49 protein-coding genes and 2 pseudogenes (2 of these 51 running past the window's edge) are annotated in these 57671 nt (G+C 60.9%); 21 read left to right on the forward strand and 30 right to left on the reverse strand.

What is annotated here, in order from left to right:
* From NKH63_RS24120 to NKH63_RS24155, 8 genes are all read right to left on the reverse strand, one after another.
* On the reverse strand, nt 1-131 hold the start of the coding sequence (locus tag NKH63_RS24120) for an alpha-D-glucose phosphate-specific phosphoglucomutase (protein WP_023718446.1). The gene continues 1498 nt to the left of window position 1, outside the view; 131 of the gene's 1629 nt are visible here — the first part of the coding sequence; its start codon is at nt 129-131; its stop codon lies off the left edge, out of view.
* A gap of 3 nt (nt 132-134) precedes the next feature.
* Nucleotides 135-1580: a glycogen synthase GlgA gene (gene glgA, locus NKH63_RS24125; RefSeq protein WP_352483652.1), complete on the reverse strand. Its 1446-nt coding sequence runs from the start codon at nt 1578-1580 to the stop codon at nt 135-137.
* 3 nt (nt 1581-1583) lie between these two features.
* Nucleotides 1584-2849 (reverse strand): glucose-1-phosphate adenylyltransferase, encoded by a 1266-nt coding sequence (glgC, locus tag NKH63_RS24130; RefSeq protein WP_023718448.1) that lies wholly within the window; start codon nt 2847-2849, stop codon nt 1584-1586.
* Nucleotides 2850-2884: 35 nt separating this feature from the next.
* Complete coding sequence (gene glgB, locus NKH63_RS24135; RefSeq protein ID WP_352483653.1) at nt 2885-5098, reverse strand: 1,4-alpha-glucan branching protein GlgB; 2214 nt, start codon at nt 5096-5098, stop codon at nt 2885-2887.
* Between the two features lie 145 nt (nt 5099-5243).
* Nucleotides 5244-7712, reverse strand: coding sequence for a glycogen/starch/alpha-glucan phosphorylase (locus NKH63_RS24140; RefSeq protein ID WP_352483654.1), 2469 nt, complete (start codon nt 7710-7712; stop codon nt 5244-5246).
* Nucleotides 7713-7878: 166 nt separating this feature from the next.
* The gene (locus NKH63_RS24145; protein ID WP_023718451.1) at nt 7879-8667 is read right to left on the reverse strand and encodes an ATP-binding cassette domain-containing protein; all 789 of its coding nucleotides are present in this window, start codon (nt 8665-8667) and stop codon (nt 7879-7881) included.
* Nucleotides 8664-9746, reverse strand: a complete 1083-nt coding sequence (locus NKH63_RS24150; protein ID WP_023718452.1) for an ABC transporter permease — start codon at nt 9744-9746, stop codon at nt 8664-8666. The genes NKH63_RS24145 and NKH63_RS24150 overlap by 4 nt, the downstream gene beginning before the upstream one ends.
* 89 nt (nt 9747-9835) lie before the next feature.
* Nucleotides 9836-10852: a sugar ABC transporter substrate-binding protein gene (locus NKH63_RS24155; RefSeq protein ID WP_023718453.1), complete on the reverse strand. Its 1017-nt coding sequence runs from the start codon at nt 10850-10852 to the stop codon at nt 9836-9838.
* Nucleotides 10853-11081: 229 nt separating this feature from the next.
* Between NKH63_RS24155 and NKH63_RS24160 the strand changes: the two genes are divergently transcribed.
* The 6 genes from NKH63_RS24160 (at nt 11082) to NKH63_RS24185 (ending at nt 16472) form a co-directional block, all read left to right on the forward strand.
* Nucleotides 11082-12311, forward strand: a complete 1230-nt coding sequence (locus NKH63_RS24160; RefSeq protein ID WP_352483655.1) for an ROK family transcriptional regulator — start codon at nt 11082-11084, stop codon at nt 12309-12311.
* A gap of 2 nt (nt 12312-12313) precedes the next feature.
* Complete coding sequence (locus tag NKH63_RS24165) at nt 12314-12760, forward strand: RbsD/FucU family protein (RefSeq protein ID WP_023718455.1); 447 nt, start codon at nt 12314-12316, stop codon at nt 12758-12760.
* A complete protein-coding gene (locus NKH63_RS24170; protein WP_352483656.1) occupies nt 12757-13680 on the forward strand; it encodes a carbohydrate kinase family protein in 924 nt (307 codons plus the stop codon). Before NKH63_RS24165 ends, NKH63_RS24170 begins: the two co-directional genes overlap by 4 nt.
* A 253-nt stretch (nt 13681-13933) precedes the next feature.
* Nucleotides 13934-15076 (forward strand): DegT/DnrJ/EryC1/StrS family aminotransferase, encoded by a 1143-nt coding sequence (locus NKH63_RS24175; protein WP_352483657.1) that lies wholly within the window; start codon nt 13934-13936, stop codon nt 15074-15076.
* A 17-nt stretch (nt 15077-15093) separates the two neighbouring features.
* Entirely contained in the window at nt 15094-15297 is a 204-nt protein-coding gene (locus NKH63_RS24180; RefSeq protein WP_023718458.1) for a hypothetical protein, read from the forward strand.
* A 155-nt stretch (nt 15298-15452) separates the two neighbouring features.
* On the forward strand, nt 15453-16472 hold the full coding sequence (locus NKH63_RS24185; protein WP_352918913.1) for an LLM class flavin-dependent oxidoreductase: 1020 nt from the start codon (nt 15453-15455) through the stop codon (nt 16470-16472).
* 56 nt (nt 16473-16528) lie between these two features.
* Here NKH63_RS24185 and NKH63_RS24190 read toward each other — a convergent pair whose 3' ends face one another.
* Nucleotides 16529-17155 (reverse strand): CDP-alcohol phosphatidyltransferase family protein, encoded by a 627-nt coding sequence (locus NKH63_RS24190; protein ID WP_051409644.1) that lies wholly within the window; start codon nt 17153-17155, stop codon nt 16529-16531.
* A gap of 348 nt (nt 17156-17503) precedes the next feature.
* Here NKH63_RS24190 and NKH63_RS24195 point away from each other — a divergent pair, with 348 nt between their 5' ends.
* A complete protein-coding gene (locus NKH63_RS24195; protein ID WP_352483659.1) occupies nt 17504-17977 on the forward strand; it encodes a phosphatidylglycerophosphatase A family protein in 474 nt (157 codons plus the stop codon).
* Between the two features lie 271 nt (nt 17978-18248).
* Here NKH63_RS24195 and NKH63_RS24200 read toward each other — a convergent pair.
* Nucleotides 18249-19772: pseudogene (locus NKH63_RS24200) on the reverse strand (FAD-dependent monooxygenase); the annotation flags it as partial.
* A gap of 119 nt (nt 19773-19891) precedes the next feature.
* On the opposite strand from NKH63_RS24200, the gene NKH63_RS24205 reads away from it, so the two are divergent.
* Both NKH63_RS24205 and NKH63_RS24210 read left to right on the forward strand, forming a co-directional pair.
* Nucleotides 19892-20335, forward strand: a complete 444-nt coding sequence (locus NKH63_RS24205; RefSeq protein ID WP_352918915.1) for a MarR family winged helix-turn-helix transcriptional regulator — start codon at nt 19892-19894, stop codon at nt 20333-20335.
* Nucleotides 20336-20418: 83 nt separating this feature from the next.
* Nucleotides 20419-20649 (forward strand): hypothetical protein, encoded by a 231-nt coding sequence (locus NKH63_RS24210; protein ID WP_352918916.1) that lies wholly within the window; start codon nt 20419-20421, stop codon nt 20647-20649.
* Between the two features lie 102 nt (nt 20650-20751).
* Here NKH63_RS24210 and NKH63_RS24215 read toward each other — a convergent pair whose 3' ends face one another.
* Nucleotides 20752-21234 (reverse strand): Lrp/AsnC family transcriptional regulator, encoded by a 483-nt coding sequence (locus NKH63_RS24215; protein ID WP_352918918.1) that lies wholly within the window; start codon nt 21232-21234, stop codon nt 20752-20754.
* A gap of 87 nt (nt 21235-21321) precedes the next feature.
* Here NKH63_RS24215 and NKH63_RS24220 point away from each other — a divergent pair, with 87 nt between their 5' ends.
* Both NKH63_RS24220 and NKH63_RS24225 read left to right on the forward strand, forming a co-directional pair.
* Entirely contained in the window at nt 21322-22395 is a 1074-nt protein-coding gene (locus tag NKH63_RS24220; protein WP_352918920.1) for a pyridoxal-phosphate dependent enzyme, read from the forward strand.
* 125 nt (nt 22396-22520) lie between these two features.
* Nucleotides 22521-23138, forward strand: coding sequence for a glutathione S-transferase family protein (locus NKH63_RS24225; RefSeq protein WP_352918922.1), 618 nt, complete (start codon nt 22521-22523; stop codon nt 23136-23138).
* A gap of 9 nt (nt 23139-23147) precedes the next feature.
* On the opposite strand, the gene NKH63_RS24230 is transcribed toward NKH63_RS24225, so the two are convergent.
* Both NKH63_RS24230 and NKH63_RS24235 read right to left on the reverse strand, forming a co-directional pair.
* Nucleotides 23148-24005 (reverse strand): protein-L-isoaspartate O-methyltransferase family protein, encoded by an 858-nt coding sequence (locus NKH63_RS24230; RefSeq protein ID WP_352850193.1) that lies wholly within the window; start codon nt 24003-24005, stop codon nt 23148-23150.
* A 532-nt stretch (nt 24006-24537) separates the two neighbouring features.
* Nucleotides 24538-24858, reverse strand: coding sequence for an ABC transporter ATP-binding protein (locus NKH63_RS24235; RefSeq protein ID WP_023718503.1), 321 nt, complete (start codon nt 24856-24858; stop codon nt 24538-24540).
* Between the two features lie 392 nt (nt 24859-25250).
* Between NKH63_RS24235 and NKH63_RS24240 the strand changes: the two genes are divergently transcribed.
* Complete coding sequence (locus NKH63_RS24240) at nt 25251-25907, forward strand: Crp/Fnr family transcriptional regulator (RefSeq protein ID WP_352918924.1); 657 nt, start codon at nt 25251-25253, stop codon at nt 25905-25907.
* 492 nt (nt 25908-26399) lie between these two features.
* On the opposite strand, the gene NKH63_RS24245 is transcribed toward NKH63_RS24240, so the two are convergent.
* Both NKH63_RS24245 and NKH63_RS24250 read right to left on the reverse strand, forming a co-directional pair.
* Nucleotides 26400-26819: a DUF982 domain-containing protein gene (locus NKH63_RS24245; protein ID WP_352918926.1), complete on the reverse strand. Its 420-nt coding sequence runs from the start codon at nt 26817-26819 to the stop codon at nt 26400-26402.
* Nucleotides 26816-27064: a hypothetical protein gene (locus NKH63_RS24250; RefSeq protein ID WP_352918928.1), complete on the reverse strand. Its 249-nt coding sequence runs from the start codon at nt 27062-27064 to the stop codon at nt 26816-26818. Before NKH63_RS24250 ends, NKH63_RS24245 begins: the two co-directional genes overlap by 4 nt.
* 620 nt (nt 27065-27684) lie before the next feature.
* Between NKH63_RS24250 and NKH63_RS24255 the strand changes: the two genes are divergently transcribed.
* Nucleotides 27685-28443 carry a LuxR C-terminal-related transcriptional regulator gene (locus NKH63_RS24255; RefSeq protein ID WP_352918930.1) on the forward strand — a complete coding sequence of 253 codons (759 nt, stop codon included), beginning with the start codon at nt 27685-27687 and terminating at the stop codon, nt 28441-28443.
* A gap of 115 nt (nt 28444-28558) precedes the next feature.
* On the opposite strand, the gene NKH63_RS24260 is transcribed toward NKH63_RS24255, so the two are convergent.
* The 6 genes and pseudogenes from NKH63_RS24260 to NKH63_RS24285 all read right to left on the reverse strand — a co-directional run bounded on the left by NKH63_RS24260 (nt 28559) and on the right by NKH63_RS24285 (nt 33666).
* Nucleotides 28559-28825, reverse strand: coding sequence for a hypothetical protein (locus NKH63_RS24260; RefSeq protein WP_352918932.1), 267 nt, complete (start codon nt 28823-28825; stop codon nt 28559-28561).
* 351 nt (nt 28826-29176) lie between these two features.
* Nucleotides 29177-29995: a LuxR C-terminal-related transcriptional regulator gene (locus tag NKH63_RS24265; RefSeq protein WP_352918934.1), complete on the reverse strand. Its 819-nt coding sequence runs from the start codon at nt 29993-29995 to the stop codon at nt 29177-29179.
* A gap of 485 nt (nt 29996-30480) precedes the next feature.
* Nucleotides 30481-30825 (reverse strand): c-type cytochrome, encoded by a 345-nt coding sequence (locus NKH63_RS24270; RefSeq protein WP_352918935.1) that lies wholly within the window; start codon nt 30823-30825, stop codon nt 30481-30483.
* Nucleotides 30822-31376 (reverse strand): ankyrin repeat domain-containing protein, encoded by a 555-nt coding sequence (locus NKH63_RS24275; protein WP_352918937.1) that lies wholly within the window; start codon nt 31374-31376, stop codon nt 30822-30824. Before NKH63_RS24275 ends, NKH63_RS24270 begins: the two co-directional genes overlap by 4 nt.
* 576 nt (nt 31377-31952) lie before the next feature.
* Nucleotides 31953-32285, reverse strand: a pseudogene (locus NKH63_RS24280) (transposase); the annotation flags it as partial.
* 73 nt (nt 32286-32358) lie between these two features.
* Nucleotides 32359-33666, reverse strand: coding sequence for an aspartyl protease family protein (locus NKH63_RS24285; RefSeq protein ID WP_352918939.1), 1308 nt, complete (start codon nt 33664-33666; stop codon nt 32359-32361).
* Between the two features lie 802 nt (nt 33667-34468).
* Here NKH63_RS24285 and NKH63_RS24290 point away from each other — a divergent pair.
* Nucleotides 34469-36385, forward strand: a complete 1917-nt coding sequence (locus tag NKH63_RS24290) for a polysaccharide biosynthesis/export family protein (RefSeq protein ID WP_352918941.1) — start codon at nt 34469-34471, stop codon at nt 36383-36385.
* Between the two features lie 616 nt (nt 36386-37001).
* Nucleotides 37002-38081: a glycosyltransferase family 4 protein gene (locus NKH63_RS24295; RefSeq protein ID WP_352918943.1), complete on the forward strand. Its 1080-nt coding sequence runs from the start codon at nt 37002-37004 to the stop codon at nt 38079-38081.
* Nucleotides 38082-38316: 235 nt separating this feature from the next.
* Here NKH63_RS24295 and NKH63_RS24300 read toward each other — a convergent pair whose 3' ends face one another.
* The 9 genes from NKH63_RS24300 to NKH63_RS24340 form a co-directional block, all read right to left on the reverse strand.
* On the reverse strand, nt 38317-39651 hold the full coding sequence (locus tag NKH63_RS24300) for an MATE family efflux transporter (RefSeq protein WP_352918945.1): 1335 nt from the start codon (nt 39649-39651) through the stop codon (nt 38317-38319).
* Nucleotides 39642-40919 (reverse strand): glycosyltransferase family 4 protein, encoded by a 1278-nt coding sequence (locus NKH63_RS24305; protein WP_352918947.1) that lies wholly within the window; start codon nt 40917-40919, stop codon nt 39642-39644. Before NKH63_RS24305 ends, NKH63_RS24300 begins: the two co-directional genes overlap by 10 nt.
* Before the next feature lie 14 nt (nt 40920-40933).
* Complete coding sequence (locus tag NKH63_RS24310; RefSeq protein WP_352918949.1) at nt 40934-41692, reverse strand: hypothetical protein; 759 nt, start codon at nt 41690-41692, stop codon at nt 40934-40936.
* On the reverse strand, nt 41679-43652 hold the full coding sequence (locus NKH63_RS24315; protein ID WP_352918951.1) for a putative glycosyltransferase family protein: 1974 nt from the start codon (nt 43650-43652) through the stop codon (nt 41679-41681). Before NKH63_RS24315 ends, NKH63_RS24310 begins: the two co-directional genes overlap by 14 nt.
* Nucleotides 43649-44794: a glycosyltransferase family 4 protein gene (locus NKH63_RS24320; RefSeq protein ID WP_352918952.1), complete on the reverse strand. Its 1146-nt coding sequence runs from the start codon at nt 44792-44794 to the stop codon at nt 43649-43651. Before NKH63_RS24320 ends, NKH63_RS24315 begins: the two co-directional genes overlap by 4 nt.
* Nucleotides 44794-45600 carry a glycosyltransferase family 2 protein gene (locus tag NKH63_RS24325; RefSeq protein ID WP_352918954.1) on the reverse strand — a complete coding sequence of 269 codons (807 nt, stop codon included), beginning with the start codon at nt 45598-45600 and terminating at the stop codon, nt 44794-44796. Before NKH63_RS24325 ends, NKH63_RS24320 begins: the two co-directional genes overlap by 1 nt.
* Entirely contained in the window at nt 45597-46853 is a 1257-nt protein-coding gene (locus NKH63_RS24330) for an NAD(P)-binding domain-containing protein (RefSeq protein ID WP_352918956.1), read from the reverse strand. The genes NKH63_RS24325 and NKH63_RS24330 overlap by 4 nt, the downstream gene beginning before the upstream one ends.
* Before the next feature lie 565 nt (nt 46854-47418).
* Entirely contained in the window at nt 47419-48975 is a 1557-nt protein-coding gene (locus NKH63_RS24335) for a glucosamine inositolphosphorylceramide transferase family protein (RefSeq protein ID WP_352918958.1), read from the reverse strand.
* A gap of 19 nt (nt 48976-48994) precedes the next feature.
* A complete protein-coding gene (locus NKH63_RS24340) occupies nt 48995-50116 on the reverse strand; it encodes a carboxylate--amine ligase (RefSeq protein ID WP_352918960.1) in 1122 nt (373 codons plus the stop codon).
* Nucleotides 50117-50379: 263 nt separating this feature from the next.
* Between NKH63_RS24340 and NKH63_RS24345 the strand changes: the two genes are divergently transcribed.
* From NKH63_RS24345 to NKH63_RS24370, 6 genes are all read left to right on the forward strand, one after another.
* Nucleotides 50380-51642, forward strand: coding sequence for a glycoside hydrolase 5 family protein (locus tag NKH63_RS24345; RefSeq protein WP_352918962.1), 1263 nt, complete (start codon nt 50380-50382; stop codon nt 51640-51642).
* A 154-nt stretch (nt 51643-51796) separates the two neighbouring features.
* Nucleotides 51797-52756: a glycosyltransferase family 2 protein gene (locus tag NKH63_RS24350; protein ID WP_352918964.1), complete on the forward strand. Its 960-nt coding sequence runs from the start codon at nt 51797-51799 to the stop codon at nt 52754-52756.
* A 57-nt stretch (nt 52757-52813) separates the two neighbouring features.
* Nucleotides 52814-53866 (forward strand): UDP-glucuronic acid decarboxylase family protein, encoded by a 1053-nt coding sequence (locus NKH63_RS24355; RefSeq protein WP_352918966.1) that lies wholly within the window; start codon nt 52814-52816, stop codon nt 53864-53866.
* 215 nt (nt 53867-54081) lie between these two features.
* The gene (gene galE / locus NKH63_RS24360; protein WP_352918968.1) at nt 54082-55053 is read left to right on the forward strand and encodes a UDP-glucose 4-epimerase GalE; all 972 of its coding nucleotides are present in this window, start codon (nt 54082-54084) and stop codon (nt 55051-55053) included.
* A 56-nt stretch (nt 55054-55109) separates the two neighbouring features.
* Complete coding sequence (locus tag NKH63_RS24365) at nt 55110-55433, forward strand: hypothetical protein (RefSeq protein ID WP_352918970.1); 324 nt, start codon at nt 55110-55112, stop codon at nt 55431-55433.
* Nucleotides 55434-56146: 713 nt separating this feature from the next.
* Nucleotides 56147-57671, forward strand: the 5' portion of a protein-coding gene (locus NKH63_RS24370; RefSeq protein WP_352918972.1) for a family 16 glycosylhydrolase. The gene runs 35 nt beyond the window's last position; only the first 1525 of its 1560 coding nucleotides appear in the window; its start codon is at nt 56147-56149; the stop codon falls past the right edge of the window.

A 57671-nucleotide genomic window follows, 5' to 3' on the forward strand; every position in this document is an offset into this window, starting at 1 on the left:
AGCGCGTCGAAGATCGACTGGATGAAGTTCTCGGCATAGTGCTCCTGCTGGAACACCGGGACCTTTTTACGCAGCCCGGAGGTGCCGGGCTTCTGGTCGGGATAGGGTTTGGTGGCGACAGTGCGGATCATCAGTCAGGCAGCCCTTTTCGAAAGCAACAAGCGATAGAGTCGGACATATTTTTCGGCGCTTTTGTCCCACGACACGTCGGCCTTCATGCCTTGCCGCTGCATCGACGCCCACACCGCGGGATTGGCATGCGCTTCGACAAGGCGGCGGATGGCGTGCAGCAGGGCGCCAGCAATGGGGGGCGCAAACTGGAAGCCGGTCGCCACGCCGGCAGAGATGGCGGCTTCGTTGGCATCGATAACCGTGTCGGCAAGGCCGCCGGTACGCGCGACGACCGGCACGCAGCCATAGCGCAGGCCGTAAAGCTGCGTCAGCCCGCAAGGTTCGAAGCGCGACGGGATAATGATGGCGTCGCAGCCGCCCTGCATGGTGTGGGAGAGCCCCTCGTCATAGCCGACGACGACGCCAATGCGACCACGATGGCGGGCTGCGGCGGCAAGCAACGCGCCTTCGAGCCCGGCGTCGCCAGACCCAAGGATTGCCAGCCGTGCACCTGCCGCGACGATACCGTCGACGGCGGCCGCCAATATGTCCATGCCCTTTTGCCAGGTCAGCCGGCTGACAACGCAGACGATCGGGCTGTCATCGCGATCGAGGCTGAAACGGTCCTCGACCGCGGCCTTGTTGGGCATTCGCGCCTTAAGCGTCTTTGCCGTGTAGTTGGAGACCAGATGCGTGTCGGTTTCCGGGTTCCAGATCTCGGTATCGATGCCGTTGACGATGCCATGGAGATCGACGGAGCGCATGTTGATCAGGCCGTCGAGGCCCATGCCGAATTCGGGCAAGCGGATTTCCTGCGCATAGGTCGGGCTGACCGTGGTGATCGCCCAGGCGGCCTGCAGGCCGGCCTTGAGGAAGCCGACGCCGCCATAATATTCGACGCCGTCGAGCGCCATCGCCGCCGCCGGCAGGCCAAGCTCGCCAAAGATGCCGGCGCCGAACTGGCCCTGGAAGGCGAGGTTATGGACGGTGATCATCGACGGCGTGCCGACCGCCTTGCCGTAGCGCATATAGGCGAGTGTCATTGCCGACTGCCAGTCATGGGCATGGACGATATCGGGCAGGTAGCCGGAGATGGCGCCGGCAGCAATATCACCGCCGACCTGGCTCAAGGCCGCGAACCGCCGCCAATTGTCCGGCCAGTCGGCGCCGGCCGCGTTGCCGTACGGGCCGCCGGGACGGTCGAAAAGATGCGGCGCGTCGAGCACAAACAGGTCGAGCCCGGCGATCTGGACGGCATGCACCGAAGCCTTCCCACCCTGCAGCAATGGATATTGCTGAACCGCCTTCTTTTTCCTGAAGGCGCCCATCACCTGAGGATAGCCGGGGACGAGCGTGCGCATGTTGACGCCGTTGCCGGCCAATGCCACGGGCAAGGCGCCAGTCACGTCGGCGAGCCCTCCGGTTTTGACCAGCGGAAAGATCTCGGGCGCCACCGACAGAACCTGCATGCACTACGATCCCAGCCTGTTGACCATGTCCTGCGTGACCAGGCAGATGCCTTTTTCCGAAACGCGGAAACGCTTGGCGTCGAGGACAGGATCCTCGCCGACCACCAGCCCCTCCGGGATCCTGACGCCGTGATCGATGACCACGCGCTTCAGCCTGGCGTTGCGGCCGACATGGACGTCGGGCAGCATGACGACCTCCTCCAGCGTCGAATAGGAATTGATGCGCGCGCCGGTGAAGATCAGGCTTCGCTTCAGCGAAGCGCCCGAAACGATGCAATCGCCCGACACGAGAGACGACACGGCCGACCCGCGGCGGCCATCTTCGTCATGCACGAACTTTGCCGGCGGCTTCAACTCGGCGTAGGTCCAGATCGGCCAGTCGCGGTCGTAGAGGTCGAGTTCCGGCGTGATGTCGGTCAGGTCGATATTGGCTTCCCAATAGGCGTCGACCGTGCCGACGTCGCGCCAATAGGCTTCGTTCTCGGCGGTCGAGCGCACGCATGATTTGGCGAAGCGATGCGCGATCGCCTTTCCGTGTTCGACGATGTAGGGGATGATGTCCTTGCCGAAGTCGCGGCTGGAGCCGGGCTCCGCCGCATCGCGACGCAATTGCTCCATCAGGAACTTGGTCTTGAACACATAGATGCCCATCGAGGCCAGCGCAAAATCCGGCTTGTCGGGAATGCCCGGCGGATCGGCGGGCTTTTCGATGAAGGAGATGATGGTGTCCTTGGTGTCGACATGCATGACGCCGAAGCCGGTGGCTTCCATGCGCGGCACTTCGAGGCAGCCGACGGTGACATCGGCGCCGGCCTCTACATGCTGGCGCAGCATCAATTCGTAATCCATCTTGTAGACGTGGTCGCCGGCCAGGATGACCATGTATTCCGGCCCATAGGCCTCGATGATGTCGATGTTCTGGTACACGGCGTCGGCGGTGCCCTCATACCACTGTGTTTCCGACACACGCTGGCTGGCCGGCAAGATGTCGAAACTCTCGTTGCGCTCGGGCCGCAGGAAGTTCCAGCCGCGCTGCAGGTGGCGGATCAGCGAATGCGCCTTGTACTGGGTGGCGACGCCGAGGCGGCGGATACCGGAATTGAGCGCATTGGACAGCGCGAAATCGATGATGCGGGTCTTGCCGCCGAAATAGACCGCCGGCTTGGCGCGGCGGTCGGTCAGTTCCTTGAGCCGGCTGCCACGGCCGCCGGCCAGCACATAAGCCATGGCGTCGCGTGCCAGCGGCTGTGTTCGTTTTGTTTCAGCCATTCCTATCCTCCCAGGTTAGATGCTCCAGACATAGCTCAGTCCGGGACGAATTCGAGCATGATCGTCGACAGCGGCGGCAAAAGCATCGTCGCCGAAATGCCTCCTCCTTCCGCCCGAGCCTCGACGAGGCCGCTGTTGCCCTTGCCGGAACCGCCATAGTCCGTGGCGTCGGTGTTGATGATCTCGCGCCATTTTCCGGTCTGCGGCAACGGCACGCGGTAATTGTCGCGCGGCACCGGCGTGAAGTTGGAAATGACGGCGACCGGGTTGCCGCCCGGCGCGCTGCGCAGCCAAGCGAACACCGAATTCGCGCTGTCATCGACGATCAGCCAGGAAAAGCCCTCCGGCTCGCAGTCGCGGGCATGCAGCGCCGGGCGCGAGCGGTAGAGATAGTTGAGATCGCGCACCGTCTGCCAGACACCACGGTGGAGCCGGAAATCGAGCAGGTTCCAGTCGAGCGCGCGCGCCTCGCTCCACTCGCGGCGTTGCGCGAACTCCTGGCCCATGAACAACAGCTTCTTGCCGGGATAGCCCCACATGAAGGCGTAATAGGCGCGCAGCGTCGCGAATTTCTGCCAGTCGTCGCCGGCCATCTTGTTAAGCAGCGTTCCCTTGCCGTGCACCACCTCGTCATGGGACAGCGGCAGCACGAAGTTCTCGCTGAAGGCGTAGACCAGGCCGAAGGTGATGTCGTTGTGGTGATGCTTGCGGAAGATCGGCTCCTTGGAGAAATACTCCAGAGTGTCGTGCATGAAGCCCATGTTCCACTTGAAACCGAAGCCCAGTCCGCCCTCGTGCACCGGCTGCGAGACTTTCGGCCACGAGGTCGATTCCTCGGCGATGGTCATCACACCCGGATGGTGGCCGTAGACCTCCTTGTTCATCCGTTGCAGGAAGCTGACCGCTTCCAGGTTCTCGCGCCCGCCCCTCTCGTTGGGAATCCATTCACCAGCCTTGCGCGAATAATCGAGATAAAGCATCGAGGCGACCGCATCGACGCGCAGACCGTCGACGTGATATTTCTCTGCCCAGAACAGCGCATTGTTGACAAGAAACGAGACCACCTCGCGACGACCAAAATTGTAGATCGCGGTGTTCCAGTCGGGATGGAAGCCCTTGCGCGGATCGGCATGTTCGTAGAGTGCGGTGCCGTCGAACTTTGCCAGACCGTGTTCGTCAACCGGGAAATGCGCCGGCACCCAGTCGAGGATGACGCCGATGCCGGCGCGGTGGGCACCGTCGACGAAGCGGGCAAAACCGTCCGGATCGCCAAAGCGGGCGCTCGGCGCATAGAGACCGGTCGTCTGGTAGCCCCAGGACGGGTCATAGGGGTGTTCGGAGATCGGCATGAATTCGATATGGGTGAAACCCGTCTCGACCACATAGGGGATCAGCCGGTCGGCGAGCTCGTCCCATGACAGGAAGCTGCCGTCGTCGTGAAGCCGCCATGAGCCGGCATGGACCTCGTAGATCGATACGGCTTCGCGCCTGTGGTCGGCATTGCGCCAGTAGTTCCGGTGCGCCTCGTCGCCCCATTCATGCACCGGCGGCAGCGCCGTCACCGAGGCGGTAGCCGGGCGCAGTTCGGATTTGAAGGCGAACGGATCTGCCTTGAGCGGCAATCTCACGCCATCCGGCCCGATGATCTCGTATTTATAAGGGCGGCCGGCGCCGATGTCGGGAATGAACAGCTCCCAGATACCGGTATCGCGGCGGTCGCGCATGGTGTGCCTGCGGCCGTCCCACTCGTTGAAGTCGCCGACCACCGAGACACGCCTTGCATTGGGCGCCCACACCGCAAAATGTACGCCCGATGCACCCTCATGGTCGATGAGATGAGCGCCGAGCTTGTCGAACAGCCTGAGATGCGATCCTTCGGCGATGTAATAATCGTCCAGCGGGCCGAGCACGGGGCCGAAGGAATATGGATCGGTCAGCCACCAGTCGCCGCCGGCGTTCCTGGCGTGATAGCGCAGCGGCTGGCGTTTGCGCAGCGACAGTTTGCCCTCGAAGAAGCCGCGATCGTCGCGTCTCGACAGCTCGCCGGCCTTCTTGCCGGTCAGCGTATAGGCGGTGACGGACTCGGCATGAGGGACGAAGCAGCGGCCGACAAAGCCCTTCCCCGCCTCATGCACGCCAAGCACGGAGAACGGGTCGCCATGCGTGCCGGCGACAATCGCCGCGACATCGCCGGCTGGCGCCAGTCCGTCCGGCCCGCTTGTCGCAACGGTCGCGCGCGGCTTGCTCATCAGGCAGTGTCCCTCCTCGGGCACCAAGTGCGTGTTTCTAGTGAAGTTTTGAATTCGACAGTCGCAGGCCGCCTGACCTTCCAAGGGATGCGAAGGTCAAATCACTCCACTAGGGCCACATTGTTCCTGGTCTCATGCAATCACATCAGGCGGGCACGTGCCAGATGTCTTTCGCATATTGGCGGATCGTGCGGTCGGACGAGAACCAGCCGACGCGGGCGACATTGCGGATGGCTCTGGCGTACCAGTCCGGGCTGTTGCGCCAGACGGCATCGACGTCGCGCTGGGTGGCGGCGTAGGCATCGAAATCCGCAGCGACCATGAACCAGTCGCTCTGGTAAAGGCCGTTGATCAGGTCGCGATAACGGTCCGGATCGTCAGGCGAAAAGACCCCGGACGAAACCGCGGCAAGCGCCTGCGCCAATTCAGGCGATCCCTCGATTACGGCGCGCGGATCGTAACCATTGTTGCGCCGCTCGGCGACCTCATCAGTGGTCAGGCCGAAGATGAAGATGTTGTCGTCGCCGACGCATTCCTTGATCTCGACATTGGCGCCGTCGAGCGTGCCGATGGTCAGCGCGCCGTTCAGCGCGAACTTCATGTTGCCGGTGCCGGACGCTTCCATGCCGGCGGTCGATATCTGCTCCGAAAGATCGGCGGCCGGCATCATGATCTCGGCTAGGCTGACATTGTAGTTCGGCACGAACACCACTTTCAGCAAGCCGCGCACCGCCGGGTCGCGGTTGATGACCCGGGCGACGTCGTTGGCAAGTTTGATGATCAGCTTGGCGTTGTGATAGCTGGGCGCCGCCTTGCCGCCGAAGAACTTGACGCGGGGCATCCAGTCGCGCTCCGGATGCGAGCGGATCTGGTCGTAAAGCGCGACCGCTTCGAGAATGTTCAAGAGCTGGCGCTTGTATTCGTGGATGCGCTTGACCTGGATGTCGAACAGCGCCGAGGGGTCCACCTTGATGCCGAGCCGGTCGGCAACGAGATTGGCAAGCCTCGTCTTGTTCGCCCGTTTGACAGCGGCGAACTTGTCGCGGAAGGCAGCGTCCTCGGCGAAAGGATCGAGCAGCTTTATCTCGTGGATGTCGTCGAGGAAGCCGTCGCCGATCGCCTCTCGGGTGAGTGCCGTGAGGCCGGGATTGCACTGTATCAGCCAGCGCCGCGGTGTGATCCCGTTGGTCTTGTTGTTGATGCGATCCGGGTAGAGCCTGTGGAGGTCGGCAAACACCGTCTCCTTCATCAATTCCGTATGCAGTGCCGAGACGCCGTTGATCGAGTGCGAGCCGACAAAGGCCAGATTGCCCATACGCACGCGGCGATCGCCATTTTCCTGGATCAGCGAGATGCGGCTGATCTGCTCGTCCGAGAACTGGTCGGAGACGCGCGCCTCGAGCAGCACCTCGGCGTTGATGGCGTAGACGATCTGCATGTGGCGCGGCAACAGCCGCTCGAATAGCGGCACGGGCCAGCTTTCCAGCGCTTCGGGCAGCAGCGTGTGGTTGGTGTAGCCGAAGGTGCGCTTGGTGATGCTCCACGCCTGGTCGAAATCCATGCCGTGGACATCCATCAACAGGCGCATCAGCTCGGGGACGGCGATGGCCGGATGGGTGTCGTTGAGATGGATCGCCGCCTTGTCGGGCAGCGATTGCAGGTCGCCATACTGGCTGAGATGACGCTGAAGGATGTCCTGCAGCGAGGCGGTGGAGAAGAAATACTCCTGCCTGAGCCGCAACTCCTGGCCTGCCTTGTGGGAATCGGCCGGGTAAAGGACGCGCGACAGCGCATCGGCCTTGTTGCTCTCGGCGAGCGCGCCGATGTGATCGCCGGCGTTGAACTTGTCGAGCAGGATCGGATCGACCGGCATGCCGGACCACAGACGCAGCGTGTTGACGCGGTTGGCCCGCCAGCCAACCACCGGGGTATCGTAAGCAACGGCCAGAACATGTTCGGTCGGCTTCCAGACATGGCGCTCGAGCCTGCCATCCTTCGAGGTGATCGATTCCACCGAGCCGCCGAAGCCGACCTCGAAGGAGCGTTCGCGGCGTTCGAACTCCCAAGGATTGCCGTGATCGAGCCATGTCTCGGGCAGTTCGACTTGCCAGCCGTCATGGATCTCCTGCCGAAACATGCCGTTGGCGTAGCGAATGCCATAGCCATGCGCGGGGATATCGACGGTAGCCATGCTTTCCATGAAGCAGGCGGCGAGCCGGCCAAGGCCGCCATTGCCAAGGGCAGCGTCCGGTTCGAGCGCAGCAATGATGTCGAGGTCGACGCCAAGTGACGACAGCGCCTCGCGCATATTGTCCATCAGGCCGAGATTGGAGAAGGCATCGCGCATCAAGCGGCCGATGAGGAATTCCAGTGACAGGTAATAGACGCGCTTTTCCTGCTGGGCGTAGGCCTCTTGGGTCGCCTGCATCCAATGATCGACGATGCGGTCGCGCACAACCTTGATCGAGGCGGTGAGCCAATCGTACTGGGTTGCAACGTTGGTGCCCTTGCCGACCCTGTATTTGAGGGCCTGCAAGACTTCGTCGGCGAGCGTCTTGGGATCCGGGTTTTCGAGGGTGGGCAGAGGAGCTTCGGTTGTCATCGCGCGCGTCATGCTGCCTCTCGTGACGTTGCCAGGATCATGCGGCTTTCACCATCTCCGCCAATGCTAATGCATCCCACCGGATGTTCAATGGATTCAGGCGACCGCAAGCCGGGTTGCCCTGCGGCAATTTGGCATTGAAACACCGCGCCCTCAGCGGCGGGCCTCAAGTTCTTGTTCAGGCCGCCAGCGCCGCCTCCGGCGGGACCTTGGCGCCGGTCATGAAGGCGACCGCGTCGGACATCGTATATTGCTTCGGATCGATGACGCACAGGCGACGGCCGAGCCGATGAATGTGAATGCGGTCCGCCACCTCGAAGACATGCGGCATATTGTGTGAAATCAGCACGATCGGCAGGCCTCGGCGTTTGACGTCGAGTATCAGTTCGAGCACGCGGCGGCTCTCCTTGACGCCGAGCGCGGCCGTCGGCTCATCCATGATGACCATCTTCGAGCCGAACGCCGCGGCGCGCGCCACCGCCACGCCCTGGCGTTGACCGCCGGAGAGAGTTTCCACCGCCTGGCTGATGTTCTGGATGGTCATCAGGCCAAGTTCGGTCAGCTTGTCGCGGGCGCGCTTTTCCATCGCCGGACGGTCGAGCATGCGCAGCCAGCTGCCAAGAAAGCCCGGCTTGCGGATCTCGCGGCCGAGAAACATGTTGTCGGCGATGGACAGCGCCGGCGACAGCGCCAGGTTCTGGTAGACGGTCTCGATGCCGGCTTCGCGGGCCTCCATCGGCGATTTGAATGCAATAGGCTTGCCTTCAAGCCGGATCTCGCCTTCGTCGGGCACGACCGCGCCGGAAATCGCCTTGATAAGCGACGACTTGCCGGCGCCGTTGTCGCCGATGACAGCAAGGATTTCGCCCGGATAGAGATCGAAATCGGCATTGTCGAGGGCGGTGACGCGACCGTAGCGTTTGACCAGGCTGCGGGCGGTAAGGATCGGTTCCTGAGTCTGGTTCATGCCGAGATCTTCCTGATCCACTGGTCGATACCAACAGCGATGATGATAAGGGCGCCGACAGACAATTGCGTCCATTGGGGATCTGTCCCCCAAAGCCTGAGGCCGAGCGCGAACACCCCGACGATCAGCGCACCGAAGATGGTCCCGAGGATGGAACCGCGGCCGCCGAACAGTGATGTGCCGCCAATCACCACGGCGGTAATCGAATTGATGTTCTCGAACTGCCCGGCCTGCGGCGAGACCGATCCGATGCGTCCGATCAAGGCCCAGCCGGCGATGGCACAAATGATGCCGGTCAGGGTATAGACCGTGACCAGCATCCGGCTGACGCGCACCCCCGACAGTTCCGCAGCTTCCGGGTCGTCGCCGACTGCGTAGACATGCCGGCCCCATGCGGTGTGATTGAGCACGTACCAGGCAATTGCCCCCATGATCAGCACCAACAGCACGCCATAGGTGAAGACTGCGCCGCCGATCCTGAACGAGCCGCCGAAAAACTGCAGCAGCGGTGCCGTCGCCTCGAGATCCTGGCTGCGGATGGTCTCGTTGCCGGAATAGATGAAGTTGATGGCAGCGTAGATCGACCAGGTGCCGAGCGTCACGATGAAGGGCGGCAGTTTCACCCAGGCGATGAGAATGCCGTTGATCAAGCCGCAAATCGCGCCGACAAGCAGCCCGATGGCAACGGCGACCGGCGCTGGAACACCGTAATGCATGGCAAACTGGCCCATAACAACCGAGCTCAGCACCATGATGGCGCCGACTGACAGGTCGATGCCGGCGGTGAGCACCACCAGTGTCTGCGCGATGCCGACCATGCCGGTTATCGCCACCTGCTGGAGGATCAGGGTGAGGGTGAAGGGAGAAAAGAAGCGTCCGCCGACGACGACTGCGAACAGAACCACCGAGATGAGCAGGATGATCAGCGGCACCATGGCCGGGCTTTTATGCAAGCGGTGCTGGATGCTCTCCAACGTCGAGCGGGAATGCGTCTCGAATGATGCGACGCTGGCGTCGCTAGCGGCCAGGACCGTCTCGAATTCCTGCGGTCCCTTGCTCCTGGTTGTTTCGACGCTCAAGTCGGCCTCCCCGCCTGTGATGTGGAGCGGCCGAAACCGCTCCACATTCCCTATTGTTCTTTTGAAGTTGAGCCGATCAGGGGATCAAATCAACCCCAGCACTTGCTGAGGCCTTGCTTCGTGTCGATGGATTCGATGCCGGCGGCAGGCTTGTCGGTGATCAGCGTGACGCCGGTGTTGTAGAAGTTCAGACCGGGCGACGGCTCAGGCTTCTTGCCGGTGTCGGCAAAGGTCTTGATCGCCTCGATGCCGAGCGAGGCCATGAGCAATGGATATTGCTGTGAAGTGGCGCCGATCACGCCCTCGGCAACGTTCTTGACACCGGGGCAGCCGCCATCGACCGAGACAATCAGGACGTCCTTCTCCTTGCCGACGGCTTTCAGCGCCTGGTAGGCGCCCGCGGCCGCAGGTTCGTTGATGGTGTAGACGACGTTGATATCCGGATCCTTCTGCAGGCAATTCTCCATGGCAGTATGCCCGCCATCCTCATTGCCGCTCGACAGATCGTGACAGACGTTGCGTGCGTCGGTTTCGTCGCCGATCTTCTTGGGATCGCCGAGGTCGATGCCGAAGCCCTTCATGAAGCCTTGATCACGCTGGACGTCGACGGAGGGCTGGCTGGCGATCAGATCCATGTAGGCAATGTGCGCATCCTTGGCCTTGTCGCCCAAGGTAGCCTTTGCCCAGGAGCCGATAAGCTCGCCGGCCTTGAAATTGTCGGTCGCAAACGTCGCATCCGCGGCATCGGCAGGCTCGAGCTGCGTGTCGAGAGCGATCACCAGCACCCCTGCATCGCGCGCCTTCTTCACCGCCGGCACGATGGCCGCAGTGTCGGTGGCGGTGATCAAAATGCCCTTGGCGCCGTCGGCGATGCAGGATTCGATCGCCGCAACCTGGCCCTCATTGTCACCTTCCGCCTTGCCGGCATAGGCTTTCAGATCGACACCGATTTCCTTGGCTTTCGCGGCGGCACCTTCCTTCATCTTCACGAAGAAGGGATTGGTGTCGGTCTTGGTGATCAAGCAGGCGCCGACCCCGGCGGCCGATGCCGTCGACGCAAACGCCATCAGGCTCAGTCCGGCCGCGGCAAACACGGTGGATTTCAACAGTTTTGACGTGGTCACGATTTTCCTCCCATTGAACCATTTAGGATGCCGGCCAACCGGCATCTGCAGCGCGTCCGACGAAATCTCCCAGTGTCGACGCCGATCTCAAGAGACACCAGTCGGCCAGCACTGTCAATAATTAAATCACTCTTATTTATTATTGACAACGCAGGATTGTTCACTCACTCTAGACCAAAAGCATTGAGGGGAAACGACGGGAGGAACAGGGGTGGAGACCGGCATTACAAGGCACGGCTCGCCCGATGCGGCCGAAAGCCGCCTGCACCGCGGCACCAATCAAAGCGGCATGCGGGACCACAATGAGCGGCTGGTGCTGTCGCTGGTGCGCCAGCACGGCAGCCTGGCCAAATCCGACATCGCACGCATGACTGGCCTCTCGGCGCAGACAGTATCAGTCATCATGCGCGAGCTGGAGGAGGACGACCTGCTCGTTCGCCAGGCGCCGTTGCGCGGCAAGATTGGCCAGCCCTCGATACCCATGGCGCTCAATCCCGACGGCGCCTATTTCATCGGCCTGAAGATCGGCCGGCGCAGCGCCGAGCTCGTGCTGATCGATTTCCTCGGCAATGTGCGCTCGATGCTGCAGCATTCGTACCGCTATCCGGCGCCGCGCGAGACGGTGGAATTCGCTACGAGCGGCATGAGGAAGATGCGCGGCGAGCTCACTCCTGCGCAGGACAAGCGCATCGCCGGGCTTGGCATCGCCATGCCGTTCGAATTGTGGAACTGGGCCGATACCGCCGGCGCGCCGCGTGAAATCATGGACGAATGGCGCCATCGCGACATCCGCGCCGACATCCAGGCGCAATGCGAATTTCCGGTCTACCTGCAAAACGATGCCACCTCGGCCTGCGGCGCCGAGCTCGTGTTCGGCCAGGCGGCGGGTGCGGCGCGCGATTTCGTCTATTTCTACATCGGTGCCTTTGCCGGCGGCGGCATCGTGCTGAACGGCCGGCTGTTTGGCGGCCCAACCGGCAATGCCGGCGCGCTGGGCTCAATGCCAGTGCCCGGGCCTGACGGCAAGCCGACGCAGTTGATCGACGTTGCATCGATCGCCACGCTGGAGAAGGCGCTCAACGCACGCGGCGTCGAGGCCTCGCATCTGTGGACATCACCGGGGGACTGGGGCGAGATCGGTGCCGAGCTTGACGACTGGATCGCCAGCGCCTCGCAGGCGCTCGCCTATGCCATCGTTGCGGCGTCGTCCGTCATCGATTTCGAAGCCGCGGTGATCGACGGATGGATGCCGCTCGCCGTGCGCAGGCGGCTTGTCGATGCCGTCATCCAGGCCATCGGCAGGATCGACGGCGAAGGCCTGAGGCTGCCGGCCGTCCGCGAGGGAACGGTCGGCATCCATGCGCGGGCGCTGGGTGGCGCCAGTCTGCCGCTATCGGAGCGCTTCCTCATCGGCTCGACCACGATTTCCCGGAGCTTCTGAGCATGCTGATCGGTATCCCGGCGCTGCTCGGCCCGGAGCTTCTGGCGATGTTGCGCGCCATGGGCCATGGCGACGAGATCGCGCTGGTCGACGGCAACTACCCGGCCGAACAGCAGGCACAGCGGCTGATCCGCGCCGACGGTCATCATCTCGTCCCGGTGCTGGATGCCGTATTGAGCGTGTTGCCTGTCGACGACGCCGTGCCGCAGGCGCTGTTTCGCGCCTCGGCTAAAGGCGATCCCCTGCTCGCCGATCCGGTTCATCATGAGATTGAAGCGATCTGCGCCAGGCATGCGCCGGGCCGCAAGGTGGTTGCGCTTGCCGGCGCCGACTTCTATGCACGGGTCAAGGCCGCGCACGCGATCGTCGCGACGAGCGAGCCGCGGCTTTACGCCAACATCATCATTCGCAAGGGCGTGATCTATCCGCCGGAAAGCAAGACTTCATGATCCTCTGCTGCGGCGAAGCCCTGATCGACATGCTGCCGCGCACCACGACGGAGGGCGAAGCGGCCTTTGCCCCCTATGTCGGTGGTGCCGTCTTCAACTCGGCCATTGCGCTCGGCCGACTCGGCGCGCCGGCCGGCTTCTTCTCCGGCCTGTCGTCGGATCTGTTCGGCGGGCAGTTCAGGGAGGCGCTGGGGGCCAGCAAGGTCAGTTCCACCTATGCGCACACCTCGCCGCGGCCGACCACGCTCGCCTTCGTGCGGCTCACCAACGGCCAGGCGACCTATACATTCTATGACGAGAACACCGCCGGGCGCATGCTGACCATCGAGGACCTGCCGGAGCTCGGCAGCGAGATCGAGGCCATGCTGTTCGGCGCCATCAGCCTGATCTCGGAACCGGCCGGATCGGCCTATGAGGAGTTCATGCGACGTGAGCATGAGCGCCGCGTGATGATGCTCGACCCCAACATCCGGCCAAACTTCATTCCCGACAAGGCCAGGCATCTCAGGCGCATCCGCAACATGATGGCGATGGCCGACATCGTGAAACTGTCGGACGAGGATTTGAACTGGTTCGACGAAGCCGGCTCGCATGAGGACGTCGTCCGCAACTGGCTGGACCGCGGCCCGAAGCTGATCGTCGTCACCCACGGCAGCGAGGGCGCGGTTGGTTACAGCAGCCAGCACCGGGTCACGGTCGTGCCGGACAAGGTCGAGGTGGTCGATACGGTCGGCGCCGGCGACACGTTCAATGCCGGCATCCTTGCCTCCTTGCACGAGCAGGGCCTGCTGTCGAAGACGGCAATCGCCGGCCTGCCGAAAGAAGCCATCCATAAGGCGCTGACGCTCGGCGCCAAGGCCGCGGCGGTGACGGTCTCGCGGGCCGGCGCCAATCCGCCATGGCGGCATGAACTCGCCTGACCGGCTGGCAACCGCCTCACGGACTGCCTGCCGGCGATCACTTTATGTTTCGCCTAACCTGGCGGGCGGGATGCGCAGCCCATATCAAGCATGCCGAAGCCCGGATTTTCCCGCGTTTAAGAGGGCAGATCGGAAACCAGAGGTAACAGGCTGCGACACTTGAGCAATTCAGGGCTTTGCCCTGCGGCTTTCTCGGCCGTGCCAAGTCTGCTACCAGCGGCCGGTTATCTGGCTAAAACCGTTTGAGGCCGACATGCAGTTCATCGATCTTGGCGCACAGCGCGAACGCATCCGCGACAGGCTGAAGGCGGCAATCGACCGCGTCGTCGACGAAGGTCGTTATATTCTTGGACCGCAGGTCACCGAATTCGAAAACAAGCTCGCCGCCTATATCGGCACCAAGCACGTGGTCGCTTGCGCCAACGGCACCGACGCGCTGCTGTTGCCGCTGTTTGCCGCCGGCATCGGCCCGGGCGACGCGGTATTCGTGCCGAGCTTCACCTTCGCCGCCACGGCCGAAGTGGTGGCGCTGACCAAGGCCGAGCCGGTGTTCGTCGATGTCGATGCTGACAGCTACAATATCGACATCGCCAGCCTCGAGGCGGCAATCGCCATGATCAAGGCGGAGGGGCGGCTGAGGCCGAAGGCAATCATTCCCGTCGACCTGTTCGGCCTCGCCGCCGATTACGAAGCAATCATGGCCATCGCCAATCGCGAAGGCCTGATGGTCATCGAGGATGCGGCGCAGGCGACCGGCGGCTCGGCTGACGGCAAGATGTGCGGCTCGTTCGGCACCGTCGGCTCGACCAGCTTCTATCCGGCAAAACCGCTCGGCTGCTACGGCGACGGCGGTGCGATGTTCACCAATGACGATCCGCTGGCCGAACAGCTGCGCTCGTTCGCCTTTCACGGCAAGGGCGAAACGCAATACGACAATGTCCGCGTCGGCATCAATTCACGGCTCGATACACTGCAGGCGGCGATCCTAATCGAGAAGCTGGCCATCCTCGAGGACGAGATGGTGGCGCGGCAAGCGGTCGCCAATCGCTATGCCGAAGGTCTCGGCGATATAGTCAAGACGGCGCGCAATCTGGGCGGCGGCCGCTCGGCCTGGGCGCAATACGCCATCGAAACGCCGAAGCGCGACGGGCTCAAGGCACATCTCGGTGAAAAGGGCATTCCGTCGGTCATCTACTATGTGAAACCGCTGCACAGCCAGATTGCCTATCGCGATTATCCGCGCACGCCGACCGGCCTTGCCGTTTCGGAAGAGCTGCCGAAGCGCATCCTGTGCCTGCCGATGCATCCCTATCTGAGCGAGGCCGACCAGGACCGGATCATCGAAACGATCCGTAACTATATCGGCTCGAATTCGGCGCACGTGGCGGCGGCATAATTCGAAAGTTGCGGAACATGGTCGCGGATTACATCGACGAGTTCATCATGTTCTGCGCCGGGTTGTGGATGGCTGGCATCGGCTTCGGATTTCTCGCGGACCCGTTCCAAGCTCGCCCCGGCCAGCAAGCATGGTGGACCAACTTTGGAACCCATTTTAAATGGATGGGGCCGCTGTTGATCCTCATCGCGATAGTGCTCGCGTTCGCGGCACCTTCCTAGATGCGCTCGCGCCAGCAACAGGCTCGCCATTGACGGCATCGCTGATCAACAACGGACCGTTCACCTCAAACTGGGCCGTCGGTACCGATTTCGGGATGCTTTGCTCTGCGCCGAAGCATAGTCTGCACCTGTCTTCCCTCTAGGCTGGCTATTTCATGAAGAAGATTGGTTTCCTCTCGTTCGGGCACTGGACGCCCTCGCCGCAATCGCAGACGCGGACGGCATCCGATGGGCTTTTGCAGTCCGTCGAGTTGGCCGTCGCCGCCGAGGAGCTGGGTGCGGACGGCGCGTATTTCCGCGTGCATCACTTCGCCCGCCAGCTCGCCTCGCCCTTCCCGCTGCTGGCAGCGGTTGGGGCGAAGACCAGCCGAATCGAGATCGGCACGGCGGTGATCGACATGCGTTACGAGAACCCGCTCTACATGGCCGAGGACGCCGGCGCCGCCGATCTGATCGCCGGAGGGCGTCTGCAGCTAGGCATCAGCCGCGGCTCGCCGGAGCAGGTGATCGACGGATGGCGCTACTTCGGCTACGCCCCGCAAGAGGGCGAGAGCGATGCCGACATGGCCCGCAGACACACCGGAGTGCTGCTCGAAGTGTTGCTGGGCAAAGGCTTTGCCCAGCCCAATCCGCGGCCGATGTTTCCCAACCCGCCTGGCCTGCTTCGCGTCGAGCCACACTCGGAGGGCCTGCGCGAGCGCATCTGGTGGGGCGCCGCCACAAACGCCACCGCAGAATGGGCGGCGAAACTTGGGATGAACCTGCAGAGTTCCACGCTCAAATTCGATGAAGGCGGAAAGCCGTTTCACATCCAGCAAGCCGAACAGATCAAGGCTTTTCGCGAAGCCTGGAAGGCGGCCGGCCACACGCGCGAGCCGCGGGTGTCGGTGAGCCGCAGCATTTTTGCGCTGGTCGACGATCGCGACCGCGCCTATTTCGGCGGCAACCAGGGCGGAGATCAGTTCGGCTATATCGAGGCAGACAGGCTTGCCGTGTTCGGCCGCTCCTATGCCGCCGAGCCAGACGTCCTGATCGAGCAGCTAAAGGGCGACGAAGCCATCGCTGAGGCCGATACGCTGCTGCTCACAGTCCCCAACCAGCTCGGTGTCGACTACAATGTCCATGCCATCGAGGCGATCCTGACCCACGTCGCCCCAGGCTTGGGCTGGCGCTGACGCGACTTTGTTGGAAAAGCCACGGCGGTCAATACGATGCTCGCGTTCTAGCGGTCTCACGGCTGCTTCCCGTCGGCTCGTTTCAGCATCGCAAATGCGCGACTGATCCGTTGCAGGGCCGTCGCGTTGGCCAGCACTGCGTACAACGCGAACCCGCCTGCCAGAATCCAGGGCGAAGCCGCGCCCATGGCAGTCGCGACTCCGTCGGCGGCGAGCAGCACGCAAATGAACACCAGACGTTCCATTCGCTCGAAGAAATCCGGCCAACCATGGTTTTCCACAGGGATTTCCAGCGCCGTCCGCGCCTTGGCATAACTGGTGAGAATCCCGCCGGCGAACGCGAACATTGCGATCGCCCACAGATCGGCGACCCAGCCTATTGCCGCAAAGACGGCCAATTCCTGATAACGGTCGACGATAGCGTCGAAATAGCCACCGGCCTTGGTGCTCATATTTGTCCGGCGGGCGACCGCACCGTCCAGCGCGTCGAAGCTGAAGGCAAACGCCAGGCACAAGCCAAAGGCAAGACTTGAATGGTGATACGCGTAGGCGGCCGAAGACAAAGCCACGAGCACGAGCCCGCTGGCCGTAACCTGGTTCGGCGTCATGCCGATCCCGATCAGCGGAGAGGCGGCCTGCTCCCATAGCGGGTCGATGCGACTTTTCATGAGACCGGCGATCATGGCGGCTCCTCTGATGATGTCGTTTGACGGAGCTTTACCAGCAATTTGCGGGTTTGTTCCACCATCGCCACCGTTTCAGTGGGCCAATGCGGGCCGAGACCGGGCTCAGGAACGTTCTCAACTCGCCGCAAAAGCGATCTCGTTTGGCGAATGTGGCCGGCGGATTAAGATGCTCGCCAAGCTGACGGCGAAACAGAACTTCCGGTCGCAGCGACAGCTGCCCGACAGCATTTCACGGTTTGGGCGATGCCTTGTGACCGGTGTGCAAATCGAGCGGCGGTCTGGCGGCAACACCCGAACGATGTGACTATGATTGCTTGCGACCCGTCGGAAGCCGGCCGAAACTCGATGCATAAATTTCTACCCAAGTTCGCCTACCTGCTCGCGACCTCTGTCGGCGTGGGATTATCTCCAACATGGCCGGGCACGGCCGGCGCAATGGTTGGAGTGGCTGTTGCCGCGGCTCTGATACCCGCATCGCCTTGGCTGACGGTGCTTGCCTATGCGGCCCTGTTCGCCGTCGGCGTATGGGCGTCATCGCATGTTATCTTCCATACCGGGACGGAGGACCCGCAAATCGTCGTCATCGATGAGACCTTCGGCGCCGCCGTAACGCTTTCCATGCTGCCGCTCGACCCACTCTGGTGGGCAGCAGGCTTCCTTGCTTTCCGGTTTTTCGACGTCGTCAAGCCTTGGCCCATCCGTATCATGCATGACAAGGTAAGGGGTGGGGCCGGCATCATGCTGGACGACGCGGCCGCGGCTGTCGTCGCTGGGGCGTTGCTGCTCCTGCTGAACGAGTTGATTGATCATTTGCCGTAACGGCGACATTCGGCCTCCAATGCCAAAGGCCAGCACGATGGTCCATGCGAGTTTAGCGACACAAGGGGAGGACCGAAGCGGTTGGCGCGGCCCTACTCGGTGACAACGAGTAGGAAGGAGGCATGACGAGACGGGCAAACGGCTGAACATCGCCGGCATTCCCGGCGACGACATCGGCAAGGAAGTCGTGCCGGAAGACCGGAGGCATCCGCCCCTCACTGATGATGTTCGCACGCCTGCGTGCGGAAACCCAAGCCGTCAAGTATTTCGATCAGCATCTGTACAGGATCAGGCACACCGTGCGTTGACCGCCACGCGACAAACCCGTCCGGCCTGACCAAGGCGGCCCGCCGCTTTCAACCCCGAGCGCGGAAGGCCACCGATGGTCCAAATCAATCAGACCCCCATTGGCACCCAAGGCGTGGCAGGTCAGCGGCATGCGGAGGCGCTGGCTTACGGCGTCAGCGGCCTGACACCATGCGTCGTCGGCGCAGAGGAGAAGAGGGTCGCGATCGCACAAATCGAGACTCGAAATCCGCTGGCCGGCACGCCCGACCGCGAAATGCGGTAAACGCGTGCCAGGGCGGCCCGACAACTCCGTGGATTTTTGGAATGGGTGATCGTCCCGCGTGGCTTCCTGAGCCACGACACCTGCAGCGTAGCGTTGGCCAAATACCACGTCGTAATCCTCGACGATCGCGACTGGGGGAGGCAATCGCTTCGACGGATCGTCGAACCATTTCTGAAGGCGGGCGAGCGCTTGCGCCAACGTAGCCTCGATGACCGGCCGGCGCTCCATGTCATAGCTATCCAGCAACGAGGGACCGGCATGCCCGCCTGTTACCATCGCAAGCTTCCAGGCAAGGTTATGGGCGTCGTGGATACCTGAATTGCCACCGAAAGCGCCTGTTGGGGGCATCACATGTGCGGCATCCCCCACAAGAAACGCGCGGCCTCGGCGGAATTGGCGCGCTGTCATCGCGGCCACTTCCCAGGAGCGCGCATCGACAAGCCTAGTCGTGATATCCGACCGGCCCGCACCTCGTATGATCAGTTCCCTGCACCTGGCTTCATCAAAATCCTGGGGTTTCTCGCCCTTTTCGGGAAAGTACTGGAGCGCCAGAAGCCATCGTCCACCCTCCCTGGGCGTGAAGGTCCCGTTGAGGTCCGTCACGAAGCACGACGTGAAACGCTTGCCGCCGATCGTCGGAGGCATGTCCGTGTCAAAGACGACATTTATCCAGTGCTGAAGGCCGCCTGCCCCGCTGCGGCTGATCTCCAGCCTCTCTCGCATCGAGCCGTTCGCACCGTCCGCGACGATCAGATAGTCGGCCGAGATGGCGTCCTTTGCGCCGGTCGCGATATCGCGAATTTCCGCGCGGACGACATTCTCATCGTGTTCGAAAGCCACCAGTTCCGTGCTGAAACGTATGTCTGCACCGTTCCGCTCGGCGTAGCGGCGCAGAATCGGTTCCAGGACGTGCTGATCACACGTCGCCGGTTGCGTGGGGCTGAGGGCACTTGCATCCGGCCACGCCGGTCCGCCCCATTGAATCTCGGGATCGGTGAGATTCCTGGCGCGCGCAATAGCGCCTGCCTGCTGGTCCCCCGTACGATTTGCACGAATCTCCTCCTCGAGGCCGAGGCTTCGAAAGATCTCCATGCTGCGCGGGGAAATGCCGGCAAATTTGTACTGGATTGACGTGTCGGGATGGCGCTCGACGAGGACGCACGGAATGTCGTTGTGAGCCAAAAGGGCGGCCGCCGTCAGACCGTTCAGGCCGCCCCCGACGACGAGAACCGTGGTGGTTGGTCATCTCGGATCTCCTCTCATTGATTTGATCACTTAAATATTTTGATTGATCAAATCATATGATTGGTCAAAATATGTGTCAAGACCCGAAGGAGCGTGGAATGGGACCGGGCCAAGATCGCTTGCAGCACGCCACCGAGGCTTGGCGCCTGATGTTTGATTTCCTGATGCGGTCCGCGCCGGACCGGTTGGCGATCCAGCAGAAATTAGGCCTGACGCCCAACGATTCGCGCGCCCTCTTCACCCTCGACAAAGATGTGGGCAAGCCGATCGGAGCATTGGCCACTCAATGGCACTGCGACCCTTCGACGGCGACCTGGCTGGTCGACCGGTTGGAGCAGGCGGGGCTCGCCGAACGGGTTCCGTCGCCAAGCGATCGCCGTGTGAAACGTGTCAAGCTTACGGCCAAGGGTGCTGCAACCATTGAGGAATTGACAAGGGAATATCACAAACCCCCTGCCGAGATGCTTGCGCTTCCACGTGCTGATCTGGATCAGCTGATCGGCCTGGTCAGAAAGTTACAGGCTGGCAAGTCCGTGGGTTGATTCTATCCGCCACGGGGCCTCCCGTGCACCACATGAAGTGATAAGCGATGAGCGTCCCGGCACCCGAGCAGAGTCAGTGCGTCATGCGCGCCGATAAGCGGCGTCATGGCATCCACCTCGACCATGGGGAGTCGCCGACGGTCAGCGGCTACTGCGTATGTCTCGTAGTGGATATCGGTGGCGGCGCGATGAACCTGCTATTTGCCGCCACCATACTGCCAGCCAGTCTTGATCAGTATGCCGGAACGAGCCGCACCGTACGCATGGGTGGAACTACTTTGCGCCAGGTGCAGACATTCGCGAAGGGTGAGTAGATACGGGAACGTGTGTATCGAACGTCACGTGGATTCGCGCGCCCTCGGCGGAGATTCCGGGTCAAAGCAGGGCAAATCAGCTTGCCGGCGAAACGCCTCACCTCAGGCGGTGGATAGCGGCTGTGCATCCGCTGCGCCGACCACCTCCCGCATTGTCACGATGGTGCGGAACGCCTTCACGTTCGAATCGGTGTGGAAGACTTCCCGCGCGAAGGCATCGTACGCCTCCATCCCTGGCAATTGCAGAAGGAGCACGAAATCGGTTTCACCGGTGACATACCAGGCCTGACGAACCTCCGAGCGTCCACGAAGCTTGCCGATGAAGGCGTCCAACTCGACAGCGCTCTCCCGTTCCAACGAAACGAGCACATGGACGGTTAGCGGCAGGCCCACGGCCGCCGGGCGAACGACGGCAATGTCCGCCGCGATCACGCCATCCTTCCGCAGTCGGCGCAGGCGGCGCAGGACCGCGCTCTGGGAAAGCCCGACCTGCTCGGCGAGACGGCGCGCCGGGATTTGGTTGTCGCGCTGAACCAGCGACAGCAGCACATGGTCGAAGCGATCGAGGGCGGCAGTTTTCGTCATGAGGACAGGCATCTATGCCGAAATCAGGCAGGGGGGCAACGATAATAGGCGCCAACCGGCGTGGTTTCCGGGATAGAAATTCGCCTCATGACCACAGACACACAGCCGGCCCTTAACCCTGATCAGATCGCGGCGCTGTTACAGCGCCTGTCGCCATTTTATGCACCGACACCGCTGCTCGACCTGCCAAACCTCGCTGCGAGCCTGGATGTGACCCAGGTGCTTGCCAAGAACGAGGGCCACCGTGCCCTGGGCAGCTTCAAGTCCCTCGGCGGCACTTATGCCGGTCTGTGCGCTCTCGCTCGCACTACCGGGATGAATATCGACGAATTGCTCGATCCAGAGCGGACCCAGAAGCCGCTGCCGCCGCTCATCACGGCCAGCGCCGGCAATCACGGACTTGCCGTCGCGGCGGCGGCGAAGTTTGCCGGCGGGAGGGCAAGAATATACCTCCACACGGGCGTTCCTGCAGCGCGGGTGCGGCGTATCGAGTCCCAAGGCGCCGAAATCGTGTGGGTCGACGGCACCTACGACGATGCCGTCGATCGGGCCTCTGCGGCAGCCCGCGCCGGAGAAGGCATTCTGGTGGCCGACACCTCGAGCGACCCGGATGACTCAGCGGTCGCTGATGTCGTCGCTGGCTATGGCGTGCTTGCTGCGGAAATTCGTCGCCAGGTCGACGAGATCGGCCATCTGAGGCCAACCCACCTTTTCGTGCAGGCCGGTGTCGGTGGACTTGCCGCCGCCCTGACGGCAGGGCTGCAGGACTGGTTGATGCCTCCAGCCATGATCGTCGTGGTAGAGCCAGAGGCAGCAGCCTGCGTCGCGGCCGCGCTGTCGCAAGCATGGTCCGTGAGGATATCCGGCGATCTCAAAACGTCGGCGGACATGCTCGCTTGTGGCGAAGCGGCCGCATCGGCGCTCGACGTGCTCCGCCGAGGCAAGGCTCGGGTCATAACCGTCTCCGAAGCGGCGCTTGCCGACGCGAAGAACCGGATTCGCGAGGCAAACGGTCCAGGCACAACCCCGTCGGGTGCCGCCGGCCTCGCCGGTCTCGCCACAGCCGTCGCGGCTTCCGGCCTGTCGCAGGAGCTTGCGCTCGATGGATCGAGCCGGGTGCTAATCATCGTGACCGAGGCCGAACTAGAGAAGGACGCATGACGATGGCACCCGACCCCGGACCATTGAACAAAAGAGCGGCTGGGCCGCGGACTGCTGGAGATGCCCACGTTCCAGACCGGACTGCTCGAGATGCCCACGTTCCAGACTCACCGCAGACCGGGTCCATGAAACTCATCTACCAGACCCACTCCCCTTACGCGCGCAAGGTTCTGGTCTTTGCCCACGAGGTCGGGCTTGCCGGACGTCTGCGCGTTATTCATCAGGAGACGAGCCCCACCAATCGCAACGATGATGTGTTTGCGATCAATCCGCTTGGCAAGGTGCCCGCTCTCGTTCTCGACGACGGCTATGCGATCTTCGATTCGAGCGTAATCTGCAGCTATCTCGACAATCTCGAAAGCAGTCCTCGGCTCATCCCCGAAACAGGGCGAGCAAAATGGTCCGCCTTGCGCCTCCAGGCGCTCGCCGGCGGCATGTGCGACGCAGGCATTTCCATCCGCTGGGAAAACGAGCGCCGCCCTGAACATCTGCGTTATCCTGCCTTGGGCGCAGGCATGACGATGAAGCTCATCGAATCCTATAACTTCGTGGAACGCGAGGTCGAATTCGACGCACCGCTCCATGTCGGCCACATCGCGCTCGCCACTTGTCTAAGCTGGCTGGAATTCCGGGGACTGCCCGACTTCTTGCAGGGAAGGCCACGACTGACACGATGGTATAGATCCTTCGTGGAACGCCCTTCAATGCGTGCCACACCCTACGACGGCGACACGCGTGATTGATATCGATCGCTAGGCTTTCGAAATCCAGTATGTGTCGGTCACCAGCCAAGCGTTCTCGAGGCCATTTGCTGGTCGGCCTCGATGATATTGCGCGAGACGGGTGACCTTGCCTCGGGCAGCCTTGAGGGCGGCCATCAAGGCCTTTTCTTCGTCACTGCGCCTAGCTCCGCTGCAGGGGTAAAACCCGCATGGCACAAGTGACCGTACGGGAAACGTATCGCCGACCCTTTCCAGAAGCATCATGAAACCTCGTCGGTCCTCACCTGTGAACGGCAGTGCCATCCGGCCAGCGTCGGACAAATTTGAAAGCCACCGTTCCGGCACGTGCGTCACGCCGGCAAAGGCGACCACGACATCGAGGTTTGGCAGATCAACTGCCTGCGTTGCATCACCTGATATCACTTCTACATGGGCATAATGAGCAAGATTGCTTTGCGCACGCCGAGCCAGTTCTTCGTCGATCTCATATGCAATCACGCGTCCTTCAGAACCCGTCAGTTCAGCGAGGATGGCGGTGAAATAGCCGACACCGGCGCCCACCTGAAGGACAGTCTGGCCGGGAGTGATGTTCAGATGGTCGAAAACCAATGCCCAAAGCGACGGCAAGCCGCTGTTCAGTCCGCGTTTTTCGTCAAGCAAGACCAGAACGTCGTGGTAAATCTCATGAAGTGCGGCTGAAGGGCTGGTATGGACCGCCCCGATTTGCAATCTCGAATGGATACGCCAAGGCCCGTTGCCAAGGTAGTGTTCGCGCGGAACCTTTGCGAAGGCCTCGATGACCGCAGGGTTGTGCAAGACAGGTGATGAGACACGCAGATCTTCGGCAAACCACCGGCGCGCTTCACTCGCATCGATTCTTGTTGGCATGGAATATCGGCTCCGGATTGCGCGTACTCAGTCATGCTCTCAGAAAACCGAACGGCGGCAAAGGGGCGCTATCCCCGCATTGAAGGGCAATGCCCGCTATCCGTTTGCCATAGAGCGCAGCTTTGCCGAGTGCCCTGCCCTCTTTGCCTGTGGACCCGCCCGTTTCGGCGCCTGGCGTCTGACCGAATTTGGCGCACGGGTGCCCGGAACGACGCCAGGACATCAACTCGCGCGGCGGATTGATACTCATTCTCGTGACATAGGGGGATTTTATAGCAAAGCGCGGACACCGGCGGCAACCTCGGCCAAGTCGTCATTGAGCTGGTGGTTGCGGCCGTCGAGCCGATGCAGGAGCGCGCTGGGTATCGCTGCTGATAGAGATCAATATGCGCAAAAGCGCAATTTCGTCCCTGCTGCCGTGATGGCTTTTTCGTGGGCGAGAACCATCAAAATTTCTGGCATTGTTCCGAAGGCCGACCGCGAGGCTGTAAGGCGTGGCGATATGGAAGACACGCAACGCTCCGCCCGACGATCACATCCTCCGGCTGGCCAGCAGCCTTGTGAGCCAGTTCGGATCCATTTCCGGGACGGAGGATAAAAGCCGCTCGGTATAGGGGCCGTGCGGCGGCGTGAGAATTTCGCTCTTTAATGCCCGCTCAACGACTTTACCTTGGTGCACCCCAATTTCGTCGGCGATCGCCCGCACGGTGGCAATGTCATGGGTGATGAAAATGCAGCTCATGCCGAGTTCGCGCTGAAGCCGCATTAAGAGCTTGAGGATTTCCTCTTGCACAATCTGGTCGAGCGCGGACGTGATTTCGTCGCAGATGATGAGTTCCGGATCGGCGGCCAACGCCCGGGCGATGGCTGCTTCTGACCCCCTGACAGTTCGGCCGGCAGACGATCCAGGTAAGTTTCGCTCATCTCGACCATGTGCATGCGTTCGCCGATCCCCCGATCCCACAACCAAGCCGCACTACTGCGCGGCAAGGTGATTGGCGGTTCGGAGCCTGTTGCCGGACCTTAACCCGGAGACTTAACCGCCCTTGTACACCCTAAGTTAAACGCAGTTTACCTCATTCAAACAGACGAGGACAGTAGGCCAACCCGCCCCTAGGGTAAGAGGTCGTTCTGTCGATTTATCCGGGAGATACTATTGTCAGTCGTGTGGAAACAGAAGCAAACTTGCGATTCTCCATGCAGACACTATTGCAGTTCATGTGCTCTCATCCCATAGGGGGGACGTTGTCGAAGAATGAGTGGGGGAACAACAATTTTCTCGGTGTTACCGCAAAAATCTATAAACCCCATTCGGTGATATGCCGGCAGGAGGACGACAACAGTGAGATATTCATTGTAAAATCGGGCTGGGGCATACTTTATCAGGCACTGCCGGACGGAGAGCGGCAGATCATAGACACTCCCCTCAAAGGGGATGTCGTCGGTTTCCGTGGCTTGGACGGACCCCGTCTTGCGTCGCTGGCGTCCATAACCGAACTAGCTGTTTATGAAATTTCCAGTAAGGAACTGGTCGAGGCCATCCTGTCGGAAGGCCGAATCGGGAAGAAGATCGCCTGCTCCCTGGCGCGCCTGAACGCCATCCTTGCCGAACATCTCATGAATACCGGGCGGCGGAACGCGATGAGGCGTACCGCCCACTTCCTGCTCGAGTTGGAGGAGAGGCTCTCCAGGGTTGGGCTGTCGGCGCATGGAAGATATGAGTGTCCTCTTGCCCAGCATGAACTGGCCGACATCCTTGGAATGACCACCGTTCACGTCAACCGAACATTAAGGGAGCTCCGCAAGGCCGATCTCGTCTCTTTCAAGTCAGGCCATGTAGAGGTGATCAATCGCAAGAAGCTGGTCGAAACAGCCGGATTCGACAGCGAGTATCTCAGGTAGCGGCTATATCTCTCTTCGAACGTCAGCGCATGGGCCATCAAGACTTTCCGCTGATTTCGCCTTCGCCGGAACAGTTCCAGACGATATGTTCTGAGGGCTGATCGTGCCCGGGACACCTGGCGGGCTTGGTACGTCTCGACGACGGCCGTATCCGGCTCGAGTCGGTCGAAAGTTGAGCTGAGCGGAACGCAACCCAGTTCGTGCCGAGCAAAGCAAAGTGTGCGAAGGGAGATCATCATGACCCGACGGCAACACTTGTGAATCGGCGTGCAAAATTCGACGCCGATTTTGCACGCCGATTCACAGGCCGTAGCCTCCCAGACCGAGGACCGGGCGGTATGGGCTGCGAGAGGCTTGGCGGCGAAACACACTGGCGTCATTGCCGTGGTCGCGCGATGCTAACCCTGCATTAGGCGAATACGGCGAGCCGACGACATTGTTCGTCAGCCGCGACGTGCCTGATATGGAATGAGCTTCCTTCGGAGACAAGAGCTACGGCGGCAGTAGCTTTCCCTCCTCTTTGGCGGCCTCAAGGAACGCTCTGCGAACCACATCGGGCTTCACCTGATCGATCATTGCATCCATGCAGAGTTGCACCGCGCTATGCCACTTAGGGCCGCGCTTGCTCCACTTCAGGAGCTGCTCAGCGGCCCCTTCGACGTTGCTGCATTGGTAGATGACGCCGGGACGGCCGGTCTTTACGGGAATCGACGGTGAAAACCAATGGAGCGACATTTGTACATAAGCCTTATCTAAACTAAGAGTTCCGTCAGCCACGCCCCGGTTCGAGCCAAGGATCGGAAAACCGGCTATGGCCCAGCCCCGCGCAGCCCCTTCTGGCTGGCCATATCGGGGTAGGGACGCAGCGTAGACATCTATTTTAGGATGCATTGCCAACTCAGAGATGATCATTGCGGTGATGCGAGCCGCTTGGCTAAAGCCATCGTGGCAACGCTGATGCAGCGGGGCCGGTGATGACGGATGTAGTCTCGCTTCTCGGCCGCGGTGCGTTTCTCAGAGCCGCTTAGAGACTCCAGTTCCAGAGCCTGCTTACCGACCAACCGTTCGAGCGCTGCGATCCGGGCTTCGGATTCCTGGACCAGGTCGGCGGCCTGCGCATCATCGTCGAACGGGCCTTGCTCATATTTGCGAGACATCGTGATGCTTAGCCAAGCCGTGCAGCGTCTCGCCGGCGATGAACTGCTGCGCGACCCGGCGTTTGAACTCGATGCTGTGACTGCGGTGCTTTGCCATGGGTTCTCTCTCCGAAAAACCCGGAGGGCTGGTCAATCTTCACATCCCGATCTGTCCACCCTCAGGGGCGCACTCCAATCGGGGTCAGTCTCGGAAGCCGTTTGACACTTAAGTGTTGCGCCACGGCTATCAGCACCGTGTCAACACCTTCAGGAGTTCTGGTCTACCGCTGAATCGCCGGAGGCCCCAGCTGATCCACGTTCGGGTGCCTGCTGGGCTGAAGATGGCTACGTGGTCCCATGCATGCGGGATTCAGGCAGATTGCAGCCCTTTGGGTCCAACTTAGCGTCGGTTCCCTGAAAATTACAAAAAAAGCAACCTATGTTAGAGACTGCTTATAAATAAACCCTAGACTTACCCAAGCTGGATCTCGCTGGAGGGCGAGGAACTGAAAACGACGCAAATTGGGTAATCGAGTCTCGACCTTTCACAACGCGCAGTACCAAACGTTCAATGCTGGAGAATGCGGAAACCACATCGGGCCGGCGCAAGGCGGCTTGTGTGGGAAAGAGCGGGTATTGATATGGGTTCCACAGCAGGACTGCACAATTACACATCGGCCAATCGGTCCGGAGTCCCGTCCGGCGGAACGGAAATCGCCCACGGGCAGACAGGCAGGGAATGCCTCCTCATCCTGGACGGAAGGGCTCTAGACCGCGAGTGTCTCGCATCCGCTCTCGTGGACCACGAACTCGGCATGGATGTCGCCGCCTTGGGTTCCGTAGAGGAATGGCGCGTGAGAAAGAGCTCGGCCCCTCCCCTTGCAGCCATACTCTTCAATCTTGGCAGCCGGAAGGTCACCGATCATGGCATCGCGGACGAGATCAGGCATATTTCGTCCGAGTTCAACTCGGTCCCTGTGGTCGTCCTAGCCGACACCGAAGACCTTGCCCAGATACTGACCGCTCTCGAATGCGGTGCACGCGGCTACATTCCGACCTCTGTTGGCATCGATGTCTGTGTCGAGGCTATCAACCTTGCGGCAGCGGGAGGCATCTTCGTGCCGGCGAGCAGGCTCCTTTCTATGCGGCACTTGATAGGTTCGGGCAGCCGGGACAAGCAGCCTTTGGCAGGCATGTTCACGCTCAGGCAGGCCGAGGTTGCGCAAGCGCTCCGGCGCGGCAAGGCGAACAAGATCATCGCCTACGAACTGAATTTGCGCGAAAGCACGGTGAAGGTCCACATCCGGAATATCATGAAGAAGCTAAAGGCGACCAACCGCACGGAAGTCGCCTACAAGGTCAACGATCTTCTCGCGGAAGGAACTCTGGCTGAAGAGTGAGCCAAGTATAGCACCTGCCCACTTTGGACAAATCCCGCGGCCGTATTCGACTGATTGCCTGATCAATTATATATTGTGAAAGTGGACGGGCGGAATCGGCGGATTAATCTGCGATCTACGCAGGCTCAGGGAAAGTGTTCCTTCCTACCCATCGCATCGCCTCCTCAATCGTGTCGAAATTCTTGTGCTGCCCGCTCAGCAGCCCGAACCCCGTTTCGAGGAACCATTTGCCTTTCGTGGAGTAGGCTTCCTCGTCGATTTGGGTAAGGACCGCCACCAGTTGGTCGCGTTTCCACACCAGGACCCCGGATTCTCCGCCTTCGACCGTTCCGATTCGGGCTTCGCTGAATGACAATCCAGAAACAGCTTTTGCTTTGCCCATTTTGATGAATCCCTCGAATTCAAAATGGTAGTAAAAACTCCGCCAGCTTTATATTCTTTTGTATCAGATCACGCGGTGAGTTCAAGCAGTTTGAGACGATCTAATTCGTCGATCCACCTGTTCGGTAACAGGCGACAAACTCGTAAGGAAACCGGATCGAAGACGGCCGCTTCACTAAAAAGGGCCGGGTCGTGGCCAGACTGGCGGGGTCCACATGATGTGCCTCTGGGATGCGGTCTCCACCGCGCTCCTTCGCCCATCGCCGGGAATGATTTGAGCCCTATGCATTCTTGATCGAGGACGAGGATTTGGCAAGTGAATGCACCAGCCCGAACCAATATCTATCACAGGTCATATCGGGTCATGATTATCGAGCAAGAGGTATCTATTTTGTGCTTCAAGTAGATTATGGGGACGGTGAGACGGCTGAGGTGCGATCGTATCGCCCCGCAACGGGCCGTTGCTAGACGCTGGATTCAGCATACCATGGTTCATCGCCCAAACTGCAGCCTGTGTTCGGTTGCGGACCCGAATCTTTCGAAGGATGGCCTTGACGTGTACCTTCACTGTAGCCTCGGCGATGTTAATCTCGCGCGCGATGGCTTTGTTAGACTCCCCTTCGATCAAGCGACGTAGAATGCAGTTCTCCCGATTTGACAAAATTACTAGTTCTTTACCGCCATTCTCCACTTTAACTACCACATTTGTTAACTCAGCTACCGCGTCATTTTTCAAATCTTGCCTAATATCCTGAATAGCCATCGAAGTTTCCGCAGGTAACACCGTTTGTCCTAGCATAACCAATTCGAGAGCTTTGATGAAGGTGTCGTAAGCAGCGACCTTTGTCAGATACCCGTTAGCCCCGGCACGAAAAGCTGAGACTATATTGGTCGTTCGACAGTGATCGGCTAGCGCAACGACATGGCTGGTCGGGTAAATCGCCTTGAAGTTTGCAATTTGTGCGAATTCAGCATCCGCATCAGTATCGCCGACATCTATGATGAGCAAGATGGCCCGGTGCTGGGGTAGCGGCTTCTGCAGAAGATCGTGAACACACGCAGCGGAGAAAAGAATACGAAAATTTGCCGCATTCAGGATTCGACTAAGCCCTTCTCGAAGCAACTCGCTCGGCTCGACAAGCACGGTTGTGAAAGATTGTCTTGTCATCATCGCATTCTCGCTCGGCGCGATTGAGATACACGCGTCGACTAGGGCGCTCCACGCGCCAACCGCACAGCTTCTTTTTCTTTCTTAATGTTACGCTCGGAAACCCGTACACCCAAATACCGTCTTTAGGCGTACGGCAGCATCATCGAGGCGTATCCGAATTCTTGAACCTGGGGCTTTTGGTCAAGGCTACGAGCTCTTGGTTTCGGCAGCTCAGGGAGGCAGCCATCGTGGCAAAGGACTGCGAGGCCGTGAGGATTGCTAGGGCTTGGTTGAGCCAGGCGATGCGACGCAGCACCGATAACAGCGCAGATGCGTCTTGGCTTTGAAAGTGGGCGAAATCTGCCGGCCGGCAATGGAGGGGTTGCCTGCCGCGGCCGATATCTGGGTGCGCTGCTAGGGCGTGTACTCATAAACGTCGACCAATCGATGCACGTTCTCGGCATAAGACGCCGGCCGGTAGGTAGTTGCGCCAAGAGATCATCGATTCAGGGCAGCGGGATCGGCTTGTCGCTGAGTGTGCGCAAGTACGCGATCAGGTCGACCCGTTCGGTCTCGTCCGGGACACCAGGCGTTTCCATGTAAACGCCCGGAGTAGTGAGCATGGGCCCGAAGAGATATCTGTTCAGATCCTCGTACGTCCACACGCCTTCCCAGCCGAGCAAAGCGTCGGAGTAATGCATTTTTGCCACGGACGCCTTGTCGCGGCCGACGACGCTCCACAGGTTGGGTCCCGCTTTGATCGCTCCCTGTGGCGCGGCATTGTGGCAACCGGCACACACGCTGGTGAAGTAGGTTCGGCCTTTCTCGACATCGGCAGCAGCCAACTTCATCGAGATGGGAGCTGGTGTTGGCAAGACGACGCCGTGCGATATGAGATAGTCAGCGACTCGCGTTGCCTCTTGAATTTTGCCAGATGGAGCGGCGTCTTGCCGTCCTTTGTCTTCGCATTCACGTCCGCGCCGGCCTCGACGAGTGACTTCACGCAGTCGAAACAACCGAGATTCATCGCGATGTGGATAGCGTTTTCGCGGCTGCGCTTCGAATTTGGATTTGCGCCCCCATCCAGCAACAGATTGATCAAATCGATCCTGCGTTTTGCCAAAGCCGGCATGAGGGCAGGACCCAAAGCCGGTGTTGGGGCGGCGTTGACGTCGGCACCGCGTTCAATGAGCATTTTTGCCGCCGCAAAATGCCCGCCCCTGACTGCAAGATAGAGTGGTGTCGCTTGCCCATCGCTCTCATCAACGCCGGCACCTGCGTCGAGCGCTGCCGTAATCGCCGCGACATCACCCTCTTTCGCGGCGTCGTGAATGGCGGCGGCGTGAGATACAATCGGGATGTGTACAAGCAGTAGCGGAATGAAAAGCAAGAAGCCGCGCATTTCGCATCTCCCAAGGCAAGCCCGAGGACCCGGCACGATTTCAAGACGGCAAAGTCTACCTCAAATCCCTGCTCGTGACCACGCCCGTCGATGGCTCAAATGAATGGTGGCAGCCCTTGAGGAATGAAAGTTTCAGGAAGACTGGCCATGTCCTTGCTGGCCGTCTGGCAACGGCCCGTAGGGTCCCATTCGGGTGAGCGCATATTGCTTCGGCCGAAGTGGAGGAAGGCTGTGCAAGTGTGCATCGAAGCCGTCGAGGACCGGGCGACACGGAGGAGTGCCGCAAGGCATTCTTGGCGGCTGCCAAGGAGGAGGGGTTGGTGCTACGCTCGTCTGATTAGGGCCGAATGTGCCAGTTACCCGAGCCAGTTCCCAAACATTCCTGATCCCTAATGCAACCATTCCCTGCTCTGCGAGTTGCGCGACAGGCGGGGAACCTCGGCCGACATGACAAAGCGCGACAAAGCCGGACACCAGTCCCTTGCAGAAGCCGTTCGGGAGTTGATCTGCACCGAAGTCAATCGTCGTGAGATAAAGAAGCTGTTCGGGCCAGTCGAAACAGAGCTAACCCCAACCCTAGGGCGTGGACTCATAATCGCGCAGCCATAGACGGATAGACGCCAGCTTGACGAAGGCAAGATAGTTGGCGGCGAGCTTGTCGTAGCGGGTTGCGACACGTCGGCACTGCTTTATCTTGTTAAGGAACCGCTCGACCAAGTTCCGCGCTCGGTAAAGGTAAGGGTTGAAGCAGATCGGCCCTCGACGGTTCCGCTTCGGAGGAATGTTTGCCCATGCGCCTTTCTTGATGGCGAATTCTCTGATCCAGTCGGCGTCATATCCGCGATCCGCCAGCAACGTCGTCCGCGGTTGCAATTCACCAAGCAGGACCGAACAGAGGCGGTTGTCGTGCGATGGCCGCGCCGCCCAGCTACTTCGCAAATGACCCATACAGGACACCCCTCAAGCCATCGGATCGAAGCCCCTACTGCAACAGGATCTTCATATTTTCAAAGTCGAAGGTTACTGCATAAGGCATGAAGAAATCGTGGCCGACCATGCCCGCGAGGTGGAAGCCAAAAAGGTTCTCCCAGGGGAATGGCCCATCGTAGAGGCCCGGGACGTTCTCTTCCTGCACCTCTCCGAAGGAGAGGCGATGCACGACGTAGGGCACGGTCTTCAGCGTCCCGCCAGCGCCCGCCCCTGAAGTAGCTTTGTCTTCCTCAAGCTTTATCCCGGCTTCCTTGATCACAGACGCCGCCAGCTTGACTCCCGCGCCAGCCAGCCCTGTGTCGACGAAGAGAAGCGTAGATGGAAGCGTCTCCACGCGCCCCCGGCCCACCATGAAATGGTCGCTTGCAATCCAGAAAGGGACCGCGACGCTCTTGCCCGAAGCAGCCATGAATTCCTTGAGGTTTGCCGCGTTTTTCCGGCGGAGGACGAGCTCGCCGTTCGGAAAATCGAGGGTCGCAAGGAAATGGTAGAAGAGCGTGGTGCCGATGATACCGTCGATCCGCTTGGCTTGAAGGCCTTCGGAGAGCTGGCGGAGGGGTAGCACCGCGACGGGCAGGTTCTTCACCGTCCAGTCGCCGATCGTGAGCGATTCGATCCGCCCTTGCTGAACCTCGGTGGTCTGGCCGCCGGAAAAAGTGCCTTGCACCGTTCCGAATAGTTGGACGCCAAGCTCCTTGGCGAAGTCCGTGTCGAGTGCAACCTCTGAGCCCCCGGTGTCGATGAAAAAAGTGACCTCGTCGCCCCCGTTTACGCGGATACTGACCAACGGCAGCGGATCTGTCCTCAGGAACTTGAGACGCATGATTTGCCCGTCGCCCTGCACCTCATAGGGTGTCTGGCCCTTGAAACTCTGCAACTTCGCAACATTGAGTGTCGGATACTGATCGACGATCAACTGGTTAGTACCCACGTCGACGCCATTCAGCGCAGCCGCCGCCTTTTCGAAATCGTCGCGGCGATAATAGGCCTCGGCGAGCATGACCTTGGTGTCGGCCTCGCCGGGCCTGAGGTCGATGGCCTTTTTCAGCCAATGCTCGGCATCATCAAGCCGGTTGGAAAGCAGCGCGATCCGACCCAACTGGAGCGTTGCCGAATAGTCATCGGGGTGGTCGGCGGTGATTTTGGCGTATCGTTCGCCGGCCTCAGCAAACTCCCCGGCCTTGAAGAACTGGTCGGCGGAATCGACCGGCGATGGCTTCTCCTCCGCTCTCGCCTGTCCCGAGAGTGCGCAAGGCGCGAGCATCACTAGGAGTGCGAGGCAAATTCTGGCTGATTTCATTGTTTCAGACTCCGGCGAGGGAGGCGAGCGAGGGGCGGTGCGATGAGCGAAGCATATCAGCCAAGCGGCCGCGGCGGAACTACTTCGCTGCTGATATGCCGTTCCTCTACAACCAACGGAATTGAGACACCTGTCTCTTTATACATTGCCGCCCTTGGCGCTTTCTGGAAGTGGCCCGACCAAGACCGACTTCCGGAGGTCAGCCCAAGCAGACTCTCGTCAACCATCGCGCAACGTGTTTATGAGTTCACGGCCTAGGATCGTGCTTTGGCAGGTGCCGGAATTCGAGCCGGACGTGAGAGCCGACGAAAGAAAGTGACGCGGCCAGTTCCGCTATGATTACCCGATAGGATTGCCAAGACTGACGGCTTCGTCGCGTCGTTCTTCTGGGCCTGGACAACATAGTGGGAAACGGCCCAGCCATCCTGCGAATGCATGTCTGAGCCGCAGGCGATTCGAGACGCTGCGTCGGTAAACCACGTTTCCGGCTCTCCGTTGCGTTCGATCGCGTTTGTCCCGTTACCATCGAGGAAGCTCTCCTGGAGCGCAGCAATCTGGTTGGCCGAGTTCGCCCCAGATTGTGCTTTATCCGAAAGGAGTGCCCACAAAGGGATAGTTGTGCCGCCGGCGGTGAAGGATCACGATACGGCAGAGCCTTGCTCGTCGACCCTTGCTCGACCAGATCGGACGGGTCGGACGGGATGGCCACTATAGAAAGAGAAAGCCACACGCTATGGCCGTGGATAGAGAATTCAATTCCGAGCCCGTCACTCCCTCGTCACAGGCGGCCCACCATAGGGGATTGAAGGCCGTCCTGCTTGTCTTCGGGCTTTCCGGGATCGCCGCCCTGGGAGGGGCCGCGGTCAAAAACTTAGGGGCACTAGAGGTTGCGTCCAGAGCCGCGGCACAGGTCAAGGATGTCTCCGGACCCGTGATGCAGAAGCTGGAGGATGTCTCCGGAGCCGTGATGCAGAAGGTCGAGGCTGCCTCCGCAGCCGTGATGCAGGAGGTCGAGGCTGCCTCCGCAGCCGTGATGCAGGAGGTCGAGGATGTCTCCGGAACCGTGGTGCAGGAGGTCGAGGATGTCTCCGGAACCGTGGTGCAGAAGGTCGAGGATGTCTCCGGAACCGTGATGCAGAAGGTCGAGGATGTCTCCGGAACCGTGATGCAGAATGTGTCTGCTGCCATCGATAGCTGGCAAGAACAACCGGTTCAAGCCTCGGCCGAACTCTCCCGCACGATCGCGTCGGGACCGAATGCGTCCGCCGTGGCGTCGGTCGAGCGGAGCGCCGTCCCTGCGGTCGCCACTAGTGCCGAGCCCCCCAAAAACCGCAGCACGGGACCGGATGCGTCGGCCGTGGCGTTGGTCGAGCGGAGCATCGTCTCTGCCGTCCCCGTCAGTGCCGAGCGCCTCAAGAACCTCAGCAAGGCGCCCGACGCGTCAACCGGAACCCTGTTCGGCATCGGCGACCGCCTCAAGGTCGCATTCTACGAGCGCGTCGACGTCGAGGAAGACAAGTGGGGCGGCGCGTCCTCGGCCTTGCACGGCATCCTGCAACGTCCGGAACTGAGCGGGGAATATATTGTCCAAGAGGACGGCACGATTTCCCTGCCCTTGCTTGGCTCCATTCCGGTCGCCAACCGGTCAACGCAACAGGTAGAGGCTGACCTGGTGGAAACCTTCGATCAACTGCTGGGCCGCAAGGGGCTGGTCAACATCCTGGCGCTGGAGCGCCCGCCCATTTATGTGCTGGGGCCGGTCAAGAATCCAGGCTCGTTCAAGTACGCGCCCGGCATGACGATCCTCCACGCGATCGCGCTGGCCGGCGGACTCGAACGGGCCGAAAGCGAGCCGTGGCAGAAGATCGAAGCCGTGCGTGAGACCCAGAAGCGGAGCGGGGCGATCGATGCCTTGTTGAAATTGCTCGCGCGCGCGGCGGTGCTGAAGGCCGAGCGCGACGGTACAGCACCCACTATCCCGCGCCAGTTGCTTGAACTGGCCGGCACGACCGAAGCGGCTAACCTCGTCAACGAGCAGAGCGACCGGCGCAAGGCCGTCGCCACGGCGCACAAGGATCGTGAGCGCGCGAACCTGCGGGCGCTGGAGGCGGCCAAGCAGGATGTTGTCGCTTATGGGCGCACGGAATCGCTCGACAAACTCGTCAAGCTGCGCCAGGAGCGCGTCAACAGCATGCGCACGCTCGTGGATCGCAAAGTGCTCAGCATGGCGGTGATGGATCAGATCCAGAGTGAGTTGTCCGACGCGGAACAACGTCGGCAGGACGCCCTCAACCAATACGCGAGCGCGAACCAGCGCCTCGCTTCGCTGGAGTCTGAGGTGTTGCGGACCCGGGCCGACCTCAGGAACGATCTGGAGGTCGAGATCGAGACCACGGAGAGCCAGATCGCTGCCAATGTGCGCGAGTTTAACGTCAGCGAAGGCGTCCTGTACACATTGCCGGTGACCCGCGTCCAATTTGCCAAGGACGCGAGCAGCGCAACCTATCAAATCGTGCGGCAATCGGCATCCGGGCCGGTCAGCATTGAGTCCGTCGGGATGACCCTGTTGCAGCCAGGTGACCTCGTCAACATCATCGTGGGCGAAAACGGACCAAGCAAGCCGGCCGGTTCGCCGGTCCCGACCTCGTCGCCGACCAGCGAGAGCTTGCCGGCCGCATCCAACCCCAACGATGTCGAGCTCTCCCGCGTGGTGAGGTAGTAGAGGGTGGGTCCGAATTGATGCCCGGCAAGGAGATTGCTGGATGGGTTTCATCTGCATGGATAACCCCGTTGGGACCCAACCAGGGATGAGGAGGACTAGGGCGCGCTGCGCGCTCCCATCGGGAGGACGAGTGAAAAGCTTGAAACCACCACTTCCTCCGCAGCTTAGGTCTCAAAGCATGTCCGCTTACGTAGACGGATTCGGAGCATTGGCACGAGCGCGGTCAGATGAATTCGAACGGGACAATGGGGCCCCATCAAGCGGCATTGGTCAAAGATTCTGAAATTGTATCGCGACCTCGCGGACGCCTGAGAACTTATTGCTCATCTCAGATCGAGAAAGGTCTGGCGGCTTAGCTGATGAATGCTGATCAAAGCGCTCGGATGCCTTCAACGCACGCTTGTCCGATAACGGCCGGGCAAGGAACGCTCGGCCCTTCTACCGCCAAATTCCTGCGGATTGCGGTGAGTGCAAATGCCGTCTTCCCGCTAAATTCCGGTGCTCGGACTCCTCAGAAGCGTGCTGCAGATATACCAAACCTTGGTCTTCGCGATCATCAAGCCGCGGCAGATAAGCAGCGCGCCAAATCTGTTTCAAGATATTGAGGAACACTATGGAAAAGACCGTTCTGTATATAACCTGTTCGCAAAGCACCAAATACGGAGGAGGAGAACATTTTTTTCTTGAGACGGCCCGCCACTGCCGCCAATTGGGTTACAAGACTGTTGTGCAATATCAGGACCGGCCTAAAAGCAGCGCCTATTTATACGATCTAAAGGATCTGGGCGTTGACATTGTCACGGTACCATTGAAATGGAATCCTCTAAAGATTTTTGAACTTATTTTCAATTCGAAGCCAGACATTATTCATGTAAATTTTGCGAATTCAGCTCTTCTATTCGAAATTGCAATTATTGCTAGATTTCTCAGAGTTAAGAGGTTAATTGATACTGAGCATTGCGTATCACGTCCCATAATGAGAAAATACGTGCTAAGCCTATACGATAGTGTTATATGTGTTTCGAATGAAATACGAAATATAATGAGCTATTCTGGCATTACAAGCAGTAATTTGTCGACATTGTCTCACGGCGCGTTTTTAACTCCAGTAAACTCAGCGCAACTAAGAGACAAATTCAGGGGTGAATTTCGAATTTCTGGCCAGGAGAAAGTTCTTGCGTGTATCGCCTTCGATTCTCCAGTCAAAGGCTTAGATATCTTGCTAAAATCTTTTCAGAAGGTACACGGAGATTGCCCCGATGTACACTTGATCATAATCGGTGTAGATTCTGAGACATCGAAATTGCCGGCTTTGGCAAGGGATTTAGGAATAGCCTACCATGTTCATTGGGCGGGAATTCGGGACGAAGGCTGGAAGGTTTTAACTGCAGCCGATGTCTATGTTCAGTCCTCTCGATCGGAAGGGGGTCCGATAGCAGTAATGGAGGCGATGGCATTGAAGTTGCCCATCGTGACGACTCGAGTAGGACTTATGTCTGACGGAGAAGCTGGCGAAGCTGGCGTCGTATGTACACCGGATGATGTAGACAGCTTAACCAAAGCAATCCGGGACATGCTCAAGCAACCAGAGGCTTGGAAGAGGATGGGAGAGGCAGGCTATAGGCATTATATGGAAATGTTCCAGGGTGAAAAATTAGTAGAGACGCTGGTTAACGATTACTACTTGGCATAATCTTGTTGCCTTTTCTTGCCAGCCGAACTGCGCCTCGACGAACCAGCGCTAACTGTGATTTCGGTCCGGCTCGCCTCGAAGCCGGCGCGCCTGTGTTGCAGTAAGGTGATGCGCGCAACGAAGGCAACGACGATTTCCGACACGCGGATCGCACTAGATTAGATTAGGACGATTTGGCCGGGATCGGCACGCGCCTTCCTGCAGTCGACAACCTTGCGCGATGAGCGGGGTCTCCTCAAATTTGGAGCGGCGACGGGCCCCCGCCTTTGTTCAAAGGGCCTGCGCGAGAACCCGATTTCGTCGCGATCGTCCAAACGAGGGCCACGCACGCACCCTCGATGCTGACGGCGAGCGTCCAGCCCAGGACCAAGCCCTCGAGCCCTCCAAGCTTCGCCCCTACGACCGGGCATCCAAGCTCCAGCAATCCGCCAAGCGCGAACCAGGGAGATGCCTTGAGCATGCTGTCGCGCAGCCGCGCCAGTGTGTTGGCATGGAATTTGAGCGTTGATCCCACCAGGCTGAATCCGAGAAAGCGCAGGCTCGGCCCGGCGATCTCCGGATAGGCCGGATTGAAGATCGCAAGCATCTGCTGCGAATAGGCGAAGATGAAGACGGCACAAACCAGCGAGAAGAGCAGTGACGCCGTCAGAGAAAAAACGAAGTCGTGCCCGGATTGTTCCGAGCTTGCTCTGACCACGGGGAACAGGACGGTGGCCAGGGCAGCAGGAATCAACGAGGCAATCGAGACCAGCATCCACAACGCCATGAAGGCGGCAGTGGTGGCCGGTGACAAGAGAACCAGCACAAGGTACGGCATGATGAAGGTTGGGGCTTGCGAGGCAACATCCAGCGCGTAGTGACCCAACGCCCTGCGTCGGTGCTTGTGCAGCAGCTGGAAATCGGGGACGCCAACGAGGCGACGCGCACCGCCGCGGGTCAAGAGATCGACGCCGATCCAGGACGCCAGGATCGCGGCGACCCAGGTCAGAAGAATCGCGGTAGTGGAGGCGTAGCCGACGGCCGCGGCGGCGGCGATCAGCATCAGCTTGAACGTCGAGAACAGCACCTGCCGGGTCATCCTGCCGCTGCTAAGCAGGGCACCGACGAACGCCTGATCGCCCAACACGCTGAGACTGGTCAGGCCGCAGCCGAGGACGAACGCAACGCCCTCGAACCAACCATTGATCGGCCCGGGCGAGTTCACGAGGTTAGCCCCCCCGAAGATAAACAACAGGCCCAGGCCGACCGTCAGCATCGCCCCGATGGATACTGCTGCGGCCACTAGACCGCGCTCCTTGCCCGGATGCCGGACGATTTCGCCGATCAGCAAGGTCCCGAGCCCGGCCTCGCCTAAGAGACCGATGAGGCCCATCACGGACAGGAGGGCGGCGGCGTTGCCGATCACCGCCGGCGGAAATGTCCGGGCGGCGAGCCACCAATAGACAAACCCAAGACCGGCCGATGCTATCGTGCCGATCGCCAGAGCGCCGGAATTTGTAATGAGGGTGGCGCTCTTCTGAAGCACTCGGCGCACGCGCATGATGGCGGTCCGGGCGAGGTCTACCGGCATGATGGCCCTCCCGAACCCTGGTGCGCCGGCACCGCGGCTCCCTTGGCGGCCGGGCGCAGCACATCCCGGTAGACCTGCTCGATCCGGGTCACGACCGCTGCGGCCTTGAGGCGCCCCACCTGGGCTAGGCTTGTCGCCTCCAGTCTGGCCAGCCAAGCGCGGTCTTCCAGAAGCGTTTGCATCGCATCGGCCAAGGCTGGCGCATCACCCGGCGGCACCAGAAGCCCGGTTTCGCCGTGATCGACGAGATCCGGCATGCCGCCGACGTCGGTTGCGACGACGGTCTTGCCGGACGCCATCGCTTCCATGATGACGGTCGCGCAGGCTTCCGGCCCGACCGATGGCAGCACGCCGAACAGCGAGCGGCGCCATGCATGCATGATGGCGGAATGCGGCCATGTACTAAAAACCCGGACGTTCGGCGGAAACTCGGTTGGCGTATCGGCGACCCTGCGCCCGATCAGGACCAGCGGAGGCGCCCGCTCGAGACCAGCATAGGCCTTCAGGAGAACGTCGATGCCCTTCAGGCGCATCATGTCACCGACAAACAGGATGAATCCGTCGGCGGGCAACTCGCGCAGGCAGGGATCTTCTGGGCCAAGCACCCCGACATCGTCGGGCACGAAATTGGGGATGACCTCGTAGGGAGCGCCTCCTCGCGAGAGTCCGCTATGACGCGCCACTGCGTGGCTGACCGCGATGAAGCGGTCCACCATCCGCCGGGCGGCGAAGCCCGACGCCCAGTTGCCAAACGTGGTCGCGGTTGCCTTCACCGCGCCGTAGTGTCCGGCGGCGCAGGGCAGGCATTTCGCCAATGCCGGGCCACTGCAGAGATAGGTACCCAGGTGCATGAAGTTCTTCTTGGCGCAGATAAGGCCGTAGTCGTGGAGTGTAACCACGAGGCGGGCGCCACTGAGGGCTTTGAGTGGCAGGTAGGAGGCGTAGATCCAGTTGTGGGCGTGGACGATGTCCGGCCTCTCCTTTGCGACCAGCCGTTTAAGGCCCAACACCAGTTCGGGATCCGGGAAAGGCGGCGCGTGGCGGCGCTCGGAATCGGTGTGGAGGCCTGACAGGCGCTGGAGCGCGCCGCGCAGGCGATGCACCCGGACCGCGCCGTCCAGTTCGGTGTCGGGCGATCCAGGATGCATCAAGGTCCCGACGCTCACACAATGGCCGCGCTGCGCCAGCGCTGCGCCGAGATTGCGGACGTGCCGCTCCTCTCCCCCGATCACTGGCGGATAGAATTGCGACAGCAGCAGGATGCGCATGGTCGAACCTCGTCTTAGATGCGTGGCACCAGCGTCGAAACGCTCCGATAGAGTCGATTATCTTCCGGCCGATAGAGCCGGGCCTCGGCTTTCTGCGGGGTGGCCAGGACGGGCACCGGGATCCGGCGCGTCCAGGTATCGCTCGGCGCGATGGTGAGCGAGCGGAAGACGGCGAACAGCCGTCCGTCGAGAGTGATTTCCAGGTCGAACCGCAGCGTCTGGGTCTCGGCGCTGCGGACGCCGACGGTAAGACTGCCCGGCTCGCCGCTGGCCGGTGGCACCATCCAGAGCTCGGTGTACTTGAATTCCCGGTAGGTCGCTTCGTCGCGGACGGCCAGCGCATAAGCTCCGGTCGCCACCAGCGCCGCCAGCGCGATCACAGCTCCGTGCCAGAACCGAACCCGCACCGGAGACGGCCAGCTTGGCAGATCGGACGCGTCGCGGCGGCCGGCGGCCACCAGCGCCGCGCCGGCCGTGACGGCCCAGAACCAGACCGCCCAGCCGAGCGGCGTCAGGAAGCCTGCGGCGTTCAGCGCAAAGCCCCCGGCAATACCGGCGGCAAGGCTTGCTCCGACCGCGTAGGCGAGGTGTTCCGACACGGAGGTGGTTCTTATTCCAATGGCTCGCAGCACCGTGTGGCCCGAGACGAGGAGCACCATGGGCAAGCCCAGGATGATGCGAAGGAGCATGTCGTCGCTGAGCGCAACGACGGCAACGGTAACTCCCGCCCATAGGCAGGCGGCCAGAAGATCCCGCTTGCTAGGATTTCCCATGCAATCCCCTCACGTCGTAGATGATGATCCAGCCGTTGTCATAAATGCGGGTGACGCCATCGATGTTGTTGAACTTGAGTAGTGCCGCCGGCGACAGCGGCCTTCTCCGCGCTTCCCACGGCTCGAAGTAGAAGCCGAGCATTGGGGAGGCCGTGGACAGGCGCAGGTCCACCAACAGGAAATCGACGTCGCTTCTCACCAGGGCCCAAAATTCGTCAGGCCCCAATTTTTCGTCCTCGAACACGCGCGCGGAAAACACGCCTCCGACGATTTTGATCCTGACGTCCTGGCGCCCGTAGCCCGCGAGCAGCATTTGATTGGTGCGGTCGGCGGTGAAGCGATTGCCGGCACCGAGCCATTGCCTGGTCCAGCGTGCCGTTTCGATCGCCATGGTCTCGACGGATTGCGGGTCGGCCGCCACCCTGTAGGGTCCACGTATCGGTGCGAGCGACGCGGCCGTGACCCCGCCGAGCACGATGACCGCCAGGGCAAGGGCCGGTGCGATAAGCCGCCACCCGCGTGGCACGTGGCCCTGCCAGAAGTGGACGATGCTCACCGCCACGACCAGCCCGACGGCGAGGAACACGAACGTTCCCATGCGGTTTCCGATTTCCCAAGCGACGGTCAGCCGGAAGGCCACCGAGACTGGGAACGCGAAGGCCAGCAAGGTAAGGAGCATGATGCGGCTGTCGCGCCAGCGCCGGTTGAGAATGTCCTGGATCGGACGCCAGCCCGCTTGCGCGTCGCGCGGCGCTGCCATGGCCAGCGACCGAAAGAAACCCGTCGCCAGCCCGAGTGCCAACAGCAGGATCGCGGTTAAGGTGGTCAGCCGCATGCCGAGTGGCTGGGTAGGCCCTCCGAGGTGCTCCGACGATGGAGTGGGCGCGCCCAGGATCTTTCCGAGCAACGTCTTGAAGCCGGTTTCGGCCACCGGGGCGAGATAGCTTGTGAGAGGGTTGCCACGGGCCTGTATCCAAAGGAGCGGCAGGGCTAGGGCAAGGAGCGCCGTGAGGCTCACGGCGGTCCTGGCCCCAATCCGCAAGGGGCCGTGCCGGCGCCAAGCCTCGAGGGCCGCGAGCGCAATGAAATAGATGGCGGTGAAGGCGGCCGAGAGGTGGTGCGTGACCGCGAGGCTCGCCAACAGCAAGGCAATCAACCCGAGCGCCTTCAGCCTCGGTCGCCCGACAAGATCCTTGGACGCTGCTTCGACTGCGAAGATCAGCACACACAGCACGATGCCGAGGCTCTCGTAGGAGAACATCGACTCGAACTGGACGAAGGTTGAGCAGCCCATATAGGTCAGACAGGCGATGGCCGAGATGCGCGGCGATCCGGTGATGCTTTCGAAGAACAGAAACAGGGCACCGATGAACGTGCCCCTGAGGACGGCCAATAATAGAGTCCCCGCCACAAACAATGGCAATCCCGTCAGATTGACGATCGCCGTCGTCAGGATTTCCAGGGCCGGATAGGCTCGCCCGACCGGCAGAAGCGGGCTGGACAGAAATAGCCGGCGTGCCGTCAAGAGATCGTCGGCCGCGACCCAGTGCAAGAACTCGTCGTGATGGATGAAGCTCGTCGGGGAATAGACGACCTTGTAATAGAACATGGCCTCGGCAAGCAGGAACAGGAGGAAGAGGCGCTCACCCCGGGCGACCATCGGCCACGCAATGCGAAGGCTGGTCGGCACGATAAGCAAAACGACACCAGACCAGAACAATAGCGGCGCTACCGTATCGCCGCGGCGCCCGGCCCCGTGCCCGGCCACGACCAGGAGCAGAGCGGTAGCGACCGTCAGGCACAGAGCCGCAATCCATCCGGAGTTCGCCAGTCGCGGCGGGGCATCGGCGCTGCCCCCGCGAAGGTCCGGGCCGATAACCAGCGAGACAAATTGGATTCCGGCCCGGAGCGGGTTGATCCCGGCTGCTGTCGTGAAATGAGCGGGCATCATCGGCGTCATGCCTCCGTCGCAGGAGGCCACGACATCACGCCGCCGGGGGGCAATCGGACCGTGGATCGGCTGCTCAGGACCCCACAATAAACATCGCTCAGCGCTTGAGCGCAGGCCTCCCAGTCCGATAGCGCGAAATCCGGCACTTCCCGATGGGCCCTCAGCTCCTCGGCCATGGCGGCGGCCAGTTCTTTCGGACCGGCGTTGCGCGGGACAGCTCGGCACAGGCCCTTGGCTGCCAACTCCCGCAGCCCGGACGTGTCGCTGACAAGGACCGGACGGCGCAGCGACAGGGCTTCCATCACGGCGATCGGATGGGCTTCGTATTCGCTGAACAGCACGAAAAGCGCGGCGCTCGCCAGGAGGTCAGCCATGTTCTGCCGGTCCGATCCGGGGATGCTCGCGATAGTGACCCGCCTCTCGAGGCCGAGTGTCGCTACGAGGCGCCGCAATTCTCCCTCATACGGGCCTGTTCCGACGACGTGCAGTCGCGCGTCTGGCACCCGGCGGATCAGTTCGGGCAACGCCGTAATCGCCCGGTGATGGCCCTTATAGCGCTCGAGCCTGCCGCCCGAGACGATCAAGTGCGGATCGACCTTGGTACCGGGGCTCGCGGCCGGCATCGCGGCGCCGTTCGGGATGACGACAAACCGTTCCCGCGGCACGCCCATCCTCCTGCTGAAGAAGCTTGCTTCGAATTCGGAGACGCCAATCAGCCGCGCGGCCCGGGCCACCAGCGGCCGGAGCAGCGCTTGCTGGGTGCCGCGCACGGCCTTGCGCAGCCGGGAGGAATGCCCGCCGCTGTGGAAGGTCAGAATGAACGGCAGGTTTCCGCGGATGGCCGCGAGCAGCCCGATCGGCGCCACGAAGGTGTTGTAACCTTGGAAATGGATCAGATCCCAAGCCCCGCGCCGGATCGCGCTATAAATGCCGGGCGCATAATAGAGGTCCAGCGCCCTCGGCCAGGCCGGCACGCGCCGCACGCGCATGCCGCGCACCTCCTCCTCAACCGGCAACTCCCCCGAGGGATCGGTAGTGAGCACGTCGACGGCGTGGCCACACGCCACCAAGCGGGGACCGACTTCCTGGATGTGAGTTTCGATGCCACCTATGAGAGGGTAGCAGCGAGCGGCAACCATCAGAATTCGCATCAGGTCTGTCCACCGACGACACAGGCTTTCGCGCTCCGCCTGCGGTGTTGGTGGACCCTCTCGCGCAGGATAGTTTTCAGGACGCGCCAGCCGTCCGGGACGGCGCGCAGATGGCTCACACCGCTGATGCGCGGAGCCTCGAAACTTGCGACCTCGACGATATTGAGGTGGTTCTTCAAGGCCCGCACGTTGATGAGGGTCTCGATCTCGAACCCATCGCAATCGCAGTCCAACGTGGCGACGTGCTTCGTCCAGAAGGCTATGTATCCGTAGCATAGATCGGAGAACCAACCGCCATAGAGCAGCCGCACGAACAGGGTCAGCCCCTTGTTGCCGAACATCCGGAACAGCGACATGTCCTCGGTGCCGGCGCCCTGGATAAAGCGTGAACCCTTGACGAGATCCGCGCCGGCCATCAGCGCACTGACAAAGACGATCGCCTCCTCCGGCACCATGGAGCCGTCGGCGTCCAGCATGACGATGATTTCGCCTGTGGCGGCCAGGAATCCCGCTTGCAGTGCAGCACCCTTGCCCCGGCGGGGCTCCATGACAATCTTCACCTCCTCACGCAAGCGGCGCGCGACCGCGACCGTCTCGTCGGTCGAGCGACCATCCACGATGATGATCTCATGCGCCCAGTTGGGGATGCGCGGCAGAAGCCAAGGAAGGTTGTCGGCTTCATTGAGCGTCGGGATGATGAAGCTGACTCGGGGTAGCGTCAGCGATCGCCGCAGCGCGACATTGATTGGGTCAGGCGGCGATAGGGCACCGACCCGGGCGAGAATGCTGGAGACAGGGGCATTCATGACAGCGCCGTCAGGTCGAGCGATGGCACCCGGGGAGCGGGCTGGAAGCGCGCAAGAACTGCCGCTAAGTGTCGGGCGAGATGATGCGCCGGGTGATAGGTCCCGTATACGAATCGACACACCGGGCCGAAGCTGTTCGCGGCGGCGGGACCGATGAAATGCAGGCCAGGCACCGAGGTCTCGTAATGGGCCGATAGCTGCGGCGCGCCCTCAACCAAGCGGATCTGGCGCAACAGCGTTGAACCCAGGAAACCTAGCCGGCCCACATCAATCTTGTACCCGGTCGCGAAGATGACGTGGTCGGCGCGCATCGAATGGCGCGCGCGACTGGCGTCCGTCAAAGCGAGTAGCACCTTGCCGTCGCGAGTCTCGATGCTCTGAAGGGTGCGACCGAGCCACACAGGCACTTTCCCGATAACCCGGTCCTTCATGAAAGCTCCGCCAAGGGGGCCCAGCGCCCTGATGTTGGCGAGTCGGACCCGCAGATCCTTCGGCAGAAGCCGGATCAATCGCGGATATTTGGCGCAGGTCGCCAAGGTCCAGCCGTGGCCGATGCCGTTCATCGGGGCGGTAATGCGCTCGAACAGGGCTCGGGGGCGCGGGTAGCCGGCAAAATCCAGCTGCGGCCGGCGCACAACGAGCGAAACCGACACCCCGCGTTCGTAGAGCAGCGCCGCCAGATCGGACGCCGATGATCCGGATCCGACCACGATGATTTCCTTGCCGTCCAGCTGCTGCAGAGAGCCGTACTCGCCACTGTGCGAGCATAGATCGGCGGGCAGATGCACGGCCTGGTGCGGCAGGCGTTTGAACGGATGGAGGCCGACCGCCACTACCACGCGGCGCGCATCGACTATCTCGCCGTCATCGAAAGTGGCGTGAAAGCAGCCAGCGCCGGGTTCCAGCGCCATCAATGTCTTGCGCTCAACTATGGGGACGTAACGCCTCTGGAAGGCTTCGCCGTACTCGATAAACCGGCTGAGCGACAGCGGAAGCAGCTCGTCATGATAGGTCAGGGCGCGTTGGGCGCAGAACGTCTTCAGTGCGAATTCAGACCGCGGATCCGACAGGCTCGACGCCCAGGGATAGGACTTGAGCAACATACCAGGCGGCATGTTGTGCTTCCATGACCCCATGAGCTCCCCGAAAATCCGGTGCTCGATATTTCGCGCACGTAAATGCGCGGCCAGCGACAAGCCGTAGGGGCCAGCTCCAATGACCGCCACATCCACGGATGTGTTTGATCTAGCCATGTGCAGACTCCCCGGACCTTAAATCAAGCTTATATGAAATAAGATTTGGACCTAGACGGCCTCTTTAGCTCTAGTAACTTTAGAATTACTGATGCAGTTCTGAAATGAAAGAACAATAGATGGTTAGGGAAAGACAATATGTGATTAGCTCTTTAGGAGTATCCCTTCAGGTTATTTCCAGCCCGTAGCATTTTCGGGGATAGTACGGCGGCGGCACCGATCATCTTCAGCAGCTGTGTCGGCAGCGTTGCCAAACCCGTTTTGGACCTCTGGGGCCACCTTCAACGCCAGCGAGGACATTCATCGACCCGCGGTCGGCATAGAGCATCGGACGTTTGAGTCAGTCGGTACCCTGCTTTCGTGTATTCGGTTGGCGAGAAGAGGTTGCAGACGTCGCCCATAGCTTGCCAGAGCGCACCGGTGGTTCGAACGGCGACTTACGCAGGTGGGGTCGCTCCTTCACTCGGTCCTGATTTTCCGAGCTTATTCTGACGCCGAGAAGGGTCGAGCGCACCCGGCCCTTCGCAGGCGGTGTACGTTGCGCTCGACCACTGGCTGCAGGTAGCTAACCTGGACGCGGGACCGGCCAAGAGAGGGGCTGCCCGTGCGGTCCCGAGACCGGCGTATCGGATACAAGCAACCGATACGAGGTCGTGACCTCTCGCAGACCCCCGATATGACCGAACAAGTCGATCACCTCCAGGCCGGACCGCCGGTTGTAGGTGTGGCACCCGAACGCTCCGGACCGAATGCGACCGACCGGTGTCTGGGCAAATTCCGACTCGCCGAGCGCATCGATCCGGCAGAACGTCACCGCGCCGCCATAGCCGCGCGCGCAATCTTGGACCGGGCGTAGCGTCCGTCCACCGTGTCGGATGACGGCGCCTGCGGGGCGGCTTAGCGTGGCATCGAGCAGGACGGGGTTTGCGGCGTGGGGCGTCCAGGACCCAGTCAGGCTCTCGGCATGGTAGAGGCTGAGGACATCCCAGGACGTGGACCTCCACAGCCTTGGGCTGACGAAAAACCAGAAGCCGCCCTCATGGCAGAGCGGCGTGGTATCGTAGCCCTCGATCCCCTCGATGAGGCAGGCCTCCCGCGTCCACCGGTAAGGGAATTCCACTGCCCTGTAGAGGCTGACATTCCTGGCCGCCCCCGATTCGGGGATCATCCAGATCTGCCCGTCCTGCTCGAACACGAACGGGTATGAGAGGTGATGCGGTTCCTCCAAGACGATCTGGGGTGCGCCGACGGTCCCGTCCCGGTCCGCTGCCACGACTGCAATGCACCCCCGGTTCTTCGAGTAGAGGTGCTTTTCGACAAAGATGAAATCCTGCCCCTGGTGCCGGAAGGGGAACGGATCGGCAAGGTAGCTGTCGGTCTCCCCGGTAAGCACCCGGAATGCTGCGTCGCCTTTGTCGAGCAGGCTCGCCGATTCGTCGAAGCGCCAGCCAATCCCCCACCTCCTGCCGCCTCTCGCCAGGATGTCCAAGAATCTGATTGCCTTCGATGTCACTGTGTGTGTCGCTCTTGCAAGGGCCGAAAGCGTGCCGAGCGAAGGCACGGCCGTGCGTGGGCCGGGGACATCGGACGCAGCTGAACCGGTTTCCTCGCGCAAGGCTTTTAGGATCAGCACCACAGCGCAGGAGAGGACGCTGTCGAGGCTCGCCGCGAACACTTCACGGTCTACACTGGCCGGACGCGCCATCCACGGCCGCGACGGGCGCGCGGTGTCGTGCAGGTCGACGAGAAGATCCTGATCATTCGCCAAGGCCGCCATGACTCCGATCTCGCCGGGTACGCCGTTGAAGAGCGGCGTCAGTACGCGCCGCCCCGACAGGAGGGGCTCCTCTCCGCTCAAATCGATCACCACGTCCACGTGGTCGGCCGGAGGCGACGGCAGGGACCGCAGCGCCGCCTCGACGGGGTCGGTGGCGCCGTGGACACCTAAGCCATAGACTAGTCTTTCGAGTTCGAGGAGCAGACGGAAGATCAACGGCAGCGGGTGGCAGCCGGTCGCGAAAAGGCAGGAGACGTCGTTGCCGGGCACTTCAGCAAGCGCCTCTGCCAGCCACAGATGCCAGCGCAGCGGCCGCGACGGATCGAGACTCAAGCAAATGCGCATTGTTGTTCTCACGGCGAATTCAAGACGACGACAGCTTTGACGAGAACCAGCTCGAGCGACGCGCCTTGCCAGCTGTCCGCCGCGAGCCCGCGAGCCAGGGAGGCAGATAAAGAGCTGCAGCGCGCGCCACATCGCAAGGGTAATACACCAGGGCCGGCAGCGGATCCTCCCGGCGCCAGAAGCCATCGATCACGACAGAATGAGGCGGGATCGGCTTCGCGCCAAAGCGGATCCGCTCGATCCATGAACCCTGCCAGACCACGCGACCGTCACCCGGGCCGGCCGGCAATGGCTGCAGGTCGAGTTCGTGCCGATAGGCTATCAGCGGGATATTGACGCCGACGAGCGTCGCCAGCTCCTCCTGCCAGTCAGTGCGCCCGACCGTCGGCTCTATTATCAGAAAGCGTCCGCTCCTGATGTCCTGCTTGTACTCGATGCCGCCAAATCCGAAGTAGTTAACCTGATCGAGAAGGTCTTTAGTGGTGCGTTCCAACTGCTCGTTTACTGCGGCCTTACAGAACGCCGTGCTCCCGGTGCCCGGCGGGGTGCTGGCGAGTTTTTGCCCGGTGAACATGCCGAGCGTCTCGCCGTTGCGTCCCCGGTAGAACAGGCAGAAATAGATGCTGTCGTCCGGTCCCTCTACGGTCTCCTGCACCAGGACCTCGCCGGTCTGAGCCAGCAGCCTCTCCGCGGCCGAGAAGGCATCAGCGTAGCTCTCCGCGCTTATCAGGCGGGGAGCATGCCCCTCGTGGAAGTGGCGCTTGTCGGCGGGTTTCAGGATCATCGGCAAGCGGAGCGACGTGATCTCGCGAACCCCCGCGAGGTCCCGCACGACCACGCCGTTTGGCACTGGCCAACCATGCTCCCCGGCGCTCTCATGGAACCTGGCTTTGTCGTGCAGCATACTAACGGTATCGTGAGTTGGGAGGCGGAAGTGGTAAAGCCCCTCCAGCTCTTTGCGGTATTCCGAGATCGTAAGAAGTGCCAGCTCATCCGTGATGACCAGGAAGGGCCGCTCACCGATCCGCCTCCGAAGATCGCGGAGGAAGTCCACGAAGCTAGGGCCATGCAGGGAGTCTGCCAGGATCGGGTGGGCGTAGCGCGACCACAGCGCTGGGTTCGATCGCTTGCGGTCGACCACCCAAACGGGCATCCCGCCCAGTGCAAGGCTGCGGCACACGCCGAGCCCGTTCAGCTCCCCACCTACTACTACTGCAGGGACTCGCCAATGCGAAGAGCCGAACTCTTGGTTGGGAGCGGTGTCTGACAGCATGGGTTTCATACCCGAGGGACCGTAATCGGCCAAACACCACTATGCACAACTGACGCCGCGCTGTGCGAGGCCAGAGGGGGTAATCCCTTGGCGCCATTGCACTCGGCGCCCGGTGAGAGCCACATGGCGGGATGACAGTCGGCTGGCAACGGGCGAAATACGGGCTGCGGGCGAAATACGGGCTACGCAATGCCGGATGGCGTGTGCTGGTCTTGGCACTGTTGTGTGTTCCGACAGCCGTGAGCGCCGCAGACAACTTAGCGCCAGCGTCCTTCATCAAGACTTCCGGCACGGAGTTTACAGTCGACGGCAGGCCATTCTTTTTGACCGGCGTGAACAGCTTCTCTGTGACTTTCGGGTCGAAGGACGAGGTCATCCGCCTTTTTGATGACGCGGTCGCCATGGGAGCCAATGCGGTTCGCATCTTTCTCCAGCCAGTGATCGGGTCACTCGACGGAAGCACTGCTACGATCTGGAACTGGCGGCTTGAGGCCGATGCCAGCGATCTCGCTGTGAGAGGAATGTACCTGCTCTCCTGGGACGCTCGTGAGAACAGGATGGCGATCAATGACGGCGCGAACGGCATGCAGAAGATTGATTTCCTCATCGCCGAAGCCGGCAAGCGACACCTCAGGCTCATCATAGCCTTCCTGGATTTCTGGGCCTATACGGGCGGGGTCCAGCAGATGCGGGCCTGGTATGGGAGCCGCGACGAGTCCACGTTTTTCTTCAATGACCCACGTATGAAGCGGGACTACAGGACTTGGGTCCGCCACGTCGTGCAGCGCGTCAACCCACTCACCGGACTTGCTTACCGGGACGACCCGACCATCATGGCCTGGGAGCTGATGAACGAAGGCAATGCGCGCCCAGAGGCTTTGCGGCTGGCCTGGACTGCCGAAATGTCGGCCTACGTGAAGTCACTCGATGGCAATCACCTTGTCAGCTCAGGGCACGCCAACGTTTCCGAGAAACTGTCCGACTTGATGATCCCAACTCTCGATTTCGGAACCTGGCACGGCTACCCGCTCTACTACAACCTTACGGTCCAGGAATTTAACGACCTGATCACCGAGTTCTGCCAACTGGCGGCCCGCGCCAATAAGCCGGTCCTTTTGGAGGAATTCGGCTATGCCCGCTCCAATCGGGACTTCGCCGATGCTTACGAAAAATGGCTCGATACGCTTAGCCGCGATCCCAAGTGCGCTGGCTGGATCGTGTGGCGGCTGGCCTCGCGGCAGGACAGCGGACGCTATCCCGTCGATGAATACGACCAGTTCGATATTCGCAACGACGGAAGCGCGATTTGGAACATCCTCAAAGCCGCGACGGCCCGGGCGGCGCAGACCCGAGAAGCCAACCGGGCCTCAGGAAGCATCCGGGAAGTCCCATGAGCGACGTCTCCGTCGTGATCTGTGCGCACACACTCGACCGCTGGGACGAGTTGAGCGGTGCGGTGGGGTCCGTCCGTACCCGACCGCGCGCCGCCAGACGCGATATCGTCGTAATAGCCGCAACGCAACAGACCCGCGAAAAGAACCAGCAGCCATGATCGATGCGTCGGTTGTCATCTGTGCTTACACGCTCGATCGCTGGGACGATTTGAACGCGGCCATCGCGTCGGTGCGCAACCAGACCAGGCCCGCCCGCGAGATCATTCTCGTCGTCGACAACAATGAGGCTCTCTTGCAGCGAGCGCGGCGTGAGATCGAGGGTGTCGTCGTCACACCTAACAACAACGTGCGTGGACTGTGCGGCGGTCGCGTCACGGGTGCCGGATTGGCAACCGCACCGGTCGTGGCATTTCTCGACGACGATGCGATGGCCGATGAGCGTTGGCTGGATGAGTTGCTGGTGCCCTACGCCGATCCGCGCGTGCTTGGCGTCGGCGGGCGCATTGAGCCTCTATGGCGCAAACCTCGGCCCTCGTGGTTCCCGCCTGAATTCGACTGGATCATCGGCTGCACCTATCGCGGAATGCGGGCACAAGACGGTGGCGAAGTGCGTAATGTGATAGGCGCGAACATGTCAGTGCGCGCCGACGTGCTGCATGGCTGCGGCGGGTTTGCCGGTCAAATGGGACGCATCGGCGGCGGTAGAGGCTCAGCCAATACATGCGACGACACCGAATTTTGTATCCGCGCCGCAAAAACATTTGGAGGCGTATGGATATACAAACCCCAGGCCACCGTTCGCCATGTGGTTACAGCGGAACGCACGACCTGGAAGTATTTCCTCCATCGGTGCCGCATGGAGGGGACCTCCAAAGCGGTACTCGCAGGCTTAGCGGGGACTAAGGATGGGCTGGATTCCGAGCGGCATTACGTTCTTACTCTGGCGCGCTCCGTACTCGAATACGCAGCGACTGGGAAGATCGGTCAGGCGCTCGCCATCTTTGTCGGATTGGCGACTACTTCAATTGCTTACACGCAGGCACGGGCACGGGCCACCATCTCGCAGGGTCCAAAGATAGCCCCGGAACAGAAGGGCGTTACCTCCAGGACGTGACTGGCGCCGCTACTGGCACAATGCAGCGTCAGCCGATTCATTCGCAAGGAGATTCACATGCCACGGATTTATGAGAGTCGCAAACGCGTTTTGGTCACTGGGGGAGCCGGCTTTCTGGGCTCCCACCTGGTAGATCGACTGCTCTCCGACGGTCATGAGGTTCTCTGCGTGGACAATCTCTTCACGGGAACCAAGCACAACATTGAACATCTACACGCAAACCCGCGCTTTGAATTTCTGCGCCACGATATCACGTTTTCCTTATACGTCGAAGTCGACGAAATTTACAACTTGGCCTGCCCCGCATCGCCCATCCAATACCAGCACGATCCGGTGCAGACCACAAAAACGTCGGTGCAAGGCGCGATCAATATGTTAGGCCTCGCCAAGCGGCTCAAATGTCGAATTCTGCAGGCTTCGACAAGTGAGGTCTATGGCGACCCCGCGGTTCATCCTCAAACCGAGGATTATTGGGGCAACGTGAATCCGATTGGTCCTCGGTCCTGCTATGATGAGGGAAAGCGCTGCGCTGAGACGCTATTCTTCGATTATCACCGACAGTGCGGCCTTGAAATCAAGGTTGCGCGCATCTTCAACACATACGGCCCGCGCATGCATCGGGCTGACGGTCGAGTTGTTTCTAATTTCATCATTCAGGCACTGAGCGGCGAGCCGATAACGCTTTACGGCGACGGCAACCAGACTCGTTCATTCTGCTATGTTGATGACTTGATAGATGGTCTTGTACGCCTCATGGACAGTCGAGCTTCATTCACCGGACCAGTCAATTTGGGAAATGATGGAGAATTCACCATTCGAGAGCTTGCGGAACTGGTGCTCACTGAAACCGGCTCGTCGTCAAAACTCGTCCATCTGCCGTTACCTTGCGACGATCCAAGACAACGCCGACCCGATGTTTCCCTCGCCAAAGCCGAATTGGGCTGGCAACCGACCATGGGACTCAAAGACGGGCTGAAGCCAACCGTTGCATTTTTTCGCCGCGACCAGGCACGCCGATCGCGCTCGCTGGAGGAGCCACAGCTGATCGCTTTCGAAGAGCGGAAACGATGGGTCCGTTCCATTGCTGGCGACTTCCTCCCAGCTGGATAACCCTCGCACATCGTGAGCTTCGGCCATTCCGACTGTCGACCGCATCTCCGGCGCCCGAAGCTGCTTCGCGACAGTCTATACCTCTAAGTTTTGAGCCGCTGAACCCGTGGTGACCTGTGCGCTCTCATTTCGCCCAATCATAGCCAGCTATGGTCGCCGAACAGCTAAGGAAGAGCTTCTTTTCGCGCAGTGTTGAGCTTGAGGTGATATAGACCGTGACGAAGATCCTGGTAACGGGCGGCGCTGGTTATATTGGCAGCCAAACCTGCAAAGTATTGGCGCGCCACGGATTTGAGCCGGTTGTCTACGACAATCTTTCGCGTGGCAACTATTGGGCCGCGAGATTCGGCCCGTTCGAATTTGGCGACGTCGGTGATCCCGCTCGGGTGCGTTCGGTACTCGAAAAACACCGTCCGTCAGCTCTGATGCATTTTGCCGCTTATGCTTACGTCGGGGAATCGGTCGTAAATCCTCTGCTTTATTATCGCAACAATATCGGCGAAACCATCTCCCTGCTTGAAACCTTGATCAGCTTCAAGAAAATGCCGGTGGTGTTCTCGTCAAGTTGCGCGACCTATGGCGTGCCTGATTGGCTTCCGATTTCGGAGGATCAACCACAACGACCGATCAATCCTTACGGCTACTCGAAGCTTGTTGTTGAGCAGATGCTCAGGGATCTCGACGCGTCTCACAATGTTCGTTCGGTCTCGCTGCGTTACTTCAATGCGGGGGGTGCTGACCCCGAAGCAGAAATCGGCGAAGCTCACGAGCCAGAAACCCATTTAATCCCGCTCGTCCTCGCCGCCGCCCGTGACGCCACGGCGATCAAGGTGTTCGGGAACGATTACGACACGGCGGATGGAACTTGTATCCGCGACTACGTCCATGTGCTTGATATCGCTGATGCTCATGTGAAGGCACTCAGGTATCTAATCGACGGCGGGGCCACCTGCGCGGTCAATTTGGCTAATGACCGGGGTTACTCGGTACTGGAAGTAGTGGCCACGGCTGAGCGCGTTACGGGCAAATCAATCCGAATCGAGCTGGCGCCGAGACGGCCTGGCGATCCCGCAGTTTTGATTGGTGCTCTCCAACGAGCACGAACCCTGCTCGGCTGGAAACCAGAGCGATCTGACTTGGAAATTCAGATCCGCGACGCATGGAAATGGATGACGCGACAATCGTGAGCGCTTTGATTTAATGGCAGCGAATCGATTTGCAGCATCAATTAGGCTGGACGAACGTGGAACAGGCGGCCCGGCTCAAGCCGTTGTGGCAGGCGCCCGCGCCCTCCTGGTTTCCCGGCGAGTTCCACAGGGTCGTGGGCTGCACGCATGCAGGGGCGACTCGCATCCGCACTTCAATCGGGGCGAACATGTCGGTACCCGCCGACGGGCTGGGGCGCACCGGTGGCTTCGCGCCGGATCTCGGGTGCCGCAAGCTCGGATTGTCGGTCAGCGGCCGAGCACGGATCGGCGGCAAGGCTGAGAGCTGCAAGGAAACGGAATCCTTCATCTGGGCGCCGGCCTATTGCGATATGGAAAGTCTCCGGGATGGCCTTGTTTGACCGGCGGCTCAAGCTCCACGGGCTCGTCCGCCACGCAGCTCGGAAGACACCCGGCCGTCCGCCTCGACGACCTCATGTGCGAACGACCCGCTCGAATCATAGGCCCCCAACTAGCCGACGGACACGGTTTTCGCAGGACGTCCGGAAGGCTGTTTCGTCGCGGCTGTTCGACGCACCAAATATATTAGAAGGTGTTAATAAGTTTTCGCCCAGCCTCATTCTCGCCGCAAACGGTAGTAGGCTTGCGTACATCGTCCACGAATGATCCATTCATATGGGTACAAGACGGCGTGTGGATAAGCAAGGAAGCGGCAATGCCTGCGTTTTACTTAGCGCGCGGGTGAAATGACAACAAAAAGACGCAATAACCTAAGGATCAACCTTTGTTTTTACTAAACGGCAGGCGGCTCATGCGCCGGAATAGCGACGCGCGACTTCATTCCGCTGCGGCTCGAACCGTTGAACACCTTGCGTGCGTCGGCAGCGACACCGTTCGAGGAATGGCCTGATGAGTATCCCCGTCGACAAAACTCTCCTGCGATGGCGAGTTCAACGGTAAGCTCGCTCGACAATAAGTCTGGGCGAGGACTTCCAAAGCTCCGCTACTTTGAAATCCGTTCGCGGTGCCCAACTGCGAGCATGCGATATGTCGCGCGCCTGGCGATGCGCGGCAGTGGAATTCCCTGTTTTCAACGCCAAATAAGGATCACGGAATGGCTCTTTCCGCACCCGCAGGCTTTGCCTCCAGCGACCTCGTCTTCGAGGAAAACTTCTCCGGTACGGCGCTCGGCAGCGACTGGCATCCATACCTCACCAGCAATGCCGCCAACGGCTGGCCATGGAACAACAGTGGATCGGGCGGAAGTGGGATGGGCAACCAGTTTAATGCCGAATACGATATGCCGAGCCAAGATACGGTGAGCAACGGGCTGTTGAATCTCACGGCAATCAAACAGCCCATCAACGGCGTGGCTCAGGGGTCCCCACAGACATTCCCTATTACGTCCGGCGCCGTCAGCAGCTATGGCAACTTCGAATTCAACGGCGGCTATCTTCAGATCAGCATGAAGGCGCCGAGCGGCGACGGCGCATGGCCAGCCCTCTGGCTGATGCCCGGCCAAGGCGCCGGCAGCAGCGGCGACAATTTCGAGCTCGATATGCATGAGGGTGGATTTACCGGTTCGGGGCCGGCAGACCAGACGTTCTCCTGGCACCTTCACGCTGGTGCGTCGGGGACTTTCGGCGGCGTCCTCGACACCGGCATGGACCTCACGGCGGGCTTTCACACGTACGGCATCAACTGGGATCCCGGTCAATCGATCACCTGGTATCTCGACGGGAAACAGATGGCGCAAGTGACCAGCGCACAGGTCCCGATCCCGAATGAACCGATGGAATTGATCATGAGCAACCAGGTCGCGAATTCGAACGCGGCCGGATGGCACACGGCTCTCGATAGCTCGACCCCTTCATCGATGCAGATGCAGATCGATGGGGTTCAGCTGTATCAGAAGGCGGGCAGCGGCGACACCGTCACGGGTGCGAACGTCGCTCCCCCAATCACTGGCTCGACCGGGACCGAGACTGCGTCTGGAACCGGGACTGTCCCTCCGTCCGGCGACACCAGCGATGGCACCTTGTACGGCACCAGCGGCGCCGATGTATTGCATGGAACCAGCGGCCACACGATGATCGGCTATGGCGGCAACGACACTTACTATGTCGACAATGCCAACGAGAAGGCGGTTGAGGCAGTGGGCGGCGGCAACGACAGTGTGATCGCCTCGGTGGGCTATGCGCTTTCGGCCGGCTCAGAGATCGAGCATCTCGCCACCAACAACCCGTCCGGCACGAAGGCGATGAGCTTCACCGGCAACGAGTTCGCCCAGACCATCGAGGGCAATGCCGGCAACAATGTCATCAACGGCGGGCTCGGCGCCGACGTCTTGACCGGTTACGGAGGCCACGATGCCTTCTCGTTCAATACTGCTCTTGGAGCCGGCAATGTCGATAAGATCACCGACTTCAAGCGCTCCCAGGATACGTTCCATCTCAGCGATACCGTTTTTGCCGGGCTTCAGCCGGGAGGGCTTCCATCCAAAGCTTTCTTTGTTGGTGCAGCCGCGCATGACAGTTCCGATCATATCATCTACGACAGTGCAACCGGGGCGCTCTCTTTCGACAGCGACGGAGCCGGCGGCGCATCTCAAACCCAGTTCGCCACTCTTTCCCCACATC

It is taken from the genome of Mesorhizobium sp. M0960 (genome assembly GCF_040319055.1).
Lineage (GTDB): Bacteria > Pseudomonadota > Alphaproteobacteria > Rhizobiales > Rhizobiaceae > Mesorhizobium.

Excerpts from the sequence above, each read along its gene's own strand:
- NKH63_RS24215 (WP_352918918.1), bottom strand. The coding sequence starts at position 21,234 with ATGACGAAAACTGCCGCCCTCGATCGCTTCGACCATGTGCTGCTGTCG.
- NKH63_RS24195 (WP_352483659.1), top strand. The coding sequence starts at position 17,504 with ATGCATAAATTTCTACCCAAGTTCGCCTACCTGCTCGCGACCTCTGTC.
- NKH63_RS24300 (WP_352918945.1), bottom strand. The coding sequence starts at position 39,651 with ATGCCGGTAGACCTCGCCCGGACCGCCATCATGCGCGTGCGCCGAGTG.
- NKH63_RS24250 (WP_352918928.1), bottom strand. The coding sequence starts at position 27,064 with ATGTCTCGCAAATATGAGCAAGGCCCGTTCGACGATGATGCGCAGGCC.
- NKH63_RS24335 (WP_352918958.1), bottom strand. The coding sequence starts at position 48,975 with ATGCGCATTTGCTTGAGTCTCGATCCGTCGCGGCCGCTGCGCTGGCAT.
- NKH63_RS24255 (WP_352918930.1), top strand. The coding sequence starts at position 27,685 with ATGGGTTCCACAGCAGGACTGCACAATTACACATCGGCCAATCGGTCC.
- NKH63_RS24310 (WP_352918949.1), bottom strand. The coding sequence starts at position 41,692 with ATGGGAAATCCTAGCAAGCGGGATCTTCTGGCCGCCTGCCTATGGGCG.
- NKH63_RS24220 (WP_352918920.1), top strand. The coding sequence starts at position 21,322 with ATGACCACAGACACACAGCCGGCCCTTAACCCTGATCAGATCGCGGCG.
- NKH63_RS24305 (WP_352918947.1), bottom strand. The coding sequence starts at position 40,919 with ATGCGCATCCTGCTGCTGTCGCAATTCTATCCGCCAGTGATCGGGGGA.
- glgA (WP_352483652.1), bottom strand. The coding sequence starts at position 1,580 with ATGCAGGTTCTGTCGGTGGCGCCCGAGATCTTTCCGCTGGTCAAAACC.
- glgC (WP_023718448.1), bottom strand. The coding sequence starts at position 2,849 with ATGGCTGAAACAAAACGAACACAGCCGCTGGCACGCGACGCCATGGCT.
- NKH63_RS24145 (WP_023718451.1), bottom strand. The coding sequence starts at position 8,667 with ATGAACCAGACTCAGGAACCGATCCTTACCGCCCGCAGCCTGGTCAAA.
- NKH63_RS24170 (WP_352483656.1), top strand. The coding sequence starts at position 12,757 with ATGATCCTCTGCTGCGGCGAAGCCCTGATCGACATGCTGCCGCGCACC.
- NKH63_RS24175 (WP_352483657.1), top strand. The coding sequence starts at position 13,934 with ATGCAGTTCATCGATCTTGGCGCACAGCGCGAACGCATCCGCGACAGG.
- NKH63_RS24210 (WP_352918916.1), top strand. The coding sequence starts at position 20,419 with ATGCGCGCCGATAAGCGGCGTCATGGCATCCACCTCGACCATGGGGAG.
- NKH63_RS24320 (WP_352918952.1), bottom strand. The coding sequence starts at position 44,794 with ATGCGAATTCTGATGGTTGCCGCTCGCTGCTACCCTCTCATAGGTGGC.
- NKH63_RS24140 (WP_352483654.1), bottom strand. The coding sequence starts at position 7,712 with ATGACGCGCGCGATGACAACCGAAGCTCCTCTGCCCACCCTCGAAAAC.
- NKH63_RS24270 (WP_352918935.1), bottom strand. The coding sequence starts at position 30,825 with ATGAAGTTGGCTGCTGCCGATGTCGAGAAAGGCCGAACCTACTTCACC.
- NKH63_RS24295 (WP_352918943.1), top strand. The coding sequence starts at position 37,002 with ATGGAAAAGACCGTTCTGTATATAACCTGTTCGCAAAGCACCAAATAC.
- NKH63_RS24165 (WP_023718455.1), top strand. The coding sequence starts at position 12,314 with ATGCTGATCGGTATCCCGGCGCTGCTCGGCCCGGAGCTTCTGGCGATG.
- NKH63_RS24260 (WP_352918932.1), bottom strand. The coding sequence starts at position 28,825 with ATGGGCAAAGCAAAAGCTGTTTCTGGATTGTCATTCAGCGAAGCCCGA.
- NKH63_RS24355 (WP_352918966.1), top strand. The coding sequence starts at position 52,814 with ATGCCACGGATTTATGAGAGTCGCAAACGCGTTTTGGTCACTGGGGGA.
- NKH63_RS24345 (WP_352918962.1), top strand. The coding sequence starts at position 50,380 with ATGACAGTCGGCTGGCAACGGGCGAAATACGGGCTGCGGGCGAAATAC.
- NKH63_RS24245 (WP_352918926.1), bottom strand. The coding sequence starts at position 26,819 with ATGATCATCTCTGAGTTGGCAATGCATCCTAAAATAGATGTCTACGCT.
- NKH63_RS24315 (WP_352918951.1), bottom strand. The coding sequence starts at position 43,652 with ATGACGCCGATGATGCCCGCTCATTTCACGACAGCAGCCGGGATCAAC.
- NKH63_RS24325 (WP_352918954.1), bottom strand. The coding sequence starts at position 45,600 with ATGAATGCCCCTGTCTCCAGCATTCTCGCCCGGGTCGGTGCCCTATCG.
- NKH63_RS24350 (WP_352918964.1), top strand. The coding sequence starts at position 51,797 with ATGATCGATGCGTCGGTTGTCATCTGTGCTTACACGCTCGATCGCTGG.
- glgB (WP_352483653.1), bottom strand. The coding sequence starts at position 5,098 with ATGAGCAAGCCGCGCGCGACCGTTGCGACAAGCGGGCCGGACGGACTG.
- NKH63_RS24180 (WP_023718458.1), top strand. The coding sequence starts at position 15,094 with ATGGTCGCGGATTACATCGACGAGTTCATCATGTTCTGCGCCGGGTTG.
- NKH63_RS24205 (WP_352918915.1), top strand. The coding sequence starts at position 19,892 with ATGGGACCGGGCCAAGATCGCTTGCAGCACGCCACCGAGGCTTGGCGC.
- NKH63_RS24185 (WP_352918913.1), top strand. The coding sequence starts at position 15,453 with ATGAAGAAGATTGGTTTCCTCTCGTTCGGGCACTGGACGCCCTCGCCG.
- NKH63_RS24265 (WP_352918934.1), bottom strand. The coding sequence starts at position 29,995 with ATGATGACAAGACAATCTTTCACAACCGTGCTTGTCGAGCCGAGCGAG.
- NKH63_RS24225 (WP_352918922.1), top strand. The coding sequence starts at position 22,521 with ATGAAACTCATCTACCAGACCCACTCCCCTTACGCGCGCAAGGTTCTG.
- NKH63_RS24275 (WP_352918937.1), bottom strand. The coding sequence starts at position 31,376 with ATGCGCGGCTTCTTGCTTTTCATTCCGCTACTGCTTGTACACATCCCG.
- NKH63_RS24190 (WP_051409644.1), bottom strand. The coding sequence starts at position 17,155 with ATGATCGCCGGTCTCATGAAAAGTCGCATCGACCCGCTATGGGAGCAG.
- NKH63_RS24230 (WP_352850193.1), bottom strand. The coding sequence starts at position 24,005 with ATGCCAACAAGAATCGATGCGAGTGAAGCGCGCCGGTGGTTTGCCGAA.
- NKH63_RS24285 (WP_352918939.1), bottom strand. The coding sequence starts at position 33,666 with ATGAAATCAGCCAGAATTTGCCTCGCACTCCTAGTGATGCTCGCGCCT.
- NKH63_RS24330 (WP_352918956.1), bottom strand. The coding sequence starts at position 46,853 with ATGGCTAGATCAAACACATCCGTGGATGTGGCGGTCATTGGAGCTGGC.